At 43.4% G+C, this 57,671-nt stretch carries 55 protein-coding genes and 2 pseudogenes (1 of these 57 running past the window's edge); 45 read left to right on the forward strand and 12 right to left on the reverse strand.

Annotation, left to right across the window (positions count from 1 at the left end):
* Positions 1-79 precede the first annotated feature (79 nt).
* The 21 genes and pseudogenes from ACIFQN_RS30610 to ACIFQN_RS30710 all read left to right on the forward strand — a co-directional run bounded on the left by ACIFQN_RS30610 (position 80) and on the right by ACIFQN_RS30710 (position 20,611).
* Positions 80-435: pseudogene (locus ACIFQN_RS30610) on the forward strand (winged helix-turn-helix transcriptional regulator).
* A gap of 81 nt (positions 436-516) precedes the next feature.
* The gene (locus ACIFQN_RS30615) at positions 517-837 is read left to right on the forward strand and encodes a DUF3870 domain-containing protein (protein WP_429836835.1); all 321 of its coding nucleotides are present in this window, start codon (positions 517-519) and stop codon (positions 835-837) included.
* A 144-nt stretch (positions 838-981) separates the two neighbouring features.
* Positions 982-1,644: a CoA transferase subunit A gene (locus ACIFQN_RS30620; protein ID WP_429836836.1), complete on the forward strand. Its 663-nt coding sequence runs from the start codon at positions 982-984 to the stop codon at positions 1,642-1,644.
* Positions 1,644-2,300 (forward strand): 3-oxoacid CoA-transferase subunit B, encoded by a 657-nt coding sequence (locus ACIFQN_RS30625; protein WP_429836957.1) that lies wholly within the window; start codon positions 1,644-1,646, stop codon positions 2,298-2,300. The genes ACIFQN_RS30620 and ACIFQN_RS30625 overlap by 1 nt, the downstream gene beginning before the upstream one ends.
* A gap of 53 nt (positions 2,301-2,353) precedes the next feature.
* Positions 2,354-3,544, forward strand: coding sequence for a thiolase family protein (locus ACIFQN_RS30630; protein WP_429836837.1), 1,191 nt, complete (start codon positions 2,354-2,356; stop codon positions 3,542-3,544).
* A gap of 18 nt (positions 3,545-3,562) precedes the next feature.
* Positions 3,563-4,294, forward strand: a complete 732-nt coding sequence (locus tag ACIFQN_RS30635; protein ID WP_429836838.1) for an enoyl-CoA hydratase/isomerase family protein — start codon at positions 3,563-3,565, stop codon at positions 4,292-4,294.
* A 27-nt stretch (positions 4,295-4,321) separates the two neighbouring features.
* On the forward strand, positions 4,322-5,095 hold the full coding sequence (locus ACIFQN_RS30640) for an enoyl-CoA hydratase/isomerase family protein (RefSeq protein ID WP_429836839.1): 774 nt from the start codon (positions 4,322-4,324) through the stop codon (positions 5,093-5,095).
* Positions 5,096-5,111: 16 nt separating this feature from the next.
* Positions 5,112-6,299, forward strand: a complete 1,188-nt coding sequence (locus ACIFQN_RS30645) for a CaiB/BaiF CoA transferase family protein (protein WP_429836840.1) — start codon at positions 5,112-5,114, stop codon at positions 6,297-6,299.
* 12 nt (positions 6,300-6,311) lie between these two features.
* Complete coding sequence (locus ACIFQN_RS30650) at positions 6,312-7,106, forward strand: enoyl-CoA hydratase/isomerase family protein (protein WP_429836841.1); 795 nt, start codon at positions 6,312-6,314, stop codon at positions 7,104-7,106.
* A gap of 2 nt (positions 7,107-7,108) precedes the next feature.
* Positions 7,109-8,026 (forward strand): hydroxymethylglutaryl-CoA lyase, encoded by a 918-nt coding sequence (locus tag ACIFQN_RS30655; protein ID WP_429836842.1) that lies wholly within the window; start codon positions 7,109-7,111, stop codon positions 8,024-8,026.
* Between the two features lie 22 nt (positions 8,027-8,048).
* Complete coding sequence (locus ACIFQN_RS30660) at positions 8,049-9,203, forward strand: CaiB/BaiF CoA transferase family protein (RefSeq protein WP_429836843.1); 1,155 nt, start codon at positions 8,049-8,051, stop codon at positions 9,201-9,203.
* A gap of 37 nt (positions 9,204-9,240) precedes the next feature.
* The gene (locus ACIFQN_RS30665) at positions 9,241-10,218 is read left to right on the forward strand and encodes an NAD(P)H-dependent flavin oxidoreductase (protein ID WP_429836844.1); all 978 of its coding nucleotides are present in this window, start codon (positions 9,241-9,243) and stop codon (positions 10,216-10,218) included.
* Complete coding sequence (locus tag ACIFQN_RS30670; protein WP_429836845.1) at positions 10,215-10,637, forward strand: PaaI family thioesterase; 423 nt, start codon at positions 10,215-10,217, stop codon at positions 10,635-10,637. The genes ACIFQN_RS30665 and ACIFQN_RS30670 overlap by 4 nt, the downstream gene beginning before the upstream one ends.
* 29 nt (positions 10,638-10,666) lie before the next feature.
* Complete coding sequence (locus ACIFQN_RS30675; RefSeq protein ID WP_429836846.1) at positions 10,667-12,049, forward strand: aspartate aminotransferase family protein; 1,383 nt, start codon at positions 10,667-10,669, stop codon at positions 12,047-12,049.
* A 63-nt stretch (positions 12,050-12,112) separates the two neighbouring features.
* Positions 12,113-13,570, forward strand: coding sequence for an NAD-dependent succinate-semialdehyde dehydrogenase (locus ACIFQN_RS30680; RefSeq protein WP_429836847.1), 1,458 nt, complete (start codon positions 12,113-12,115; stop codon positions 13,568-13,570).
* Positions 13,571-14,237: 667 nt separating this feature from the next.
* On the forward strand, positions 14,238-15,803 hold the full coding sequence (locus ACIFQN_RS30685; RefSeq protein ID WP_429836848.1) for an ABC transporter substrate-binding protein: 1,566 nt from the start codon (positions 14,238-14,240) through the stop codon (positions 15,801-15,803).
* Between the two features lie 81 nt (positions 15,804-15,884).
* The gene (locus tag ACIFQN_RS30690; RefSeq protein WP_429836849.1) at positions 15,885-16,835 is read left to right on the forward strand and encodes an ABC transporter permease; all 951 of its coding nucleotides are present in this window, start codon (positions 15,885-15,887) and stop codon (positions 16,833-16,835) included.
* Positions 16,836-16,852: 17 nt separating this feature from the next.
* Positions 16,853-17,752: an ABC transporter permease gene (locus tag ACIFQN_RS30695; protein WP_429836850.1), complete on the forward strand. Its 900-nt coding sequence runs from the start codon at positions 16,853-16,855 to the stop codon at positions 17,750-17,752.
* A gap of 35 nt (positions 17,753-17,787) precedes the next feature.
* Positions 17,788-18,801, forward strand: a complete 1,014-nt coding sequence (locus ACIFQN_RS30700; protein ID WP_429836958.1) for an ABC transporter ATP-binding protein — start codon at positions 17,788-17,790, stop codon at positions 18,799-18,801.
* Positions 18,788-19,777: an ABC transporter ATP-binding protein gene (locus ACIFQN_RS30705; RefSeq protein ID WP_429836851.1), complete on the forward strand. Its 990-nt coding sequence runs from the start codon at positions 18,788-18,790 to the stop codon at positions 19,775-19,777. The genes ACIFQN_RS30700 and ACIFQN_RS30705 overlap by 14 nt, the downstream gene beginning before the upstream one ends.
* A gap of 6 nt (positions 19,778-19,783) precedes the next feature.
* The gene (locus ACIFQN_RS30710) at positions 19,784-20,611 is read left to right on the forward strand and encodes an amidohydrolase family protein (RefSeq protein ID WP_429836852.1); all 828 of its coding nucleotides are present in this window, start codon (positions 19,784-19,786) and stop codon (positions 20,609-20,611) included.
* 159 nt (positions 20,612-20,770) lie between these two features.
* On the opposite strand, the pseudogene ACIFQN_RS30715 reads toward ACIFQN_RS30710, so the two are convergent.
* Positions 20,771-21,915, reverse strand: a pseudogene (locus ACIFQN_RS30715) (IS4 family transposase).
* 201 nt (positions 21,916-22,116) lie between these two features.
* Here ACIFQN_RS30715 and ACIFQN_RS30720 point away from each other — a divergent pair.
* The 7 genes from ACIFQN_RS30720 (at position 22,117) to ACIFQN_RS30750 (ending at position 30,072) form a co-directional block, all read left to right on the forward strand.
* A complete protein-coding gene (locus ACIFQN_RS30720; protein ID WP_429836853.1) occupies positions 22,117-23,727 on the forward strand; it encodes an amidohydrolase in 1,611 nt (536 codons plus the stop codon).
* A gap of 363 nt (positions 23,728-24,090) precedes the next feature.
* Complete coding sequence (locus tag ACIFQN_RS30725) at positions 24,091-25,155, forward strand: ABC transporter substrate-binding protein (protein WP_429836854.1); 1,065 nt, start codon at positions 24,091-24,093, stop codon at positions 25,153-25,155.
* Positions 25,156-25,272: 117 nt separating this feature from the next.
* Positions 25,273-26,085 (forward strand): alpha/beta fold hydrolase, encoded by an 813-nt coding sequence (locus ACIFQN_RS30730; protein ID WP_429836855.1) that lies wholly within the window; start codon positions 25,273-25,275, stop codon positions 26,083-26,085.
* Between the two features lie 81 nt (positions 26,086-26,166).
* Positions 26,167-27,285, forward strand: a complete 1,119-nt coding sequence (locus ACIFQN_RS30735) for an ABC transporter ATP-binding protein (RefSeq protein ID WP_429836856.1) — start codon at positions 26,167-26,169, stop codon at positions 27,283-27,285.
* A 32-nt stretch (positions 27,286-27,317) separates the two neighbouring features.
* The gene (locus tag ACIFQN_RS30740; RefSeq protein WP_429836857.1) at positions 27,318-28,367 is read left to right on the forward strand and encodes an ABC transporter substrate-binding protein; all 1,050 of its coding nucleotides are present in this window, start codon (positions 27,318-27,320) and stop codon (positions 28,365-28,367) included.
* An 18-nt stretch (positions 28,368-28,385) separates the two neighbouring features.
* Complete coding sequence (locus ACIFQN_RS30745) at positions 28,386-29,291, forward strand: ABC transporter permease (protein ID WP_429836858.1); 906 nt, start codon at positions 28,386-28,388, stop codon at positions 29,289-29,291.
* Position 29,292: 1 nt separating this feature from the next.
* Entirely contained in the window at positions 29,293-30,072 is a 780-nt protein-coding gene (locus ACIFQN_RS30750) for an ABC transporter permease (RefSeq protein WP_429836859.1), read from the forward strand.
* A 327-nt stretch (positions 30,073-30,399) separates the two neighbouring features.
* On the opposite strand, the gene ACIFQN_RS30755 is transcribed toward ACIFQN_RS30750, so the two are convergent.
* The gene (locus ACIFQN_RS30755) at positions 30,400-30,687 is read right to left on the reverse strand and encodes a ParA family protein (protein WP_429836860.1); all 288 of its coding nucleotides are present in this window, start codon (positions 30,685-30,687) and stop codon (positions 30,400-30,402) included.
* A 451-nt stretch (positions 30,688-31,138) separates the two neighbouring features.
* Between ACIFQN_RS30755 and ACIFQN_RS30760 the strand changes: the two genes are divergently transcribed.
* From ACIFQN_RS30760 to ACIFQN_RS30775, 4 genes are all read left to right on the forward strand, one after another.
* Complete coding sequence (locus tag ACIFQN_RS30760) at positions 31,139-31,663, forward strand: type 1 glutamine amidotransferase domain-containing protein (protein ID WP_429836861.1); 525 nt, start codon at positions 31,139-31,141, stop codon at positions 31,661-31,663.
* Between the two features lie 351 nt (positions 31,664-32,014).
* Positions 32,015-33,664, forward strand: coding sequence for a dynamin family protein (locus tag ACIFQN_RS30765; protein ID WP_429836862.1), 1,650 nt, complete (start codon positions 32,015-32,017; stop codon positions 33,662-33,664).
* On the forward strand, positions 33,661-35,628 hold the full coding sequence (locus ACIFQN_RS30770; RefSeq protein ID WP_429836863.1) for a dynamin family protein: 1,968 nt from the start codon (positions 33,661-33,663) through the stop codon (positions 35,626-35,628). Before ACIFQN_RS30765 ends, ACIFQN_RS30770 begins: the two co-directional genes overlap by 4 nt.
* A gap of 250 nt (positions 35,629-35,878) precedes the next feature.
* On the forward strand, positions 35,879-36,310 hold the full coding sequence (locus ACIFQN_RS30775) for a hypothetical protein (protein ID WP_429836864.1): 432 nt from the start codon (positions 35,879-35,881) through the stop codon (positions 36,308-36,310).
* Positions 36,311-36,391: 81 nt separating this feature from the next.
* Here the strand turns inward: ACIFQN_RS30775 and ACIFQN_RS30780 are convergent, their stop codons facing one another.
* The 4 genes from ACIFQN_RS30780 to ACIFQN_RS30795 all read right to left on the reverse strand — a co-directional run bounded on the left by ACIFQN_RS30780 (position 36,392) and on the right by ACIFQN_RS30795 (position 39,689).
* Positions 36,392-36,964, reverse strand: coding sequence for a GNAT family N-acetyltransferase (locus ACIFQN_RS30780; protein ID WP_429836865.1), 573 nt, complete (start codon positions 36,962-36,964; stop codon positions 36,392-36,394).
* Positions 36,965-36,982: 18 nt separating this feature from the next.
* Positions 36,983-37,216, reverse strand: a complete 234-nt coding sequence (locus ACIFQN_RS30785; protein ID WP_429836959.1) for a DUF3951 domain-containing protein — start codon at positions 37,214-37,216, stop codon at positions 36,983-36,985.
* Between the two features lie 361 nt (positions 37,217-37,577).
* Positions 37,578-39,041, reverse strand: coding sequence for a sodium/proline symporter PutP (gene putP / locus ACIFQN_RS30790; protein ID WP_429836866.1), 1,464 nt, complete (start codon positions 39,039-39,041; stop codon positions 37,578-37,580).
* A 186-nt stretch (positions 39,042-39,227) separates the two neighbouring features.
* Positions 39,228-39,689 carry a hypothetical protein gene (locus ACIFQN_RS30795; RefSeq protein ID WP_429836867.1) on the reverse strand — a complete coding sequence of 154 codons (462 nt, stop codon included), beginning with the start codon at positions 39,687-39,689 and terminating at the stop codon, positions 39,228-39,230.
* Positions 39,690-39,963: 274 nt separating this feature from the next.
* On the opposite strand from ACIFQN_RS30795, the gene ACIFQN_RS30800 reads away from it, so the two are divergent.
* Entirely contained in the window at positions 39,964-40,170 is a 207-nt protein-coding gene (locus ACIFQN_RS30800) for a cold-shock protein (protein ID WP_429836868.1), read from the forward strand.
* A gap of 88 nt (positions 40,171-40,258) precedes the next feature.
* Here ACIFQN_RS30800 and ACIFQN_RS30805 read toward each other — a convergent pair whose 3' ends face one another.
* A complete protein-coding gene (locus ACIFQN_RS30805; protein WP_429836869.1) occupies positions 40,259-40,456 on the reverse strand; it encodes a hypothetical protein in 198 nt (65 codons plus the stop codon).
* 129 nt (positions 40,457-40,585) lie between these two features.
* Positions 40,586-42,016: a PLP-dependent aminotransferase family protein gene (locus tag ACIFQN_RS30810; RefSeq protein WP_429836870.1), complete on the reverse strand. Its 1,431-nt coding sequence runs from the start codon at positions 42,014-42,016 to the stop codon at positions 40,586-40,588.
* 131 nt (positions 42,017-42,147) lie between these two features.
* On the opposite strand from ACIFQN_RS30810, the gene ACIFQN_RS30815 reads away from it, so the two are divergent.
* A complete protein-coding gene (locus ACIFQN_RS30815; protein WP_429836871.1) occupies positions 42,148-42,942 on the forward strand; it encodes a thymidylate synthase in 795 nt (264 codons plus the stop codon).
* A complete protein-coding gene (locus tag ACIFQN_RS30820; protein ID WP_429836872.1) occupies positions 42,939-43,421 on the forward strand; it encodes a dihydrofolate reductase in 483 nt (160 codons plus the stop codon). Before ACIFQN_RS30815 ends, ACIFQN_RS30820 begins: the two co-directional genes overlap by 4 nt.
* Before the next feature lie 191 nt (positions 43,422-43,612).
* Here the strand turns inward: ACIFQN_RS30820 and ACIFQN_RS30825 are convergent, their stop codons facing one another.
* From ACIFQN_RS30825 to ACIFQN_RS30835, 3 genes are read right to left on the reverse strand one after another with little or no spacing between them, the layout of a single operon-like run.
* Complete coding sequence (locus tag ACIFQN_RS30825; protein ID WP_429836873.1) at positions 43,613-44,425, reverse strand: class I SAM-dependent methyltransferase; 813 nt, start codon at positions 44,423-44,425, stop codon at positions 43,613-43,615.
* On the reverse strand, positions 44,422-45,063 hold the full coding sequence (gene yqeK, locus ACIFQN_RS30830; protein ID WP_429836874.1) for a bis(5'-nucleosyl)-tetraphosphatase (symmetrical) YqeK: 642 nt from the start codon (positions 45,061-45,063) through the stop codon (positions 44,422-44,424). The genes ACIFQN_RS30825 and yqeK overlap by 4 nt, the downstream gene beginning before the upstream one ends.
* Positions 45,064-45,102: 39 nt before the next feature.
* Positions 45,103-45,285: a hypothetical protein gene (locus ACIFQN_RS30835; RefSeq protein ID WP_429836875.1), complete on the reverse strand. Its 183-nt coding sequence runs from the start codon at positions 45,283-45,285 to the stop codon at positions 45,103-45,105.
* A gap of 180 nt (positions 45,286-45,465) precedes the next feature.
* Here ACIFQN_RS30835 and ACIFQN_RS30840 point away from each other — a divergent pair, with 180 nt between their 5' ends.
* The 5 genes from ACIFQN_RS30840 to cimA all read left to right on the forward strand — a co-directional run bounded on the left by ACIFQN_RS30840 (position 45,466) and on the right by cimA (position 51,638).
* Positions 45,466-46,464 (forward strand): histidinol phosphate phosphatase domain-containing protein, encoded by a 999-nt coding sequence (locus tag ACIFQN_RS30840; RefSeq protein ID WP_429836876.1) that lies wholly within the window; start codon positions 45,466-45,468, stop codon positions 46,462-46,464.
* Positions 46,465-46,547: 83 nt separating this feature from the next.
* Positions 46,548-47,741: a M20 metallopeptidase family protein gene (locus ACIFQN_RS30845; RefSeq protein WP_429836877.1), complete on the forward strand. Its 1,194-nt coding sequence runs from the start codon at positions 46,548-46,550 to the stop codon at positions 47,739-47,741.
* A gap of 110 nt (positions 47,742-47,851) precedes the next feature.
* Positions 47,852-48,961 (forward strand): YheC/YheD family protein, encoded by a 1,110-nt coding sequence (locus ACIFQN_RS30850; protein WP_429836878.1) that lies wholly within the window; start codon positions 47,852-47,854, stop codon positions 48,959-48,961.
* 100 nt (positions 48,962-49,061) lie between these two features.
* Complete coding sequence (locus ACIFQN_RS30855) at positions 49,062-49,901, forward strand: alpha/beta hydrolase (RefSeq protein ID WP_429836879.1); 840 nt, start codon at positions 49,062-49,064, stop codon at positions 49,899-49,901.
* Between the two features lie 114 nt (positions 49,902-50,015).
* The gene (gene cimA / locus ACIFQN_RS30860) at positions 50,016-51,638 is read left to right on the forward strand and encodes a citramalate synthase (protein WP_429836880.1); all 1,623 of its coding nucleotides are present in this window, start codon (positions 50,016-50,018) and stop codon (positions 51,636-51,638) included.
* 55 nt (positions 51,639-51,693) lie between these two features.
* Here the strand turns inward: cimA and ACIFQN_RS30865 are convergent, their stop codons facing one another.
* Complete coding sequence (locus tag ACIFQN_RS30865; protein WP_429836881.1) at positions 51,694-52,566, reverse strand: helix-turn-helix transcriptional regulator; 873 nt, start codon at positions 52,564-52,566, stop codon at positions 51,694-51,696.
* Between the two features lie 131 nt (positions 52,567-52,697).
* Here ACIFQN_RS30865 and fabF point away from each other — a divergent pair, with 131 nt between their 5' ends.
* The 5 genes from fabF to ACIFQN_RS30890 all read left to right on the forward strand — a co-directional run.
* Entirely contained in the window at positions 52,698-53,939 is a 1,242-nt protein-coding gene (gene fabF, locus ACIFQN_RS30870; protein WP_429836882.1) for a beta-ketoacyl-ACP synthase II, read from the forward strand.
* Positions 53,940-54,161: 222 nt separating this feature from the next.
* Positions 54,162-56,039 (forward strand): SpoIIE family protein phosphatase, encoded by a 1,878-nt coding sequence (locus ACIFQN_RS30875; protein WP_429836960.1) that lies wholly within the window; start codon positions 54,162-54,164, stop codon positions 56,037-56,039.
* Between the two features lie 40 nt (positions 56,040-56,079).
* On the forward strand, positions 56,080-56,628 hold the full coding sequence (locus tag ACIFQN_RS30880) for a SiaB family protein kinase (protein ID WP_429836883.1): 549 nt from the start codon (positions 56,080-56,082) through the stop codon (positions 56,626-56,628).
* A 10-nt stretch (positions 56,629-56,638) separates the two neighbouring features.
* Complete coding sequence (locus ACIFQN_RS30885) at positions 56,639-57,034, forward strand: DUF1987 domain-containing protein (protein WP_429836884.1); 396 nt, start codon at positions 56,639-56,641, stop codon at positions 57,032-57,034.
* Between the two features lie 83 nt (positions 57,035-57,117).
* Positions 57,118-57,671 carry the 5' end (the start) of a bifunctional diguanylate cyclase/phosphohydrolase gene (locus ACIFQN_RS30890; RefSeq protein ID WP_429836885.1) on the forward strand. Its footprint extends 1,084 nt past the window's final position, so only the first 554 of its 1,638 coding nucleotides appear in the window; it begins with the start codon at positions 57,118-57,120; its stop codon lies off the right edge, out of view.

Consider the following 57,671-nt stretch of genomic DNA (forward strand, 5'->3'; position numbering starts at 1 on the left):
TGGGGCCTATTTGACGTTCACCATATAAAAAATAGTACGCACTTTATTGATAGGTACTACCAGAAAGGATAGTGTAAATATGAGTATGGCTGAATACAAAGGTAAAGTTAAGAATATTCAAGATACACCTTTTGGTTATACATTGTCAGTTATTGGTGGAAAATGGAAAATGGAAAATGGAAAATGGTTGTTATTTACCACCTATCAGAAAACCAATCAGTTCGCTTTAATGATCTGAAAAGACAGATAGGAGTTATTACTTATAAAACATTGAGTTCACAACTTAAAGAATTGGAAACAGATGGTGTTGTGAAACGAAAAGAGTATCCTGAAGTTCCCCCTAAAGTCGAGTACAGTCTCACAGATAAAGCGGAAACATTATTACCCGTTTTGGAAGAGTTATGTGAATGGGGAGTAAAAATTCAAAATAATTAAACTAATTTTATGTTGATTTCTAGCAAAAGGTATATTAATATATTAATCACTAGGAACACCATATTAGAAAAGGTGTATGCTATGAATGAAATAAATACAGTATTAGTAAGCGGATATGCAAAAGCCCCGCAAGGGACTTCGATGTATGAAGTTTATAAGCACGCTGGTCTCGTTCTTGAAATCAACATTGACACTCACATCATTGAAAACATAGAATTCACTTTCGTAGCTGAGTTGTCAAATGATTTTATCAAACGCATTGCGATTGGATACGATCTGTCGCAGGGGATCAAGCCGCTGCTTGAACGTATTCGAAAACATCTTATTACTCCTTCTCAACAAGCAGTTATTGTTGCCTTACAAACTGCAGTACAGAGGTACACGGATTACACTGAAAATTAAATATTACTGGTTTAATTGCTGTAAGAAGACAACCTCTTTTTATGAAACCAATCAAACCTAGTATTCGGTAAGAACACTTTGAACAGTTGTTCATTGTGCATTTACCGATTACTAGGTTTATTTTATTTTCTGGAGGTAAAAACAATGGCAAAAATCGTTGATGTTAATCAGGCCATTTCCATGATTCAAAGCGGCCAAACTTTGATGGTTGGAGGATTCGGATTAACTGGCTCACCTTTGACCTTGATCGACGCATTAGAGCAATCCAATGTAACTGGACTCACCATAATTAGCAATAATTTAGGAGAGCCCAACAAGGGTTTGGGCAAACTGGCTAAAAAAAACAAGGTTAAAAAAGCAATTGGTTCCTTCTTTACCTCTAATATTGACGTAGTCAAAGCGAATAAGGCGGGCGAAATCGAAATCGAACTGCTCCCTCAGGGAACCCTTGCTGAGGCCATCCGGGCCGGGGGAGCCGGAATTGGTGCGTTCTATGTGTTAGCTGGGGTGGGAACACAGTTAAGCCAGAATAAAGAAACTAGACTTATTAAAGAAAAACATTACTTGTATCAAGAATCACTAAAGGCTGACGTTGCTCTAATAAAGGCCCATAAAGCAGACAAATTGGGCAATTTGATTTATAGGAAATCTGCAGGAAATTTCAACTCGATCATGGCTACGGCAGCCAGTACAGTCATAGTTGAAGTTGATGAAATTGTAGAAGTTGGACAATTGTCACCGAAAGAAATTATTACACCACACTTGTATGTGGATTACTTGGTATCGAGTGTAAAGGAGGTAGGATGATGAACGGGAAAGAGCTAATAGCCAAAACGATTGCAAAAGAACTTAAGCAAGGAGAAGTTGTTAATTTGGGAATAGGTATTCCGACGCTGGTTTGTAATTACTTATCAGAAGATTCCGGTATTTTCTTTCACTCGGAAAACGGCATTTTAGGAGTAGGTGAGGTTGCCAAATCGGATGAAGTCGATAAAGACCTTGTCAATGCTGGTAAAATACCGGTCACAGTGAATTTAGGTGCCTCGTTTTTTGATAGCGCTGCATCGTTTGCAATGATTCGCGGTGGACATGTGGATGTTGCTGTCATTGGAGCACTGGAAGTAGATGAGCAGGGAAGGGTAGCGAACTGGTTAATTCCGGGACAAAACGTTTTGGGAGTAGGGGGAGCGATGGACCTTATTGAAGGCGTCCGAAGAATAATTGTGGCTATTACCCATACCACCAAGGACGGGTCTTCAAAAATCGTGAAGCTGTTAGGTTACCCGAAATCATCTGAGCGTTCTGTTGATATGGTTGTTACTGAATTGGCAGTATTTAAAGTTGTTAACCACGAACTGATTTTATCGGAAATTGCACCTGGTGTGACATTAGATGAAATCAAGGAAAAAACGGAGGCAACATTTACCGTAGATGAACAACTTTTAAAGCAAGTAACTAACTAGTTTTGGATGCTCTTTCAACAGTGTTCAATAAATGATTACATGGAGGAAATACCATGGTAGTAATTGTAAATGCATTACGTACTCCTATCGGGAAATTTGGGGGATCGCTAGCTAACATCCCTCCTGAAGATTTGGTATCAATTACAATCCAAAACTGTTTGTCTCATAGCAGTTATGACGGGAACATTGTGGATGAAGTGATAATCGGTCAAACCAAACAAAGTGCACACACTCCGAATATCGCGCGGGTAGCTTCCCTCAAGGCAGATCTACCAATCTCTACCTCTGCCTATACTGTTCACCGCCAGTGCGGATCAGGAATGCAAGCTGTGCATAATGCTTATATGTCAATTGCATTGGGACAGTCAGAGGTTGTAATGGCGGGAGGCGTAGAAAGCATGTCGCAAGCTCCCTATTATTTTGTAGGCAACCGATTTGGCATAAAACCAGGCAATATGGTTCTTTTTGATTCGAATACGGAAAGTCAACCAAAATCCCAGCCTGAGGAATTATTTGGAACATTCACAATGGGAGAAACGGCAGAATTTTTGGCGGAAAAGTATAATATCTCCCGGAGTGAGCAGGATGAATTTGCAGTATGGAGCCAAATTAAAGCCAAAAACGCAATAGCTTCTGGACGTTTTGATAATGAGATCGTCCCTATTAGTGTCAAGGAAAGTAAATACAATGTACGTTTATTTGCGGTAGATGAACACCCGAGAGAAACTACATTGCAAGCGCTATCGAAGCAAAACCCCGTTTTTAAGTCGGGAGGTACGGTGACTGCCGGTAACTCTTCCGGAAGAAATGATGGAGCGGCAGTGATGCTTCTTATGAAGGAAGAAAAGGCTCTTGCATTGGGTCTTACTCCAATGGCCAAAATTATATCCTTTGGTTCTTCCGGCGTGAATCCCAAGGAAATGGGGATTGGACCTGTTTCAGCTACGGCAAAGGCATTGCAATCGGCTGGCTTACGATTACAGGATATGGGTCTGATCGAACTTAATGAGGCATTTGCAGCTCAAGCTATTGCCGTAATGAGGGAGTGGCAAAGTAATGGGGAAAACGTGAATGTGAACGGTGGTGCAATTGCCTTAGGTCATCCGTTGGGATGCTCGGGTGCAAGAATCCTAGTAACTTTAGCCCATGAACTGCAAAAGCGGGATGCTCGCTATGGCCTTGCCACTTTGTGTATTGCTGGAGGGCAAGGGGTTTCAACCATTATCGAAAAGTGGAAAACTTAACTAACTGGGGTGAGAAAAATGAGTGAGTTGGTAACGATGACAGTGGATGAGAACGGAGTGGCATTGGTCACCTTAAACCGGTCAGAAAAGCGAAACGCCATTAATGCTAGCATGATCAATGACATGATTGAGCTGATGTCTAGAATAAACCATGAGAAAAATATTGGCTGTGTGGTTATCACTGGCGGCCCGGTTTTTTCAGCCGGAAGAGACCTCAAGGAGATTCAAGGCGCCAAAGAAAGCTCCTTGTCTCTTAATAGGCAGGAATATAGAATATTGAAAAAACTGTACCAGTCGTTTGAAGAATGCCAAGTACCCATCATAGTGGCAATCAAAGGATATGCTTTGGGCTTGGGAGCGGGACTGGTCACGTGGTGTGATATGGCGATCATGGGAGAAACGGCGAAATATGGATTTCCCGAAGCCGAGTTGGGAGTTCTTCCCGGGGTTAGTTCCTTAGGTGTAAAAAAATGGGTACCGAAAAAAGTAAGCTACGAGTTGCTTATTTTAGGAAAAATTTTAAATGCGAACGAAGCGCAACATTATGCACTTGTTAATCGTGTAGTTCGTGATGATGAAGTTCTCCCCGCTGCATTGAGTATAGCTAAAAGTCTAACGCAACATGGGTCGGATAAATCAAGACTGATGAAACAATATCATCAAAACCTGTTTTCAGAAAGAACCACTCTTGAAATGGAATATTCACTTGAAATGATGGCTTTATCCGGCGAGTTATCCAAAAAAATTTAACCTTTCAAAATAGGAGGGTCTCGTTCAATGACAAATAAATTTGAATTTTTATTAATGAAAACTGAGGATCAGATCACCACGATTACATTAAACAGACCGGATAAATTAAATGCGCTGAATACTGGAATGATGTTAGAGCTCAGAGAAGCCTTCACTTTTGCGAAGGAAGACCACGAAACAAAAGTTGTTATTTTGAATGCTGCAGGAAAATCATTTTGTTCAGGAGCAGATATTTCGGAGTTTAAATCAGATTCTAACGGTAGCGATGCCATTCGCGAAAGAGGAGCTCTTTCGATGGAAGTATATTCGATGTTGCACAAAATCGGTAAGCCTGTGATTTCATCTGTTCAGGGATATGTTTTAGCTGGTGGCTGCGGGCTTGCGATGACGGGAGATCTTGTAATTGCTGCAGACGATGCGGTCTTTTCCTATCCGGAAATCCAGAGGGGGTTTGTCGCAGCACTGGTTATGACCAATTTGACCCGCTTGGTCGGAAGACGAAATGCTTTTGATTTGCTTATCACTGGAAGGCGTGTTCATGCAGATGAAGCCTTAAAAATGGGCCTTGTTAATCTAGTAGTTCCAAGAGAACAGTTGGATGAATCAACGATCGCGATGGCTAAAAAAATTGCAGGGCACAGCTTGGGAGCTTTGCAAATGACAAAAAATTTGTTCTATCGGGTAACTGAAATGAATGCACACGATGCCATGGAAACATCGAGAGATACAAATGCCATGATGAGATCAACAGGCGATTTTACCAAAGGAGTCAACGATTTCATTTCCAAAAAAGAAGCTTAATAGGGGGTGAAGCACTATGAAACCGCTTCAAGGTATCCGCGTGTTGGATTTTTCTCGATATATTGCTGGCCCCATGTGCACAATGTATCTTGCGGAATGGGGAGCAGAAGTCTTGAAGGTAGAAGATCCCGGTGTTGGAGATGATTCCAGAACATGGGCACCTATCAAGGACAATGTAAGTGGATATTTTTCGGCCTTTAACCGCAGTAAGAAAAGTATCACTCTAGATCTAAAAAAAGAAGAAGCCCGCCCCATTATTCATGCTCTCTTAGAACAAAGTGAAGTTGTAGTTTGTAACTTCTCTCCAGGCGTAACTAAGAGGCTGGGAATTGATTATGAAACACTAAGTGAAATTAAACCTGATGTAATTTATTGCGATATATCCGGATTTGGCCAAGAAGGCCCTTATCGTAAACAAAAGGGATTTGACACCATATTCCAAGCCATGGGAGGAATGATGGCCCTTACCGGAACTGGAAACGGGGAACCAGTTAAAGCGGGTGTACCGATCGGGGACTATTCAGGGGCGTTTTTTGCTACCATGTCCATTTTAGCCAGTCTTTTTCAGCGAGAACGAACTGGGCGGGGAGAATACATTGATCTTGCGTTGTATGACTGTGTTGTAAACCTTCTTCCATTAGCAATGGCGTTTTATAACTTTACGGGAAAAATGCCTGAGCCGAAGGGGACAGAGCACCCAGGGCGGGTTCCATCCTCGGCTTACCGAACAAAGGATGGCAAGTATGTGCAGATTTCAGTTACCGATGCGCAATGGTTCAAGTTTTGTAATGCGATGGGGATTGATAACGAAATGGCTAATGATGATAGATTCAGTACAAACGCTCAAAGATTGCGGAACAGGCAGGAAGCTATGAGGCTCATTCAAAGTGCAATTGCTCTCTATGAACAAAAGGCCATTGTAGAGCGATGTGCTGAAGCGGGAATACCATGTGGGCCGGTAAATCGTTTGGAGGACATTGTTCAGGACACCCAATTAAAGTATAGAGGTATGTTTCGTACGATTGAACACGAGTTATTGGGAGAGCTTCATTATCTTAATTTTCCGGCTAAATTTAAATCTGGCGGATATCAAGTAGTCAGTCGTCCTCCACAATTGGGTGAGCATACAGAAGTTGTTTTTCGCGAGGTTTTACAGTATTCAGAAGAACAAATTGCCTTATTAAAGGAAAATTCAACGATATAGGGGTTGAATCCAATGGAATTTGAAACAATTTTACTGCAAAGAGAAGGGGCAATTGCCTATGTGATTTTAAATCGGGTGGAGCAGCGAAACGCGCTCAATTCAAAAATGTTACAAGAATTGAGTGAAGTATGCATCGCCCTAGACAGGGATGAAGAAGTACGCGTGATTGTTATACGTTCCGCTTGTCCAGGAGTTTTTTCCGCCAGTGCGGATGTGAAAGAACGTGAAGGGATGACGACGACGGAACAGGTGCGTAGACGTAGATTGCTAGCGCGTAGTACCTACGAAAGTCTACAACGTATAGAGAAGCCTATGATTTGTGCCGTCAACGGCAAAAATTACGGGGGCGGATGTGAAATAGCGACAGCGTGCGATTTTATCATCTCCTCTGAAAATGCCTCTTTTCGTTATCCCGAAGTGATATATGGAACCCTTGGTGCTACGCAAAGAATACCAAGATCGGTGGGGAAAAGCCGTGCGAAGTATTATTTGCTTACAGGAAAAACCATCAGTGCAGAGGAGGCTTATCGTATAGGGTTAACCGCAGTGCTAGTTCCTGAACAGGAATTTGAAGAAACTGTTCGAACTACGGCAGAAACTATTGCGAGTTATCCACCGCTTGCAATCAGACTGACCAAAAAATCTATTGATGTGGGAATGGAAGTGGATATGATTTCAGCAACTGATTTTGAAATTCAGGCGATTGAAACGATCATTTCCAATCAGGAATGGAAAAAGGGAGTACAGGAATGGAAACAAAATATGAATAAATCTATATCGCAAACTGGTTACAAGGAGAGTCAATAGACATGATTCTTCCCAAAATGGTTCATCTATGTGAATGCTGGGGACGTGACGGGCTCCAGAACCATCCGGAATTCATCCCTACAGAACAAAAAGTACGGATGTTATCCTTACTGGACGAAGCAGGTTTTGGAAAGCTTGAAGCCACCTCCTTCAGTCATCCGAAATATGTTCCTCAGTTTCGGGATTCCGAAGAAGTATTGAGGGCACTTGTTCGTAAAGACGGCCTTATCTATAAGGCGACATGCGTGAATAAAAAAGCTCTGGAGAGAGCGATTCAAGCCAAACTAGCGGGTTATGGCCCAGAACAAGTCAGCTTTGTTATAGCTGCTAGTGAAGAGTACAACCGGATCAATGTTCGGATGGAACAGGCACAACTGCTGGAACAGTTAAACGAAATGGTAGGCATGGCCAAGGAGCAAAAGCTTGATGTTCTAGTGAGCGTTTCCACTGCATTTGGTTGCCCCGTCAAAGGGGAAGTGAAGACAGATGAAGTACTCAAAATGGTCGAGCATTTCGCTGATCGAGGTGTAAAACTCATAACCATCGGGGATACGACAGGCATGGCAAATCCCGCTACGTCCCATTCCTTGTTTGAAAGATTGTTACTGGAGTTTCCTGACATCACCTTTGTTGCCCATTTTCATGATACAAGAGGATGGGGAATAGCGAATACAGTAGCAGCACTGCATGCAGGGATTACCCACTTCGATGTAAGTTTGGGAGGGATAGGGGGTCCGCCTGCGAATCGTGTGAAATCCGGTGGAGGATTTAGCGGTAACGTTTGTACCGAAGACTTCGTGTTTTTGCTTGAAGATATGGGGATTGATACAGGGATAGATTTAGGAACGCTGATTGAGGCAGGACAATTATCCGAGCAGATCTTAGGTCAACAACGGTCACAAATATTACGATCTGTGTAAATGGTAGAGGAGGAGAACGGTTATGGTTAAAGGAGCTTTGGATGGTATTAAGGTGGTTGATTTAAGCAGGCAGTTGGCAGGTCCTTTTTGTACAATGACAATGGGTGATTTAGGCGCAGACGTTATTAAAATTGAAATGCCGGGCCGGGGCGACGACTCCAGATACTGGGGCCCCTTCTGGAATGGTGAGAGTACGTATTACATGAGCGTTAATCGTAATAAAAAAAGTGTGGAGCTGGATGTCAAGTCTGATGAGGGCAGGGAAATGTTTTTGAAGCTGGTAAAGGAGAGCGATGTTCTCATACAAAACTTCCGCACGGGCAAAATGGAAAAAATGGGTTTGGGCTATGAAGATTTAAAAAAAGTGAACCCGAGTCTCATATATTGTTCCATTTCAGGATATGGAGCTACTGGAGCGTTGAACAATCGTGTTGGTCTGGACATTGCGTTACAAGCATTTTCAGGATTGATGGAAATTACCGGATATCCAGATAGTCCTCCAGTGAGGGTTGGTATATCCATCGCGGATTTAGCTACTGGTATGTTCGCTCTAACGGGAATTTTGGCTGCTCTCAACCATAGAAATAAGACGGGTGAAGGACAGAAAGTAGATGTTTCCTTAATGGAATCTTTGGCGTCCTGGATGAATTACCACGCGGTCGGTTATTTTGCTACAGGCAAATTACCTGAGAAAGAGGGTAGCGGGTTATCCAGAATGGTACCCTATCAAGCTTATAAGACCAAAGATGGCTATTTGGTTATTGGAATTGGCAATGATGAAACATGGTCCAGATTTTGTAAGCAAATAAACAATGATGAGTTGAACGACGAAGCGTATAGAAAAAACCAAGGGCGTGTTGAAAACGCACTTACTTTAAATTCACTGATTGAAAGTATTTTGATGACACGAAATACGCTAGATTGGGTCGATGAACTATCAGATGCTGGGGTCCCCTGCTCACCTGCGGGAAATATTGATTATTCATTGAATCATCCTCAAATGCAAGAAAGGGAAATGGTAGTTCATGTACCTCACCCGAAAGTCCCAGATCTTAAAGTAATGGGTATCCCAATGAAATTCTCCAAGACCCCGGGTACAATTCGAAGTCATCCTCCGATACTAGGAGAACACAACGAAGAGATATTGCGGATGTTAAAAATTAATGGAGGGGTTTGAATTTTTTAAATAAATAATTCTAAAAAGGAGATCGTGTATGTTTCGTACAAGAATTACAGAGATGTTTGGTATCAAAGTCCCCTTGATTCAGGCCGGTATGCATAGGTTGGGCAGAACCAGCTTGGCGGCAGCGGTAGCCAATGCCGGTGGATTAGGAGTCATTACCGCTGGTTCTTTTAACACAAAAGAAGAGCTATTACACGAGATCAGAGAGACTAGGAGATTGACAAGCAACCCTATTGCATTAAATATTTCCATCGGTCGGCGTAGATCTCCGGAAATGTATTTCGACGTTGCCGTTGAAGAACGAATTCCGATCGTGTTTACATCGGGCGCAAATCCGAGCGATTATGTGGGACGTCTAAAAAATCACGGCATTATGTGGGTACATGCTGTCACATCCGTAAAACACGCACTCAAGGTCCAGGAACTGGGCGCGGACGCAGTTGTGGCAACAGGGTACGAAGCAGGGGGACACCCCGGATTGGACCAAGTATCTACATTTGTGTTAGTTCCAAGTATCGTCGACGCCGTAAGGATACCAGTCATTGCGGCGGGAGGAATTTCGGATGGTAGAGGGTTAGCAGCCGGCTTGGCTCTCGGAGCTGAGGCGGTCATGGTCGGGACAAGATTTATTTTGAGTGATGAATCACTTGCTCACGAGAATATCAAGTCATTATATCTTCAAGCAAAGGAAACCGATACTGTCATTATTGAGACTTCTATCAGGAAAAACCATCGGGTAATCCACACCACAAATGCGGACAAGGTAATTGAGATGGAAATAAATGGTGCAGGGATTGATGAATTGCTTACAGTCGTAGGTGGTGAAGCTTATATCAAGATGATGGAGCAAGGAGATATTTCTGCGGGTGTCACGTCCTGCGGGCAAGGAGTCGGACTGGTGAAAACTATCAAGCCAGCTGGTGAGATCGTCCACGAATTTGTAACCGTCAGCTCATTCGCAATAAAAAGATTAACAGAAGCGCTTGGTTCAGGGTTGAAAGCGAAATGATCAGAAACCAAAACTTCCAAGAAAGTCTTTTCCTAAAGACCAAAAGGACGATGGAGGAGGTACCGTTTTGGAAACTTATCGGATGCGAAGTAGAAACTATTGATTCCGAAGTATCCAGAATTGTACTAAACATAAACGAAAACATTCATCTAAATGCCAGTTCCTTGGTTCATGGCGGAGTTTACGCAAGTTTACTAGATAATGTCATGGGCCTATCTGCTAAGGCCATCAGTCAAACTAGGGTGGTTACAACAAACCTAAATATCCATTTTTTGTCAAATACCGATAAGGGAAAGATCATTGCGACAGGAAAAGTTATTTATCAAAGCAAGAGTGCTTTTGCCACACAAGGGGAAGTTAGAGACCAGGCTGGAAATCTATTAGCTCATGCCACAGCAAATTTTCTGGCTCTAAAATAAGTAAAATAATATCTTAGGAGGAATTGTCCATGAATCAAACAAATTATTCTCACGTAGAAATCGATAAATTGAGGGAATTAGATAGAAAACACTATTTTCATCCAACTACACCACTTAAACAACATTATCAGAATGGTCCGGCCAATATTTTTGTAGAAGGAAAGGGGATTTACGTAACTGATATTCATGGAAATAAATTTATTGATGGAGTATCTACTTTATGGAATGTCAACATTGGTCATGGGAGAGAAGAAATTGCTGAAGCAGCGAAGGAACAGATGATGAAATTGGCTTACACTTCGTCTTTCCATGGCAATACCCATCTACCTGCGACTCTGTTATCTCAAAAACTTGCAGAATTAGCCCCTGGGGACTTAAATGTTAGTTTTTTTACTTCTGGTGGTTCAGAGTCAAACGATACAGCATTTAAACTGGTCCGTAATTATTGGAAATTGAAGGGACAGCCACAACGTACCAAAATTATTTCCCTTGATCGTGCATATCACGGAGTAACGATGGGAGCGACCAGCGCGACAGGCATAAAGAGTTTTCAAGATTTTACAACAGCGCTAGCGCCCGATTTCTTTCAAGCGAAGCCGTTTCTTCTCAACTGTGAATTAGGGGATAAAACGGACCCCAATTATGAGGGGTGTATCCGGGATATTATTGAAAAACAAGGGCCTGAAACGATAGCAGCGGTGATTATGGAACCAGTACAAGGAACTGGCGGCGTAAACATTCCTCCAGATGGGTATTTACAGGCAGTTCGCAGTCTGTGTGATGAATTTGGAATTTTTATGATTGCTGATGAAATCATTACTGGTTTTGGTCGCACAGGAAAAATGTTCGGTGTGAACAACTGGGACGTTGTACCTGATCTTATGACAATCGCTAAAGGAATTACCAGCGGTTATGTACAATTAGGGGCTGTTCTATTAAAAGAAAAACTAAGAGATGAATTGGCTGAAATGACAGAGGACGTATATTTTCATGGTTTTACGTATAGTGGTCATCCAACGGCATGTGCCGTGGCAATGAAAAACCTTGAAATTCTTGAGCAGGAAAAATTGGTGGAGAATTCATTGAAAATGGGAGAAGAACTTCAAAAAGGTTTGAACTACCTGGAAGAAAAGCATTCCATTGTCGCGAAAGGCAGAACATTGGGGTTGTTGGCTGGGTTTGAACTATTCAAGGATCCGGCAAGTGGAGAACTGTTCGATCCGTCCGAGAGAGTTGCTCAAAGGGTAGTTATAGAATGTATGAAGAGAAAATTAATTGTGCGCCCACTTGCCTTTAGCGGGATGAGTGTTGTTGCCATTGCTCCTCCACTGATTACAACCAAAGAGGAAGTAGGGAAAATTATCGATATTATTTCTGATTCTGTTGCAACGGTCGAACAGGAGGTAAAGTAACGTTTTACAGAGAGTATCCAATGGTACTACAGTAAAAAATTCAAAACCATTCGGAGGTATAGTATGTCTCTTATTACAAAGATCGAGAACTATAAATTGTACATCAATGGCGAATGGATCGAGCCCATTTCAGGAGAATATTTTGACGTTGTAAATCCGGCTAGTGGCGAAGTTGTCAGCAAAGCTGCAGCAGGGGATGAAAGAGATACAAAAAAAGCAATCGAAGCCAGTTATCATGCATTTCCAGAATGGTCAACAAAGCCTGCTGCAGAGAGAGCTCGGATTCTTAGACGCTTATCCCAGCTGCTTCTCGAAAATGAGGCAGATATCGCTCGCACCATTAGTTTGGAAGTGGGTAAACCAATTCAACAGGCGATCATCGAAGTGAAAGGCTCTGCAGAATATACTCTTTGGAACGCTGAAGAAGCACGGAGGATTTACGGTGAAACTATCCCTGCGCCTATTAGAAATAAAAGATTAAAAGTTATTCGTCAACCAGTGGGGCCGGTGGCGGCTATTACCCCTTGGAACTTTCCCTTGTCAATGGTGATCAGGAAAATCGCCCCGGCGCTGGCAGCAGGATGCACAGTTGTACTGAAACCAGCTGAATTGACACCGGGAAGCGCTGTTCAGGTTTGCCAGCTCGCGAAACAAGCTGGCGTTCCAGCCGGTGTTCTCAATCTGGTCACGGGGAATCCTGTAAAGATCGGAGAAACACTTCTGAGCGATAAACGTATTCGGAAAATTACTTTTACTGGCTCTACACCTGTAGGAAAACAATTATTAAAACAAGCCGCTGATCAAGTAAAGAGGGTTTCAATGGAATTGGGTGGTCATGCTCCACTTATTGTGTTTGAAGATGCGGATTTGGAACAGGCAGTAGCAAGCGCCACTCAAGTGAAATTTTATAATTCTGGTCAAACATGTATATGCCCTAATCGAATTTATGTACAAAGCTCAATTAAGGAAAGCTTTCTTGTCCTCTTTAAGGAAAGAGTCGGAGCATTAAAAGTTGGAAACGGATTGGATGGGAATGTGGATGTTGGTCCTCTCACTAGTAAAAATGCATTGGAGAAAGTAAAAAGCCATGTAGAGGATGCTCTCGGTAAAGGTGCTACCTTGATTATTGGAGGGAAAGAGCCAGTTGTTGAAGGATACAAAGAAGGATATTTCTATTCCCCGACGATATTGTGTGACATCAATGAAAGCATGCTTATTTCAAATGAGGAGACATTTGGACCAGTCGCTTCAATTACTACATTTGATTCCGAAGATGAAGTGGTAGAAAAAGCTAATAACACAGATTACGGACTTGCCGCTTATATCTTTACAAAAGATCTCTCCCGGTCGGTGCGGGTATCGGAGGCTTTAGAGTATGGAATGGTCGGAATTAATGATATTGGTCTGGCTGTAGTGGAAGGGCCATTCGGCGGCGTAAAGGAGAGTGGTATGGGCCGAGAAGGAGGTCCAAACGGTTTAAATGATTTCTTAGAGTCAAAATTAATCTCTACTTTAATCTGATTTGGTAAAAATTCATGACGTATTTCCATTTTCCAGAATCGATCTATTCCTGTTTATACAGGATAGGTCGACTCTGGTGAATTTCAATCCCTTAAAATTGGAGCGAATTTTTCGTATTGTCCCAAAAAATGAAAGCGCATTCAAAATAAAGATTTTCACCTTAATAAAGTAGCGACGGGCTACCTATGGATGAATTACCTTCATGAGGTGATGTAGATATGAATGCAACCCCAGAACTTAATGATCAAATGGCAAAACTAATCGAATTAGTGGATTTAGAATTCATCTAAAATAATGTTGTTAATATTCCGAAAAATTAATTGAATTTTTATTCTATAAATGCTAATATGTATACAAAATTCACTCTAAAATTTAACATTACTTGGTTTTCTTGCTGTAAGAAGACAACCTCTTCTTATGTAAACAATAAAACCTAGTATTCGGCTTAAAGGTTATGAACGCATGTTCGTAATTTATTTGCCGATTACTAGGTTTTTTTCTTTGAACGATAAAGAAACAAGTAACTCTCACAACTCGATAACTTCTTGTAGGGACTAACATGACAACCATCTGTGAGCATAAAAATAAATCGGTTTTTCGAAGGGGGAGATCCTATAACAAAAAAACGTTTTTTAGAAATAGTATACGATATTAGGGAGGGTTAAAAATGAGGTTTAGAAAACTTGGGATCTTTATGATTGCATTAACTCTTGTCTCGGCTTTAATCGGTTGTAGTGACAAAGCGACTAACACGAATAATAGTGATGAAACTAATAAAGTGAGCGGAGGAGTATTGAGAGTTGCAGAACCAACATCACCTCCCACACTTGATCCACATATTTCAACTTCAACCTTGGTAACCTGGTTGGCAAGAAATAATTTTGAGACACTTGTCACTTTAAATTCTAAAGGTGAACCGAAGCCCTTTTTAGCAGACTCAATAGAACAAAGTGAAGATCGTAAGGAATATACGTTTCATTTAAGGAAAGGGGTTACTTTCCACAACAATAAAGAAATGAAAGCTGAGGATGTAGTTGCCTCTATGAATCGGTGGAAGGAATTATCTCCGACGGCAAAAACCATCCTGGGAAAAGGGGACTTTGAAGTTAAAGATGAATATACGGTTACTTTGAAGTTAAATGAGCCTTCTTCATTAGTTTTGTTTGTATTGTCAGGAATAACCCAAGCTCCTTATATCATGCCCAAGAAAGTAATTGATGCTGCTGATCCCACATCAGGAGTAAAAGAATTTATCGGAACTGGTCCGTTCAAGTTTGTTGAGTGGAAACAAGACCAATATATCCATTTTACTAAATACAAAGACTATAAATCGGTGGATTTACCTGCTGACGGATTGACTGGGAAGAAAGAGGCCCTTTTAAATGATATCTATTTTGATATTGTAAAGGATCCTTCTACACGAGTAGCAGGACTTCAATCAGGCCAATATGACCTCATCAGAAATCCACCAAATGAATTATTTGAGAGATTCAAAAACGATCCGGATATGCAGGTATATCCTTTTGAATTTGGTCCATTAGCTCTAATTTTTAACAATTATCAAGGCCCCTTAGCTGACATAAAAATGAGGCAAGCTGTCAATTCCGCATTGGCTATTGATGATGTTTTATTCTCTACCTTCAGCAATAGAGCTCTATATAAATTGCAATCTTCTTATATGCCTAAAGGTATTTGGTACAGTGATAAAGGAGTAGAGCATTTTAACAAGAAAGATCCACAAAAAGTCAAACGTCTTTTGAAAGAAGCCGGGTATAACGGTGAACAGATTATACTAATGACGACACGCGACTATAGTAATTATTATAATGCCTCCTTAGTGGTGCAACAGCAGCTGAAGGAGGTCGGGTTGAATGTTAAACTGGAGATTTATGACTGGCCAACCTTCACCGAAAAAGAAAAGGATCCAAAAAATTGGCATATGAAAGTTCTATCAAATCCATCGGTCATGACACCTTTAGAACATTTTTATTATGAAGAAGGGTACTTTGATGCGAAAAATGAAAAGATCCAATCCATGTTAAAAGCGATAAGAACAGCCCCAACAGAAAAAGAAGCAATGAAACTATGGGGTGATTTACAAGCGTATTCTTGGGAATTTCTCCCTGTTGTGAATTTAGGATACTATAACCTTTATTCAGCTTCGACAAAGAAAGTAAAAGGGTTCACGAATTTTATGGGAGCAATTTATTGGAATACATCAGTTGAGAAATAGTGGTAAATTCTTCACCAGTAACGTAATGGTTATTGGTGAAGTATCCTTTCTTAGTAACTTTTCACAAAGGGAGGCCATAATTTGAAAGAATATGTTTTCCGACGGGTGCTATCTCTTCTTCCCATCCTATTTATCGTATCGGTAATAGTTTTTTTGATCATACATCTGACCCCAGGTGGACCTGCTTCTGCAATGTTAGGGGAAAATGCTACATCACAGCAAATTGAGGAATTAAATGAGAAGCTCGGTTTAAACCTCCCATTGTATATTCAATATCTTAACTGGATGACAGATATGTTTGAGGGTGATTTAGGTCAATCGTTTTTTATGAATGAACCAGTAACAAACGTCATTTACAAGCATCTTGGACCTACTGCTTCCCTTTCCATTCTAGCTGAGATACTAGCGATTGTTGTTGGAATTCCCTTAGGTATAGTTGCTGCAAATCGCAGGGGTACCCTCACGGATCAGTCAATGATGGGACTTTCATTATTAGGTATTTCTTTACCCAGCTTCTTGTTAGCCTTATTTCTAGTGTTATTGTTTTCTGTACAATTGAAATGGTTTCCTGTTGCTGGATATCAACCTTTAAGTAGTGGTTTGTGGGAACATCTAAAATTTTTAATTTTGCCCGCGATTTCATTAGGAAGTATCCAAGCTTCATTAATTGCTCGTATGACGCGTTCATCCATGTTAGAGGTTGTAAACGCCAATTTTGTTAAAACTGCACGTTCAAAAGGTGTTAAGGAAAGAGATGTTATCTACAAACATATATTACGGAACGCTTTTCTTCCAATATTAACGGTTATAGGCCAAACATTCGGAATTTTAATTACAGGAGCAGCGGTAACAGAAACGATCTTCAATATTCCTGGGATTGGCCAACTTATCGTTAATTCAATAGAACGACGTGATTTTTTAGTCATCCAAGGTGTGGTACTTTTTGTCACATTCGTTTATGTATTCATTAACTTAGTAATCGATCTATTCTATGGAGTAATTGACCCAAGAGTCCGTTTAAATAATAAATAAAGGGGGAGACGAAACATATGGAAGTCGTTGAACAACACGTACAACGAATGACAATTCAAAAAAAGCTAAAAAAAGAACAAAGAACTTTGTTGTTTCATCGAATACGTTCTAATAAATTAGTCGTCACAGGATTTACTATCTTCATTTTAATAACTCTTCTTGCTATTGCTGGTCCCTTTTTGGTTTCTTATGATCCTTATGAAATGGACGCCAAAAGCAGACTTATAGCCCCAAATACTGACCACTTATTAGGAACTGACAACATTGGTCGTGACCTGCTAAGCAGAATTGTTTACGGAGCTCAAATATCTATATCCGTTGGGTTTTCTGTAACCATCATTGCGACAATTCTAGGCGTTATTATCGGGCTGTATGCCAGTTATTATCGGGTATTGGATAACTTTCTAATGAGGATTTGCGATGGATTAATGGCTTTTCCGCCCATATTGTTAGCAATTTCTCTTATGGCTGCACTCGGTCCTTCTGTTTTGAACGTTATTATCTCGTTAAGTATAGTTTATACTCCAAACATTGCTCGAATTGTTCGATCAACTGCTTTGGTAATCAGGGAAGAAACATATATTGAAGCGATGAAGGTACTTGGAGCATCATCTTTTCGGATCATCTGGCAACATATTGCCCCGAATACGTTGTCTCCAGTAATCGTCCAAGCAACGTTTACATTTGCCACTGCTATTATTGTTGAAGCCGCTCTAAGTTTCTTAGGAGCAGGTGTTCCAGCACCACATCCAAGTTGGGGAAATATTTTATATGATGGAAAATTAGTTATTTTTTCTTCTTGGTGGATGGTGGTTTTTCCAGGTTTGTGTATTGTCTCTGTAGTTTTAGGTTTAAATTTGCTAGGTGACGGATTTAGAGATTTAGTTGATCCCCATACAAAATCAACTAAAAAATAATCATGATTGACTAAAATATGAGGGGGATTCGTTTGATGGTTTATCAACCTCTTTTACATGTGAAAGGTTTAAAAACACATTTTAATACAGAACGAGGGAGGGTCACTGCTGTAGATGATGTCTCATTTATTCTGGAAGAAGGGGAAATTTTAGGGGTGGTAGGGGAATCAGGTTGCGGAAAAAGCGTTACATCCCAATCAATCCTCAGGCTATTTGATGAAAAATATACAGTGGAATACGAAGGAGAAATTAACTTTAAAGAAGCCAACTTATTAAATTTGTCTTTGTCTGGAATGCAAAAAATTAGAGGCAATGATATTTCCATGATATTTCAGGATCCTCTAAGCTCGCTAAATCCCGTTTACACCATTGGCTATCAAATTGTGGAATCAATTATGCTCCATCAAAAAATATCAAAAAAAGAAGCGTATGACAAAGTCATTGAGTTGCTGAAATTAACAGGCATACCAGCACCTGAAAAGAGATTCAATGAATATCCTCATGAATTGTCAGGAGGTATGAGACAACGTGTAATGATTGCTATAGCACTTGCATGCCAACCAAAAATATTAATTGCTGATGAGCCGACAACTGCATTAGATGTAACCATACAAGCTCAAATTTTAGATTTAATAACAGAGTTAAATGAAGAGCTGAAAATGGGTGTTATTTTCATTACTCATGATCTTGGTGTGGTTGCTGAGATCTGTACAAGAGTTATTGTGATGTATCTGGGGCAAATCGTTGAGGAAGGAGATGTTGAGACCATATTTTCCACTCCACTCCACCCTTATACAAAAGGGTTAATGAAATCCATACCTCAGCTGGACGGTGACAGATCGCAAAAGCTCCATGTCATTAAGGGATCTGTTCCATCTCTATATTCGATTCCGAAAGGTTGTCGTTTTGCATCCAGATGTAGTTATGCCGATAATCTATGTCATGCAAAAATGCCTGAATTAACAAGAAGTTCAAACAAACAAACAGTAAGGTGTTGGCACTACGAGGATATCGCAAGAAAGGAGAGGAGCAGCTATGTTAACGTCTGATATGAAAAAAAATGATCCAATCCTTGAAGTAAAGGGTTTAAAAAAGTATTTTCCTGTTAGAAGTCCCTTAGGAAGAACAGAATGTCTGGTCAAGGCAGTTAACGATGTCTCCTTTCAATTGTATGAGGGGCAAACATTTGGATTAGTCGGCGAATCAGGATGTGGAAAAAGTACTACGGGAAGAACCATTCTTCGATTGACAGAACCTACAGAAGGGGAAGCTTATTATCAAGGAAAGGATGTATTTCAATTAAAAGGTCTAGAATTACAAAAGATTAGGAAGCAGTTGCAGATGGTGTTCCAAGATCCATATTCCTCGTTAAATCCAAGAAAAAGAATTGGAGATGCGTTAGAAGAACCGCTTAAGATTCATCATTTGGGTACAAAAAAAGAACGGATAGATCAGGTCATGGATATCCTTGATAAGGTTGGACTAAGTATAGAACATTTTTATAAGTATCCGCACGAATTCTCAGGCGGACAAAGGCAGCGCATAGGTTTAGCGAAAGCGCTTGTCGTTAATCCGAAGGTGATTATTTGCGACGAACCCGTATCTGCCCTTGATGTCTCAATTCAATCACAAATCATTAATTTATTACAGCATTTACAAGATGAATTGAAACTAAGTTATTTATTTATTGCTCATGATATAAGCGTCGTACGCCATATTTGTAATAGAATTGGAGTCATGTATCTGGGACACATAGTAGAAGAGGCACCTACCGATCGTTTGTTCTCAGAACCTCTACATCCGTATACCAAAGCTTTATTGTCTGCAGTTCCTATTCCGCAGCCAAACATAAAAAGGGAAAGAATTATACTCAGAGGAGAAATTCCTTCACCGTTAAATCCACCCTCCGGTTGTGTTTTTCATACAAGATGTCCAATGGCAATTGATATTTGTAAAAAGGAAGTTCCGATAAAAAAAGAAGTGGATTCCAATCATTTTGTTTCTTGTCACTTATATGGAGGATGACAAATTATGAAGATTTTTGATATTCATCATCATGTCGGAGTTTTACGTATCGGTGCTGAAAGCGGTATTGAAGAAGCGGAAGCGGATGCTGACATGGATAGGATGATTGAAAACGATTATATACTCCGTTCTGAAAAAATGAAACGTCATGGGATTACTCACGCATGTCTTCTGCCAGGAAACTCTTATTCTATGATGAATGGGATTCAAGATACAAAAAGAATGAACGATTTTATAGCCAAATACCGTGATACTCATACCGATCTTTTTCCGGTCGCTATGGGATTAGTGGAATTGTCTCATGGTGAAGCCTCGCTGGAGGAAGTTGATAGAATTCACGAAGAATTGAAGCTGAATGGACTTGTGTTTCATCACAGATTCCAGGGAGGTGCAATTAACACGGCACTGATGTGGCCAATATTAGAACGTATTCAAAAACATAACTTAAAAGTATTTATTCATGTAATTTCTGAATCGAACATGGAGGCGCCATGGCGATTAGAGATATTGGCTGATGAGTTCCCTGAAATAACTTTTGTTGCGTTAGATGCCTTCTCAGGTATAAGTCAGGGAGAATGGATGAGCTATATTGCGAAAAAACATTCTAACATTCTTTTTGATACAGGTTGTATGGTATCTGTAGGTAATGATTTAAAAAGTTTTATTAAATCACATGGAACCAAGAGGGTTCTTTTTGGATCAACATGTTATGTCACCCCTGACAATTTCGCTTATCCTTATCCGTTGATAGAACTGAAGGAGATGGGATTAAGTCAAGAGGAGCTGGAAGATGTATTTTATTTAAACGCAGCAAAATATTTTGATTTGTTGTAATCACTATCGTTGCATAAAAATGAGCCCATCCTTTGTCGAAGTATTCTGAATCACATTTCCAGCTTCGCAACCAAAAACGACAGACACCAGCAAAAGGTAGCCACTATCCATTTGGTGGTTATATACATTTATTACAACCGTGACGACGACAAACAACATCTATTTCCTTTTCTGTCGGCCTTTTGATGTTCGTTTGGACTGGTAATTCATTCTGCCGATCCATTCCTCAAAAGTTTGCCAAAGAAATACTTTGAGCCACCTACTGATTTGCAACAGACTGTGCTGACTGTTCCTTTCCAGTTTGACAAGAAGTAATAGGCAGTAGGCAATGAGAGCGAGAAAGACTTGATTTTGTACAGCATTGTCACTCGTTCCATAAAACGTCTTGATCTTTACATGCTGTTTCATCCACTTAAAAAACAGCTCAATTTGCCAACGCCAACGGTAGATGTCGCTGAGTTCATCTGCTTCCAGATCGAATCGATTCGTAATAATACGAATGCGGTTTCCTTTCGAATCAAGCGTTTCAATGAGCCGCAACACGTTATCCACCCGTTTTTGTGGAGTTCCCAGAAGGATCATGGAATCCGATAAAACAGAGCTTTCTGAGGGTATTTGGAAAGCATAGAGGTGACGAAATTCTGCGTTATCTTTCAGACGAGAAGCGAAAAAGATGCCTTGGTCTGTATACTCATCAAATTTTTCGTAATCCACGTACCCTCGATCAAAGACGTACATGGCTCCAATCTCGTCAATCAGTGATTCCATTTGCGTGCGGTCATTGGACTTGGCACAAGTAAGGGAGATCTTTTCAGGATACACATCCCCCTGGTTGGCAAAGACGAGACGAAGATGAATCTTGATTCCCGCCTTGGTTTTTCGGAAGGTTGCCCATTTGTACTTATTCAAACATAACCCAATGGTCGTAGAATCGATGATCTTGATGTCTTTTCGAAGAGAGTAAGTATGGCCGAGGCTTTTTGAATCTGCTGGACAAGGTCGACAAAAATCCCTTCAAGCAAAGCAGGTTCTACTCGATTATTTTTTCGGCTAAGCTGCGCTGGACTAATTGATGATAATCCTAGCTCCTGTTGGAATTCCTTTGATAGAACATCGTCTGCAATGGCTCGAAGTCCTTCCCGTTGCTGAAGTTGTGCATGTAAAAACAGGAGAAGGTATGCCTTGGTTGTCAGCTTTTTTACGTACTTGTCTTGATCCGTTTCGTCAATACGTTGTTGAAATTTCACAATATTGATGGGTGCAATCCATTTACCAAATGAAGAAAATAGGGTATTCTTGTCCATGGTCGATCCTTTATGTTGGATTTGGACAGGAACTACCTGACCTTACCAGTGTAAAGGATTTTTTTATGCCGTGAACACTTGAATACCGAAGATTATGAGGATTTTGAATGGTTTGGAAAGATTAATGCAACGCTAGTGTGTTGTAATAAAAACATATTTTTATAGTGAAAATAAAAGTTAATTGACTGAGGTGGGATAGGAATGTTTGCAGATATCGCTTTGTATAATGGACAAATTGTTAGTATGGATGAAAATAATAGACAGTATTCAGCAATTCTAATCAAAAACAGACGAATTGTGGGACTTGGTAACATAGAAGAGATGAAACCTTTTATCGGTGGTAAGACAAAAGTAATTGATTTACAAGGAAAAACGGTCCTCCCCGGCTTTATTGATGCCCATCAGCATATGTTTAGTCTCGGAAACAATCTAATAAATCTTCAATGTGATCAATTATCTATCGCTGATCTTGTAGAAGAGATAGAAAAGCGAGCAGCTAATTTAGAACCTCATGAGTGGATTATTGGCTGTGGATTGGACGAGTCTCGACTGGTAGAGAAGCGATTACCTCAAGCTTCAGATTTTAACCATATTCTTAATCCAATTTATATCACTCGTTACTGCTATCACACCGCGGTGGTAAACGATCGGGCACTAGCTTTGGCTGGAGTAGATGAGCAAACGGTGGAGCCTGTTGGTGGAGAAATTTTGAGAGATCATAGTGGAAAAGCATCTGGTGTGTTGAAGGAGAATGCAATGGAACTCGTGCAGAGGGTGATTCCTCCTTATACAGTAGAGCAAATTAAACAAGCAATTTCTCGTGCTGATGACTACTATATTAAGCAAGGTGTCACTTCAGTCCACGAAGCAGGAATGGGATTAATCACGGGTTCATTGAAGGAATTTCGCGCTTTCCAAGAATTAATTTTAAACAATCAACTGAAAATTCGTGTGTATGGTATGGTGATGGACACCTTCTATTCGGAACTCCTAGCCACACAGTTACTGACTGGATTTGGAACGGAACAATTTAAAATCGGAGCTGTTAAAATGTTCGCTGATGGTACCCTTTCTGGGGGTACGGCAGCCGTACGTGAAGAATATGAAGAACCGATAAAAGGTTACGGCATGCTAATGTATTCGGACGAAGAATTGGAACAAAAAGTACTTCAAGCTCATATGCAAGGCTTTCAAGTTGCCATCCACGCGATAGGGGACAGGGCCATTGAACAAGTACTGAACGCCTATGAAAAAGCGTTAGCTATATATCCTCGGGAAGATCATCGGCATCGCATAGAACATTGTAAACTGAGCCATCCTGGTATCATTGAGCGAATGAAAAAATTGGGAGTGATTCCCGTTCCGCAACCCGCAATGTATCATCAGCATGGCAATGTCTACAAACGTGTACTAAAGCCAGAAGTAATCAACGATTACTGTCCTCTTTACTCGTTCATAAATTCAGGATTAAAACCAGCTGGAAGTTCTGATTGTCCAGTTGTGTCGGGTTCCCCATTCCTGGGTATTTATGCAGCAATGACACGTAAAACGCATACAGGAGAAACAATTGTGCCTGAACAAAGCCTTTCTTTATTTGAAGCATTAAAGATGTATACTGTACATGGGGCCTATGCCTCGTTTAGCGAAAATGAAATTGGGACCCTGGAAATTGGTAAGTACGGTGATCTTATTGTTTTGCCAAGAAATTTTATGAGTTTTTGTGCTGAGGAAATCAAGGAAACAGAGGTGGAGATGACTATAGTAAATGGAGAAGTTTGCTATGAAAATGTTTCACAGACAGCATCTAACTGATAACTGAAAATTTGATATTGACTTTACATTCGAAAAATTTTAATCTAATAAAAAGCACGTAATATTAAAGGATCAATCAATAATTAAATATGTCAGGGTTTTTTTGCTGTAAGAAGAAAACCTCTTCTTATGTTAACAATTAGACCTAGTATTCAGTATGTAGGTTATGAACTCGAGTTCATAATTTGTTTGCTGATTACTAGGTCTTTTCTATTTTCACAGTGAGTTGGTGGATTGGAAGTGTTTAGTGGATAGAAATTGGTAGGGAGGTGATGAGATGTTTTTTAAAAAACGTTTTAAAAGTTTGTAGTATCCATTAAAATGTAGCAAAATAACTAATATAAACACGAGAGAGGGAAAGATATGCTGAAAAAAGTAATTTTGGCAAGCATTTTCTTTACATTAATGATCATTGCAGTTGCTTGTGGCAGCAATGAGCAAAATGGAAATACGGGGGTTAATAGTGAAGTTTCTCAACTCGTAGTAGTGGGCTATGGTGGCCAGAACTCTACGGCCAAAATGAAATCAATTTATAAACCCTTTGAAGAAAAATATAATGTGAAAATCAAAGAAGTTACTCCTACGAATTATGGGCAATTCAAGGCAATGGTTCAATCTGGAAATGTTGAGTGGGATGTTGTAGATGTAGATACGGACTTTGTCTATCGTGGAGCACGAGAAGGTTTGTTAGAGCCACTCGATTACAACGTGATAAGTAAAGACGGAATTATCCCCCAATTCGCCCATGAATACGGTATAGGAGCATATTTATACGATGTACCTATTGCCTATAGTACGAACGTATACTCAAAAGAAAATCATCCAAGAACCTGGTCTGAGTTTTGGGATACTGAAAAGTTTCCTGGTAAACGTACATTATGGAAATATCCAGTGGCACTAATGGAACAGGCTTTGCTTGCAGATGGAGTGAGGAAGGAAGAACTTTATCCGCTTGATATTAATCGTGCATTTACTAGGCTAGATAAAATTAAAAAAAACATTTCAGTTTGGTGGTCTCAAGGTGACCAACCAGTATTGATGTTAACCGGTAAGGACGCGGCTTTGGCATCAGCTTGGAATGGGCGGGTATCTCAACAGAAAAAAGATGGAGCTCCAATAGATTTGGAATATAATCAGTCAATTGTATTGGGAGATTCTTGGGTTGTTCCAAAAGGGAGCAAAAATAAAGAACTTGCAATGAAGTTTATTGCCTTTGCAACCGCTGCCGAGCAGCAGGCAAACTTTTGTAAATTAATTGATGATTCACCAACAAATACAAAGGCTTTGGATCTTTTAGATCAAAGCGATAAGGAAAGACTTGGTTTGACGGATGAAACTTTAAAAACGAAGGTAATTGTGAATTACGACTGGTGGGATCAAAATTTTGACAAGGTCAACGAAACATTTGAAAAATGGCTGATTGAGTAAAGTGAATATACGAAATACTCAGGAAAATGAAAGGGCTTTCGAATTGATTATGCGGAAGGTTAAGTAGTCGCTGTAGGCAATAATAAAAGTGGAGGCTTTAGGCTAGAGGAGGAAATTATGTCAAGTGAACAAATAGAGATTAATAAAGTACATCAAGAGGAACCTAAGCGAGAACTTGTAAAATATGAAGACGTGCAAATCGATGTGATCGTAGATGGCAAGGGGCCGTTGATCGTGATGTTGCCTTCTTTTGGTCGCGGATCCGAGGATTTTGATGAAGTCGCAGCCGGCATTGCTTCAAAGGGTTTCCGCGTACTACGGCCACAGCCTCGCGGCATAGATCGTAGTAGTGGACCGAAGAAAGAGCTGACTCTTCATGACTTTGCCCGAGATGTCGCTTGCGTGATTGAAAGTCAAGGCAGTGGTGGGGCGATCATTGTGGGCCACGCCTACGGCAATTGGATCGCACGGATGACGGCTGTCAATTTTCCCAATCTTGTACGTGGCGTGGTTATCGCTGCTGCTGGCGCTAAAAATTATCCGCCGGAGCTCAACGAATACGTGAATAAGTGTGCGGACATGTCTCTTCCGGAGACTGAACGATTGAAATACCTTAAGGTTACCTTTTTTGCGCCGGGTAATGATCCGTCAATATGGTTGACAGGCTGGTACAAAGAAGTTTGTGAGAGCCAACTTCATGCAGAAATGGTGATGAAGCAGGAGGAATGGTGGTCGGCAGGAAATGGTCCACTTTTGGATCTCCAGGCGGCTCACGACCCATTTAAGCCACGAGATAAGAGCAATGAGCTCAAAGATGAATTAGGTGAAAGGGTGTCTGTTGTCGTGATTCCCAATGCGAGCCACGCTCTAATTCCTGAGCAGCCACAGGCAGTTGTTAATGCAGTGGTCGCGTGGGCACGCCAGCTCTAGAAAGCTCCTTCCCTCAAAATTAACGAGAGACTGAGAGAAAGCAATTATTTTTATTGAGATGTATAAGGGGGGTTTTAATAAATGTTAGTAAGTGCGAATTTAGAAATAAAACATGTAGCTAAATATTATAAAGATTTTTTAGCTGTCGACAATATTAGTTTATCTGTAAAAAGTGGAGAGTTTTTCACCATCCTTGGGCCAAGTGGATCTGGTAAAACTTCGTTATTAAAACTTATTGCGGGTTTTGAGGAAACGAGCAACGGACATATCTTGATCAATGGAAAAGATGTGACGAAAATGAAAGCCTATGAACGCAATATAGGTATGGTATTTCAAAACTATGCCTTGTTTCCGCATATGACCGTATTTGAAAATGTTTCCTACCCGCTAAAACTGAGAAAAATATCGAAAGCAGTGATTAAGGAAAAAGTAGAACATATTTTACGATTAGTGGATTTGGAGAGATTTGGTGCACGTTACCCCCATCAGTTAAGTGGTGGCCAGCAACAGCGTGTTGCACTTGCACGAGCGATCGTATTTGACCCACCACTGCTATTGTTAGATGAACCTCTGGCTGCTCTTGATAAAAACCTACGTCAAAAAATGCAAATAGAACTTAAGCATATTCAAGAGAAAATTGGGATAACAACGATTTGTGTTACACATGATCAGGAAGAAGCGCTCACAATGTCAGACAGAATTTGTGTGATGAATCATGGAAGAATTGCACAAATTGACACACCAGAAAATCTGTATAAGTATCCCAACAGTCAATTTGTAGCTGAATTTATCGGAGAAACAAATTTAATTGAGGGAGAGGTACGGTCTGGAAGTAATGAATATGTCGATGTTCATGTTAATGACAATTTAAAAATAAAGGTTAAAATTCCAGCTCATGATAGTCGAACAAATTGGGTTAATCAAAAGGTATTAATTGCAATAAGACCTGAAAATATGCACATCACGACAAATAAAGAAAATTACGACAATTATTTCGAAACAAAAGTCGAAGAAGTAATTTATGTAGGGGATTCGATTAAAGCAAAAGTAAAAACTTCATTTGGGACAGAGCTTGATATCAAAGTCCCAACCTCGTATGCCTCAGAAATCAAAGCTAATCGTTCTATCAGGTTGGGTTGCACTAAAGAAGATATTACCTTAATCCCAGAAACTTCAAAAAATAAGGAAAGTGTTGCTTAGTATCCAGAGAAAAAATAGAAAAGAGGGGAAATATGTTAAAAAAATCTCTACTTCTCATTATTTTATTGGTATCTTCAATCATCTCTGTAGCATGTGGCAACATGAATACGCAAGATAATGAAAATCAAAAATCAAACAGTGAATCTTCTGAACTTGTGATTGTAGGTTGGGGAGGACCTACAACAGATGCAAAACGCGAAGCATTTTATAAACCTTTTGAAAAAAAATATAACGTAAAAGTTCGCGAAGTCGCTCCTGTGAATTATGGGAAGTTAAAATCGATGGTTGAATCAGGTAATGTGGAATGGGATGTAGTTGATGTTGATACGGATTTTGTGTATCGCGGATCAAGAGAAGGATTATTAGAACCCCTCGATTACAGTGTGATAAGTAAAGAGGATATTATGCCTGAGCTTATACATGAATACGGCATTGGCTCATTCTTATATGATGTGCCTATAGCATATAGTTCCAAATTTAAAGATAATCCACCTAAGAATTGGGTTGATTTTTGGGATGCAGAAAAGTTTCCTGGGAAGCGATCATTACAAAAAAATCCTGTTGGTGTAATGGAACAAGCTCTGCTTGCGGATGGAGTTAAACCTGAAGAACTCTATCCACTGGATATTAATCGAGCATTTAAAAGCCTTGACAAGATTAGGGATCACGTGAACGTTTGGTGGTCCCAAGGTACCCAACCACTACTTTTATTAGTAGGCAATGAGGTCTCGATGTCTAGCGGGTGGAATGGTACCTTAGCACCTAAGGTTAAAGAGGGAGCACCAATAGGCATTCAGTATAATCAGTCTAATTTGATGAGTGATTCTTGGGTAGTTCCAAAAGGATCCAAAAATAAAGAGCTTGCAATGAAATTTATTGCATTTGCAACAGAGCCTGACCAGCAAGCGAAGTTTATTGAGATAATGCCTCATTTACCTGTTAATACGAAGTCATTAGATCTTATCAGTAAGGAAAAAAAGCATGAGAAGAATTTTAATAACAAAGTCCTTATTAATTTCGAGTGGTGGGATAAAAACTTTGATGAGGTTAATGAACGATTCCAGAAATGGCTAATTAAGTGAATAGGGAGTTGAGCTCGTATGTTGAAAGAAGAAATAATTAATGAGAGAAGGTTGCCACTTAGGGCACCTTCTGTTTCCACTCTTGTAGCGGTCCCAGGGATTAAATGGTTACTTCTTGCAATCCCATTATTATATATATGTTTTCTATTTATTTACTCCATGTTGGAAATTTTTCGTTTGAGTTTATTTAATGATAACGGTTTTACTTTAGAGTATTTTATCCGCTTTTTCGAACAACCAGTTTACTGGGATGTCATGTTAATTACGATGAAAATTGCTTTGATGGTAACACTGATTTCATTAGTTCTAGGTTATCCTCTCGCATATCTTCTCACCAAAATTGAATCTGATAAATGGCGCAAATGGATGTTCGCTGCGGTTACCATCCCTCTATGGATAAGTACGCTTGTTCGGACTTATGCGTGGACCTTTCTGTTACAAACATCCGGTGTTATCAATAATATACTCATCTCTATCGGATTAATAGATGAGCCAATTCGACTGATCTATAATACTACAGGGGTTATGATAGGGATGACGCATGTATTACTGCCATATATGGTTCTTAGCTTGTATTCCGTTATTAAAGGAATAGATCGGAATTTGGTATTAGCAGCTGAAGGACTAGGAGCACACCCTATCCGTGCATTTTGGAATGTTTATTTCCCGCTTTCTTTAACAGGGATATTGTCAGGCTCTTTACTTGTATTTGTTTTAAGTATTGGTTATTTCGTTACTCCTTCCCTATTAGGTGGAACTAACGACGTAATGATTTCTTCTTTGATTAAAACACAAGTGAGTGATCTGTTAAATTGGAATTTTGGATCTGCCATTGCTATTGTTCTTCTCGTGGTCACCTTGTTGCTTACAGGATTGTCTTACCTACTATTAGCTAAATATTCAAATGTAAAAGAGGTGAAATAAGATGTGGTTATATATTGTAGGTGGAATCATATTGTTTTTTATTATTGCACCTATACTAATTGTGGTCCCATTGTCACTTAGTTCCGCCAACTACATTATTTTTCCACCACCAGGCTTTTCTTTAAAATGGTATGAGAAGATTTTTGAAGATTCAGTATGGGTCGAAGCAGCCATCCGTAGTTTTCAGGTGGGTATTTTGACAACTGCTTTATCTGTTGTGTTGGGGACGATGGCAGCCTTAGCAGTAACAAAGTTGGAGTTTAAAGGCAAAAAATTAGTTTCTGCACTAATGATTCTACCAATGATTGTCCCTGCAGTTGTTGTTGGAATTGCATTGTACCGAGTGTTTTCAACTACTCACATAATCGGTAGTGTGTTTGGATTGGTTTTAGCTCACACTTTACTAGCATTACCGATTGTTTTCGTTACAGTATCATCCAGTTTAAAAGGGGTAGACAAGAATTATGAATTAGCAGCTATGGGTTTGGGATCAACGCCTATAGGAGTATTCTTTAAGGTAATACTTCCTATTATTAAACCAGGTATGTTAAGTGGAGCGCTATTTGCTTTTATTACCTCGCTAGATGAAGTTATCGTAACCATATTTGTAGGAGGAATTTCCAATGTAACCCTTCCTAAAGCAATGTGGGATGGGATTCGATCAGAGACAAATCCAACCATTTCTGCCGTTTCTACGTTACTGATATTGGGAACTTGTTTGCTTTTCATACTTCAAGGATGGCTAAGTACCCGAAAAAATACGGTAAATCACGATTCATGAAGCAATATTGGGACTTTATAATGCTCCGATAGGTTGAGACACGGGAGCGTGATAAACAAGTTATAATGGGGCCGGGTTAGCCGGTTTGATGCTGGCATCTAGAATCGGCGTGGAAACATGTCTGTTTCTGTTGACTGGGAAGCACGTATTGCTAGCCAGTATCTTTCGGTAAGTTTCCATTAATTAATTGGTGTTGTTAGACCGGGTGGATTCGCAGAATTTGTGGCCGCATCGAGAGGCTATAAGTACACTATGGCGAATTCCAAAGGTGATGTGAACAAGCAGCTTTCAGACGTTGCCGATTTATTGGCCCAGAAACTCGATGTCCTAACATGTAGTGGGGAAATAACGGCGACCAGTTAAGATTGTACGAAAAACGATAGCTCGTCCACGAATTGTCATAGTGGGAAATGCGCGTACGGTGCGTTGACCGCATTCGAGTTGATCCGGTCTTTCGATACCAAAGCACATGGTTAAATTGCCTTGCGGGTCAAAATTAACAAGCAATACTTTTTTTCCTTCATTAGATAAGGCGTAAGCCAGTTTGTAGGCAGTGGTGGTTTTGCCAGTACCGCCTTTTTGATTGGCGATGGTGATTACCGTTGTGTTTGACATATACAACACCCTCCATGGAGCGTTTGCTCCAAATATTTGTCAATGGTAGGGAGCGGACTGTTCTGTTATCGTTCTTTCCAAGTTCTTCCCAACGTCCAAAAATGGCTTCATTTTGGGTAGTCGCCGGGAATCCTTACGGAGCTTGAAAAAACCCGCGAAAAACCTTGATTTTACAAGGCTTTTGGCGGGTTTTAGATTCCTCTTATTTGACTTAGTTTCCACTTGTGTTACAATAACACGCGCGACTCAAAATCGTGAGGGAAACCGTGGGGGTTCAAGTCCCTCTACCGGCACCATCAGCACCACAATACATATGGTTTTCGTTATAAGGTGGGAAACAGTGAGTAGACCTGTTTCTCACTTTTTTATTTGGATGCGAGATCCTCAGTGCGTAGGCTGTTATTTATACAGGCACCTGCTACAATAAGAGAGAATAAAGGAGGCGGATACGGTGAGACTTGTAGGAAAACAGGTAGTTTGCTTTGTTGAGAATGAATTTGAAGATTTGGAGCTGTGGTACCCGGTTTTGAGACTTCGCGAGGAAGGTGCCGTCGTCCATCTGGTTGGGCCAAAAGCAAATCATGTCTACATAGGCAAATACGGTGTCCCGTGCGAATCAGACAAGGGAATGGCAGAAGTAAACCCAGCCGATTATGCTGGGGTTTTGGTTCCGGGAGGATGGGCACCAGACAAGCTTCGCCGCTATTCCGAGGTACTTTCATTTGTAGCTGCAATGCACGAGGCGAAAAAGCCAATCGGACATATTTGCCACGCGGGGTGGGTACTCGCTTCCGCAAAAATTTTGCAAGGCGTGACAACGACTTCTACTCCCGGGATCAAGGATGATATTGAAAATGCAGGTGCTGTCTGGGTTGATGAAGAAGTGGTGGTAGACGGGCATATCATAGGTTCTAGGCGTCCTCCAGACCTGCCTGCCTATGCCAAGGCGTTTGCCGACTTGTTGGCTGACAACTAAACAGGAAGTGGGGCATGCTCGATTCGAGAGAGAAACGAATGGGCTGTCCTTTTTTTATCATACTTTACCGAGAAGACTCCCCTCTTCAGTGGAGCAAGAGGGAGATGAATCGGCTTCTTTTTTGTGTATATATGCGAACGTTTGTGCTATGTAAGTCCCTCCCGTTCAAGATGCTAATCGAATATCATGTTAGTGCGATTTTTTCCAGATGGGAGGAAAATTATGCGGATGAAAGTTCCATTGATAAACTTTCGTACAAAGAATTGAACAACCCTATAAGGTATGATACATTCGGCATGGTAGAATAGAGAGTAGTAGAGAGAGCAGGATGATGGAGAGGGTGGAATAGAAGTGCTGAATAGTCAGGTATTGATACGGGAGACGGATTTTTCCCGGCTTGCACATACATGGGAACAATTGGCCGATTTGATGCAAAAACAAGGGGACAAGACAACGCCTGCCAAGCTATTGCAGTTGGCCGAAAAAACGAAGCGCTCTGAACTGAATATTGCCTTTTGTGGACACTTTTCCGCAGGGAAGTCGACGATGATCAACACGCTTCTGGGTGTGAGTCTCCTGCCGTCCAATCCGATCCCGACAAGCGCCAATGTAGTCAAGATTCGCGGTGGCGAAAAAGCGGCGCGCGTGTATACGACTGGGAGCGGCGTGATTACGTTTGACCCCGACACAGAAATGGAGAAGCTGAAGCAGTTTGCTGTGGATGGGGATACGGTGGAATCGGTGGAAGTCTCCTATCCGGGTACATTTTTAGATGAGTTTTCGAGCTTGCTGGATACACCGGGTATCGACTCCACGGATGCGGCACACAAAATCGCGACAGAATCGGCACTTCATCTGGCTGATGTCGTCATCTACATGATGGATTACAACCACGTGCAGGCAGAAGAAAATTTCAACTTTACGAAAACGTTGAAAGACCGGGAAAAACCGGTTTATTTGGTCGTGAACATGATCGACAAGCATCTGGATTTTGAGCTCGACTTTGAAAGCTACAAGGAAAGCGTAGAAGAAGCATTTGCTACGTGGAATATCAAGCCCGACGGTATTTACTACACGTCCCTCGCTGAACCGGACCATCTGGAGAATCAGTACGATGAGCTGCAAAAAAAACTCAACCAACTAATCACGGATCGTGAGGAATTGGTTGCAAAGAGTGTCCGCAGTGCCGCAGAGCATCTGATTGACGAGCACATTCAGTTTTTGAAAACGGGTCAAGCAAACAGCCGCCAGGACTTGGAGAACAGGCTGGACAGCCTCGAGGTCGACGGTGTAGAGAGTCGGAGTGCAGAAGCCGTGGCATCTGCTTTGAGAGAAGCGGAGAATCAGGCTAACGTGCTTGCAGGCCGTTCCATCGAAGCGCGTAAGCAGATGGAAATGGATCTGGGCAGGTTGCTCGACAATGCACGTCTCACGTATTACAGCACCAACGAGGCAGCACAAAGCTATCTGGAGAGCCGTAAGCCAGGATTCAAGCTGGGCTTTTTGTTCGCAGGCAAAAAGACAGAAGAAGAGAGGGCGCGGCGCGAGGAAGCGCTGCTGGCCGAGTTCCGGGAGAAAGTGGCGGGTAACCTCGACTTCCATTTCAAAGAACTAATGGGTAAACAACCACAGGTATATGACATCCGGGACGAAGAGTATCATGCTCTTGTCCATGCGACCAAAATCGAGATTACCTCCGAGTTTCTCGCCAAGCACATCAAGGATGGAGCGCAATCGCGTGAATATGTCATGAATTACTGCAACGATATTTCAGGTGGCATCAAGCTGGAGTACAGACGTGCCGGTCTTGCTTTCATCGAGCAGGTAGTAAAGCGTTTGGAAGAGCAGGCCAAATCAGAAGGTTCCGTACAACAAGAGCGTCTTTTGGCATTGCGTGAACTGGCAGAGGTGCATGGCAAGCTGGCAGACCTCGCAGCGAGCGAAAAGACCGCCAAAGAACGCTTGCAGGCGATTATGCGTGAAGGAGACCAAGAATCATGAATCAACTACGAGACAAACTAGTGGCTGCAGCAGAGCGCTTGCGGCGTACAAGTGAAGAAATCATTGCCGTGCCAGGTATGCAAGCGCAGGCGCAGGCTATGTTGGATCGGGCAGATCGCCTTACTGCCAATCGCTTTACCGTGGCATTGTTTGGAGCGTTTAGTGCGGGGAAATCCTCTTTTGCCAATGCATTGATGGGAGACCTGGTACTGCCAGTCTCGCCGAATCCGACGACAGCTGCAATCAATAAGATCATGCCGCCAGATGAGAAGCATCCACATGGAACGGTGCGTGTTGTGTTGAAGCGCAGAGAGGCGATAGAACAGGACGTGCTTCGCTCTCTGGCTGTATTCGGTTTGTCCGCGAGCGGGCTGGAAGGGGCATTGGCTGAGCTGGATAAAATTGACGTGGCCCAAATCCCGCCAACGGCAAAGCCGCACTATACGTTCCTCAAAGCCGTCACCAAAGGTCTGGGTGAGATGGGGACGAATTTGGGCGGTGAGTTGCTCGTAGACATGCAGGCCTTTAAAGGCTTTGTTGCCAAGGAAGAAAAAGCTTGCTTCGCCGAATACATCGAGCTGTTCTACTCCTGCCCGTTGACCGATCAAGGGATTGTTCTGGTCGATACGCCCGGTGCAGACTCCATTAATGCGCGTCATACGGGTGTTGCCTTTGAATATATGAAAAATGCTGATGCCGTGTTGTTTGTTACCTACTACAACCACGCGTTTGCCCAAGCTGACCGGGAATTTTTGCTCCAAATGGGCCGCGTAAAAGATACGTTTGAGATGGACAAAATGTTCTTTATTGTCAACGCGGCTGATTTGGCTGCATCAGAGGAAGAGCTGCAAGGGGTTATTACCCACGTGGAGAAAAACCTGCTGACCTGCGGAATTCGTTTGCCACGGATTTATCCGGTTTCCAGTCAGACCGCACTGCTTGCTCGTATGCACGAAAAAGGCAAGCTGGCGGCTTCCGCCGAAAAGGTGTACCGTCAACGGACCCAAACGGCAGAAGGAGAACCGTTGATGGCTGCCGATGAGGCGTTCAAGCTGTCCGGTATGGCTTCGTTTGAAGTAGATTTCCTCCGCTTCACAATTGAGGAGCTGACCCAGATCGCTGTAAACGCAGCTGTGGGTGAGATCCGCCGGGCATACGACACCTTGGGCGAATTTATGCGTATGGCCCAATCCGGTGAAAGCGAGCGGCTCGCACGTCGGGAGGCGGCAACTGCGGCACAAACGGCAGCCCTCTCAGCAGTAGAAGCGCTGTCAACGACCTCTCTGGAGCGAGATTTGGCAAAAGAGCGAGAGGAATTGGTTTATTACGTAAAACAGCGCCTCTTTTTCCGATTCGCTGAGCTTTATAATTTTGCGTTCAATCCGGCTGTTCTCAAGGAAGATGGGCGTAATGTGAAGCAAGCGCTGCAAGGCTGCCTGACTGACTTGCTGCGCTCCATTAGCTATGACCTGGTACAGGAGTTGCGCGCAACAACGCTGCGCCTGGAAAAGTTCATTAACAAGCAGGGAGTTTCACTGGTGCAGGCATGGCAAAAGGATGTTCAGACCCACGCAACCAGTCTGACACTGGCACCGTATCAGCCACGTCAAGTAGAGACGCTTTCCTTTGCAGAGGATCTGCCTGTGGTACCTTCTGCATTCCAGCCAGCGCTTTCCTTGTTTAAAAATACAAAGGATTTTTTTGAGCAGGATGGCAAGGTGAAAATGCGTGAAGACTTGGAGAAACGGCTGCAAGACCCGGTAGCTGCTTATGTTGCTACCGGTAGTGAGCAGCTCGATCAGCAGTTCCAAGCGCTATTCAACGAAATGGCGGCAAGCGAGCGTGCCCACGTGATCGAGCAAATCGACGGATATTTCACAGGTGTCTTTGCTGCTTTGAATATGAATGTCGATCTGGGTGAGCTGGAAGCCAAGATGAATCGGGTAGCCGCAGAGCTTGCGTAGAGCAATTGACCGTATCCGTAACGAACTTCAGGAAAGACCACGGCTCTGTCGCTGTTAACCATACAGTGACAGAGCTTCTTTTTTTCCGTTATGCAATTGGCTCGTCAACATGCATGTTACGGTAATGGTCAGTAATACAATCGAATAAGTATAGTGGTAAAATTGTAAAAATACGTCTGGAAAAGAAATCTGCATTTGTCCATTGGTCCCAAACGTCCTGTGAACAGATAAGGAGGTTCCTATGAGTTTCTTGGATAAATTAAAGCAGGGAGTTACTGATGCGGGTCAAAAAGCAAAAACGGTGGTCGAGATCAATCGCATTAAAAATCAAATGGAAGAAATGCTAAAACTACAGGAAGAAAAGCAAGCGAAAATAGGGGAAATTGTATTTTCCATGTTTGCAAGTAATCAGCCAGTATCGACCAACCCTGAAATAGAAGGATATTGCCATGACATTGTAACGATTCAGAATGAAATGAAACAGCTTCAAATCAAGAGTAAGGAGCTTCACAATGAAAAAGATTGTAGCTGTGGAAAAGTGGTTGCCCTAGAAACAAAATTTTGCCCAGCGTGCGGTCATCAATTCAGCATGCCCCCTGAGATCATTGATATTTCTGCCGTCCCTCCTGTTCTAGAAGAAACGAAGAAAACGACTTATCCTAAGAATCAGTCGCTTGACTAAACAAAATTGGGAAGGGCCCTCTTCGAGTGTAGTTTACAAAGAAGGGCCCTTCCTTTTTCTGTTATCTTTTGGTGTGTAATCCTAAGCCTTATGTGCTTCCCATTCTTCTCGCAACATCCCCATCTTGATCGCGTCGTAGTACTCTCCACGAACAATTCTCGCCTTGCGTACACGGGCTTCCTCAATCATTCCACAATAAGCTGCCAGCCTCATCATGCGCTCATTTCCGGACCAGGTGCCAATCCCCAGACGGACAGTATCCATGTGGGTAAACAAATAATCGATCCACATCTGAAAAGCTTCGCGGCCATATCCATTCGACCAGTATCGCGAGTCGTAAATGACGATGCCGATTTCGCACCAGTTTGTTTCTTCTGAAATCCAGTAGCGACCGACGCTTCCTTTTAGTTTCCCATCTATTTCGATGATCAGCTCTGTTCGAGGGGAATTGGTTCCGACGTATGCCAATGATTCAGCATATTGGGGGAGATTGCGATATTCCTCTAGCGTGTACGAATCCAATGGCATGTATGGGCCATTCCAGTTTAGATGCTCGCGATCATCCGCCTCGTATTTCCAATAGTAAATTTCAGGAATATCCTCAGGTCTGATATCACGAAGTACTATTTTTTTACCTTGTAGTTGGACGTTCATTTATGTACTCCTCCTGAATCACGGCTTTTTACGAAACATCTTCATATGTTTGTCCTTGTCGTCGCCTTCTTCGTCCTCTGATTCTTTCTTTTCGATCTTTTCTTCGTGGTATTCGATGGGGGTCTGTCCGAAGATGCGATCCAACGGCGTATAATAATGTTCGACAGTCTTTTTCTTGATAAAAAACTGATAGCATGCCATCCCGAGCGCAACCAAAATCAAGAGTGGGATGGCGATGATCAAGCCCGACATGATATACAAGCTATTTATCCCCCTCTCATGAAGCATAGCAATATTTCCTATTTACGATTGGCACTAGTGATTGGTTTCATTCGATCTGATCGAATTGATGGTTGAAGAAAAAAAGCCCTAGCAATTTTGCCATCTTGTTACTCTCGCATTTAGCACTTGCCCCCTTCCTCGGAGTGCTCCTCGTGAGCATAATTTGGATAGTCTCTACGTCATTATGGATCTATTCGTCCTTATAACACTTTTGGAAAATCCGAGCCCGTAACAAAAAATGCCCACCATCGATTACGTCAGAGGGCAAATGTCGGAGATAAAAAAGCCCCCTTTATTAACGAGCGTTCGCTCAATTAAAGGGGGCTTTTCACTATTCCATAATCTTTTTGTACTTGTCGAACTGAGCAGCTACTTCTTTGGAAGGCTTGCTCGTCAGATTACTGATAATCACAATAGCGAGCAGGCTTATAGCGAAGCCAGGAACCATCTCATACAGGAAGTCTTTCAAGACGTCAAAACGGGTCCAGATGATAACGGTAAGTGCACCGGCGATCATGCCCGCGAGCGCGCCCCATTTATTCATACGCTTCCAGTAGAGAGACAAGAGGATGACAGGCCCAAATGAAGCTCCGAATCCTGCCCAGGCATAGCCAACGAGATCAAGGATCGTGTCATTTTTGTTGAGAGCTAGCAAAAAGGCGATGACAGCTACGATCAGTACGGAGAGTCGACCGACCGTCACCAGCTCTTTGTCTGTTGCTGAACGGTTGAGAAAGGTTTTGAAGATGTCTTCTGTAAGTGAGCTAGATGTAACGAGCAATTGGGAAGAGATCGTGCTCATGATAGCTGCCAAAATGGCGGCCAAGAGAAAGCCTGTAATCAATGGATGAAACAGAATCGTGCCTAATTGTATGAAGATCGTTTCCGGATCGCTGAGGGTCCATCCTTGCTTGGAATAAAAGGCGATCCCCACTAGACCGGTCAGCATCGCGCCGATAACAGAAAAGACCATCCAGCCCATGCCGATTCCGCGTGCTTTTTTAATTTCTTTTGTTGAAGTGATAGCCATAAAACGGACAATAATGTGTGGCTGTCCAAAATAACCGAGACCCCAGGCAAACAGAGAGATGATGCCGATCAGGCTTGTCCCTTTGAAAATATCGAGGAGAGAAGGATCAATCGTGCGAATTTCGGTGAATGTCGATCCGATGCCACCAGTAGTAAGGATGGTTACGAGGGGAACCATGATCAGGGCAATTACCATGATCAGTCCCTGGACCGCATCCGTCCAGCTTACAGCGAGAAAGCCTCCGAACAGCGTGTACGCGATGGTAACGAGGCCAACGACCCACAGACCTGTCTGATAGTTCATGTGAAACGTGTTTTCAAACAATACGCCACCAGAGACAAGACCAGACGAGACGTAGAAAGTAAAGAAGATCATGATAACAAGAGCGGAAACAAGGCGTAGCATACGGGAACCATCACCGAAGCGATTTTCCAAAAAGGCTGGGATCGTAATGGAGTTGTTGGCCACCTCCGTATACGTACGCAAGCGTGGAGCTACATAGAGCCAGTTCGCATAAGCGCCTAGAGTAAGACCAATGGCAATCCAGGATGCACTTAAGCCTTGTGCAAACATCGCCCCGGGCAACCCCATCATCAGCCAGCCGCTCATATCGGATGCACCCGCGCTGAGTGCAGTGACAGTAGGACCAAGGGAACGACCACCCAGCATGTAGTCCGTCAGATTGGAGGTACGTTTGTAAGCATAGTACCCGATTAAGAGCATTCCAGCCATGTACACAATAATGGACGTAAGCAGCATATTCATCGGCAGCACCTCTTGTTGTTTTTAATATTTATGAAAATAATATGAACGTTTTATACATTATCATGTAAATGTATAAAAATCCATAAGTAAAAACAGAAAATTTTGTAGTGCATCAATAAAAAGTTTTTAATCAAAGTAAAAAAACCTGCGTTATCGTATCCGCAGGCTTTCTTTTCGTTGTTATCCTTATTCTACCTGAACCTGGCCGCTGTTATCCAAGCTGACCTTGAACTCTTTTACGACGGTCGGCTCAGCATTCGGGTTGTTCAAATCACGTTTTACTACTTTAAAGGATCCGTCTGCTGAGAGCTCGCCTGTATATTCCACGCCAAACAAATCAGATTTGTAAAAGCTGAAATTGGCGAGTTCCGTTTTTTGCAGCTCTTCGCCAAGAAGCTTGCCATCTCCGCTAAACATCGCGTTTCTCAACTGCTCCGAGGACTCGTATTTTTGCTGCAGATAGGTTTTCAACTGCTCGGCGACTTCGGACTCGGCCAGTTGCTTGCCTGCCTCTACGACTTGTTTCCCTGTTTCAATAGCCTGCTTTCCTGTTTCTACAGCCTGCTGAGCCGTTTGTACCCCTTCAGAGATTTCCGAGCAGGCCGTAAGCAGCAGGGCGCATACAAGAATTAATGCTTTGCGCACCATGCATTCCTCCTTTCTTGACCATATGCCAGACTTTTTTACCGTTTAGGAAGGGTTAAGCACTTCACGGTGTTTAACACTTCCGGTACGCATAACAAAGTGCCTCAGCGTCGGCATCCGGCATATACTTCGGTAAAAGATTCCGCTAAAACGCGGTCGCTCATCCTTGAGCAAACCTCGATAGTGGTTTTTTTATTTTACTGTATCTCCACTTTCTTCGCATCCGCATATGATGGGGTAAGCGTAAGAGCTGCACTGATTACAGGGAGGAAACACAATGATTCAAGGGAAAGTAAAATGGTTCAGCAAGGAAAAAGGGTATGGCTTCATTGAGAGAGATGGGGGTCCTGACGTATTCGTTCACTATTCTGCCATCACTGGTTCTGGTTATCGGAATTTAGAAGAAGGAGAACAGGTCGTCTTTGAAATTGTGAATGGACAACGGGGATTACAGGCAGCGAATGTAGCACGCAAGGGTGTTTAGATTCCTTATGAATACAAAAAAGGGGTAACCGACGCTCCCCATAATCTGGACGCCGTCTCATGCCTGTGGGACGGCGTCTTTGTTGTGGTTAAAGATTATAGAGATAAACGGACAGGGCGATCAACAATATCAAGGTAATCGTGCCGTAAATGAGCAGAAGGTTCTTAGACCGATGCAAAAAGCTTCGCTCAGTAGCTTCTTCCGGATTCAGTCCAATTCGAAAGGTCAGCACGAAAGCGACGAGGACCAGAACGAAAACGGCAATAATAAATGGCATAATAGGCATAACAACGTATCGTCCTTTCTGCGGGTAACTGTCATCCTTCGAGATATATACGAGGATGCATATGATTCTTTTCCTCGATCATATACCGACAATCGAAAAAATTGGTCATCCACTTCAAGGTTTTTTTGCTCATCCACTGGTAGTGTAAGCCTCGGCGAACCGGGAAATCGCCACAGGTATTTGTTCCAGCAAGGCACGCCCGAACGTAAAGCGAACACATCCTTTTTCGGCACCGAAAAGGTGACCAGGTACGAAGACGACACCCCGTTTTACCGACTCTGTAAGCAAGCGTTGTTCGCTCCAATCACCTGACAGACTGCACCACAAATGAATGCCACCCTCGGGACTGATTATTTTTACCTGATCCTGAAACTGGTCTTGTAAGGAAAAGAACAGTTGGTCGGAGCGAATGGCTAGCTGTGTGCGCAGTCTGCTGATGTGGGTGGCAAAATCGGGCGATTGGAGGAATCGATCAGCCAACCATTGCGGGAAGATACTGTGACCAAAATCAAATTGCTGCTTGGCGTCAGCCAAACGCTCAATGACGGTTTGTGGCCCGACAATCCAGCCGATTCGCAGACCCGATGCCACAATCTTGGTTAACGAGCTAATATAGAGGACCGTACCATGCTTATCGAGCGACTTGAGGGTTGGGACAGGCTCATTAGAAAAGGCGGTCAAGCTGTAAGGATCGTCCTCAATGATGGGAATCCCATTCTCGGCTGAAATGGCAAGCAGGCGCATGCGACGCTCAAGTGACAGCAGGGTACCTGTAGGATTTTGAAAGTTCGGATTGAGAAATACCATTTTGATTCGATGCTTTCGGTGCAATTCTGCCAATTGATCAGGATCGATCCCTTCGTGGTCCATAGGCAGTGAAAACGTACGCAAGCCGGCTGAATGAAAGAGAGGCAGTGAGTAACAATACGAGGGCTCCTCGATAGCTACAGCGTCGCCGGGTTTGAGCAAGCACTGCACGACCAGGTGAAGTGCTTGCTGGGCGCCGGAGGTAACCAGAATCGAGGTAGGGGGTGCTCCAATGTTTCTCCAGGTCTTCATATGCCGGCTCAACGTTTCACGCAGAGACCAGTTGCCAAGCGAATGCTCGTAGCCCAAATGGGCGGGGAAGTCATCTGCCTTCATCAATTGCTTGATTGACTCATGAGGAACCAGATCGGGCGACAACTCACCGCTCGCCAGATCGATCAGCTCATGCTCCTGTGTTTCTTTGCGAATTTTTCGGATTAAGGGCAGGTTGGGACGAAAGGAGCCCGTCTCGGTGAGGTGACGCCAATTGGGGACACGCGTACGAGCCAAGCCCCAAATATCACGACTTACAACCGTTCCGCTCCCTTGCTTTCGCAAAACGACACCTGCTGCCTGCAATTCGTCATAAGCGGCTACAATGGTCGAGCGGTTGACGTGAAGCTCTTTGGCCAAGGAGCGTTCTGATGGCAAAAAGCTGCCTGGCCCAAACTCTCCACTTCTAATCCTCTGCTCGATTAGCTCCGCGATTTGTTTGTATATTGGCTTGCTTGACGAGGTCATTTTCCCATCCATCCAAAAGTCCTGCTTTCTTTTCAAAAATACGGTGCATATGCCGCAAGTATCCTGTTTATTATATCATGATTTCAGACATTCAATTTTGCTGTCGTTTAGTTTAGTATAGATGGGTGGAAGGAGTGTTTGGGATGAAACAATATCTGGACTTGTGCCAGCGCATTTTGGATGAAGGTGTGACAAAGGAAGACCGGACAGGTACGGGGACGATCAGCATTTTTGGGCATCAAATGCGTTTTGATTTGGGTGAAGGCTTTCCTCTGGTTACAACCAAGAAATTACACACAAAATCGATCATTCATGAGCTCTTGTGGTTTTTGTCAGGAGATACCAATATCCGTTACCTCCAGGAAAATGGGGTGCGGATCTGGAACGAATGGGCAGATGAAAACGGGGATTTGGGTCCTGTATACGGGCAACAATGGCGTTCATTTGCTGGACGTGACGGCAAAACGGTCGACCAAATTCAGTGGGTTGTCGATGAGATCAAGCGTAACCCAGATTCACGCCGCTTGGTTGTAAGCGCGTGGAATCCTGCAGAGCTGGACAAGATGGCTTTACCGCCGTGCCATCTTTTGTTTCAGTTTTATGTGGCAGGTGGCAAGCTTTCTTGCCAATTGTATCAGCGCAGTGCAGACACGTTTTTGGGCGTACCGTTCAACATCGCCAGCTATGCCCTGCTGACTCACATGATGGCACACGTGACAGGGCTTGAAGCAGGAGATTTTGTCCATACTATCGGAGATGCTCATCTGTATACCAATCATCTGGAGCAGGTCAAGCTGCAATTGAGCCGCGAGCCAATGGCTTTGCCTAAGCTGAAGCTCAATCCCGAAGTAAAGTCCATTTTTGATTTCACGTTTGATGACATCGAAATTGTAGAGTACGAGTCTCACCCGCACATCAAAGGTGAGGTGGCCGTATGATCAGCCTCATCGTGGCCTATGCGCGTAACCAAGTAATTGGTAAAGACGGGGACATGCCCTGGCAACTTCCTGCTGATTTGAAGAACGTGAAAGAACTGACGACGGGCAAAACCATTGTCATGGGGCGCAAAACATTCGAGTCGATCGGCAAGCCGCTACCAAATCGGCGTAACGTTGTTTTGACCCGAAGCCGTGACTTTCACCCGGAAGGCGTAGATGTGGTCCATACCAAGGAAGAAGTGCTGGCTTTGGGCGACGTGATCATTTTTGGCGGATCGGAAATTTACCGTCAGTTTCTCGATGTCGTCGATCGCTTGTACATTACAGAAATTGATCTGGAAACGGAGGGCGATACGTTTTTCCCAGAGTGGGATCGAGAGGCGTATGTGCTGGTGGACAAGCGTGAAGGGACTGTAGACGAGAAAAACCGCTATCCGCATACGTTTTATACGTACGAACGAAAAGGGCATCGCGTCTAAGCTTTTATTTAGGAAAGACCAGAAAAGATAGCTTTTTTCCCTGAGTCCATCTGGGTTAAGGGAAGAGCTATCTTTTTTATGCTGATTCGCCGAGCCTTCTCCGCAGTGACACTCCCAGCAGGGGGCCCAAGAATCTGGAGCGTTTTCTCCGTTTTCTTCTCTTCCACTACAGCTTGACTAAAACCGAGGTCTTATTGCTTTTTTCCAATATAAAGCAAATGCGATGACATTCCGAGCAAAGCCGGATCTGCGGCTGTTTCGATTAGTAATTCGGTTACTTTTTCTTCTTCGCCGCGATCCTGCCAATAACGCCATTGATCTGGTGTCAAAGTAGCCCCAATGTTTGTAGAACCAATAAGCTGCACAGTTAGAAATCCGAATGACTCCATAAAAGGTTTGATTTCATCGACGTGATAAAAATAGGCGCCTGTAAAACGACCTTTATCATTGTGATTAAAGATGCCCGTCTGGAAAAAATCATGAATGGCGTCGAATGTGTCATGGGGTTTCCAGTTTTCGGGAGCTGCTAAAGATGACATGATGTGATTGGTTCGTGACCGAAAGGCTGCAAATACGAATCCACCGTTTTTTGTGACACGGTGTAATTCCTGTACGGCAGAGGTCCGATCTTCATCTGTTTGTAAATGATACAAGGGGCCCAACATGAGGCACGCGTCAAACCCCTTATCAGGGAAGGGAGATAGATCACGAGCGTCGGCTACATGAAACCCATGAAATTGTTGGAGGAGGCCAAGCTCCGTTGCTTTTTGTCGAGCAAGGTCCACGAGGCTGGGGGTAAGGTCAGCCAAGGTCACCATGTACCCGTTCTTTGCGAGCTCTATCGAATATTTTCCTGGCCCAGCACCGATATCCAGGACTGATCCGCTAACGGGAAGATACTTCCGGATGTAATGCCAATTGATTTTAAATTCAAGCGGTTCTCGATCGAGACGCGTCCATTCTCTTTCCCAAAAAGAGGAGTAATAATCGACTACGTTATTCATATACATTCTCCCCCCTCGCTTACGTATGAAGTCCCTCTGGAAAGATCCAGATAGGCATCCCTCAACCAAGGATGTACCACGCGTAGCTTCTCTCGCTGCTCCCATAAATGCGAAAGGTAGACATGGGCAGCGCGTTCAAGAGATTTTTCCAACTCAGGTATGAGCTGCTGTACGTACGGAGGTGTGCCCGTTTGGTCCCATTCGATTTTGTCTGCAACGAATAAGACGAGATCCAATCGAGAGGGATTTGTTTTTAGGGTGGTGTGACATTCAATGGCAGAGAGTATGGCAGAGTCTTTTATTGAAAAAAGGTCGCGCGCCATTGCCTTGGAGATTTTTTGGTGGATGATCATCGGAAAGGCTTTCTCCTCCGGCAATATCTCGATTCCGAGTGATTCCGCTACCTCTATTCGCACCTGATTCGGATAAACCGCACTGATGTCATGCAAATAGCCTGCGGTCATAGCAGCTTGCGGATCAACACCGAAAACATTTGCCAAGCGTGCAGCCTCATGAGCCACACGTTTCGAGTGAAAAAAGGTATGCTCACAGCCATGCAAGCAAAGAAGGCTTTGAGCATCACTAGCTACATCATTGGTCTTTTGCCATCCTCTGACCAGAGGTTCATAGTCGTGCATTGTCCATTTCCTCCATTTCCTCCATTCCTTCATCGCCTGTCAGGGTCTGTCCAAGGATGGATTCACGTTCGTTGTTTCTGGCTCTGCCGTTGTGTTTGGTGCAGGTGAACTTGCTCCTGATAATTGCTCGGGCTGCCCATAGCGGTTTTGTTTCATCAAATTACTTACGTAGGCGAGTGCTAGAATACAAGCAATGATGCCGCCTAAAACCATCCACAACATGGCAAGTTCCCCCTTTTTTCCTCTATAACTTTTTTGTGGGAAAATTCCTATTTATTCCAATTTCCATTATACCACGCTAGTGGCGATGTTTCCTTTATTTTGACCTGCGACATATGTCCTACTTTTCCAGCATACAAACATAGAGAAAAGGGGATGGACAATCCCAAGGAGGGGATCGGGATGAGAGCTGATTTTCATGTGCATCTAGAAGAAGGACCGTATTCGCTGCGGTGGTTACATCAATTGGCAGAATCGCTGGGACCGTTGCTGGGCCAAGAAGAAGCTTGGGGCAGACGGGAATGGGCATACGAATTGGTCGGGCAACTCGCAAGACGTCTCAGGCAAGGTCCCTATTCCAGGGAGTGGCTTGACTTATATCGGATTCGCGCCAAACAGCAGGGTCTGCAGGTAGTATGTGTCGCCCAGCATTTATATCGGTTTGAAGAGTACAAGACGTTCTACGAACAACATATACACCTCGCTGATGATCGGCTGGGCCTTGCGCAGCGGCGCTGGCTGGATCAGGTAGCGAATGATTCATTGCCAGCTTATATGGAATTTTTACAGGAAGAAAAGCAGCGTTGGTCAGATGATGGGGTTGAGCTTAGGGTGGGGATTGAGCTGGATTATTTTCCAGATGGGGAAGAGACGCTTGCCAAAGTCATCCAAGCGTACCCATGGGATATATGTATCGGTGCCATTCACTTTGTCCAAGGCTGGGGATTTCAAAATCCTGAAACAGTGAAACGGTTTGAACAGATGGATCTGCCTGTTCTGTACGGGCGGTACTTTGATTTGGTGGAGCAGGCCGCCGAGAGCAGGCTGTTTGACGTTGTGGCACATATTGATGCAATTAAAATGTTCGGCTACCGGCCTGATGAGACAGCCCTGCTGCCTTACTATCAGCGGGTAGCACGAGCCCTCAGGAGATGGAATGTAGCGACTGAGATCAATACGGGATGCTATCACGACAATCCGATGCGGGAGATGCACCCTAGCTTTCGAATGCTGGAAATCTTAGCCCAGCATGAAGTACCGATCACCACTTCCTCCAACGCATACTTTCCCGATCAGGTAGGCCAGCATCTCGAGGAAGCGCGTGCACAGCTCAAGCGGGCAGGATTGGCAGCCATTGCTGTTTTTGAGAATCGAAAACGAACACTCCTGCCACTCGATTAGTAAAGCCCCCCATTTCAATCCCGTTTCTGCTATGATAAGTGTAGGGAAAATGAAATGTGCATCACGCGGGAGGAGATAAAATCATGTCTTTGCAAGAGCAATTAAAAGAGCTTTTAACAGAGATGGAGCCACAAATCATTAGCTGGCGACGCCATCTGCATCAATATCCGGAACTTTCTTTTCAGGAAGAGAAAACACCAGCAATGATTGCGGAAATCTTGACTGGTCTCGGCTTTGATGAAGTACGTACGGGCGTAGGCGGTCGCGGAGTGGTTGGAGTTCTGCGAGGCAGCCGTCCAGGTGCGGTAGTTGCGCTTCGCGCGGACTTTGATGCTTTGCCAATTCAAGACCAAAAAGAGGTCGCGTATAAATCCACGGTCCCAGGTGTCATGCACGCTTGCGGCCATGATGCACACACCTCCCAACTGCTGGGACTAGCTAGTGTACTCGCACCACGCCGCGATCAGTTTGCAGGTGAGATACGCTTTTTGTTCCAACACGCGGAGGAGGAATCCCCAGGCGGTGCTATCCAGATGGCAGCGGATGGAGCAGTAGATGGCGTCGATGCTGTATTCGGCGTGCATCTCTGGTCTATGCTGCCGGTGGGCAAAGTGTTCATCAGCCCAGGTCCGATCATGGCCAACACAGATGACTTCGTGATTGAGATTAAAGGACAAGGCGGGCACGGCGCTGTACCGGAAGAAACAGTTGACTCCATCGTGATCGGATCGCAAATCGTGGGTGGATTGCAGACGATTGCCAGCCGCAATGTAAGCCCATTGGCAAGCGTAGTCGTAACGGTGGGAACCTTTAACGGCGGGGACAACAATAATATTATCGCGGATAGCTGCCGCCTCACTGGTACGGTTCGAACATTTTTGCCAGAGGTTCGTGACCGGGCGCAGCAACGCTTGATCGAAATTGCCGAAGGTACGGCTGCTATGCTGGGAGGCAGCGCTTCTGTCCATTATGACCGCGGTTATCCTGCTGTGATTAACAATGAAGAAGAAGCAAAAATTGCCCAAGAGGCGGCAATCGCTGCGTTTGGTGCAGAGAGAGTTCAACCAATGAAGCCTTTGATGGGTGGGGAAGATTTTTCTTATTATTTGGAAAAGGTTCCTGGTGCCTATTTATTTGTAGGTGCAGGCAATCCGGACAAACTAGTGAAATATCCGCATCACCATCCGCGCTTTGACATCGATGAAGATTCCATGCTGATTGCAGGGGAGCTGTTGGGACGCACGGCACTTCACTTTTTGGAAAAACACCAAGGCTAACCTATGAAAATGCGCTTTTGCCTACCGAGGGCAAAGGCGCTTTTTTATGTTTTGACCATAGACTGATAGGGAGTGAGGGCGATTGTACACAAAGGAGGGTGTTGCCCCCGGTGAGGAAACGGATTGGCATACTAACCTACCGAGGAGAAACGGGATTTGTCGAACCAGGTTTTCTGCGCCGGCTGGTAAAGGAAGGATTGAAAATGGGCGCTGAGGTCTTCTTGTTTAGCCCGCAGGATGTCCGTTATTCGATCCGCCAAATCAGAGGCTTTGTCCCGTTGGAAAAGGGCTGGACTAGCGACTGGTATGACTGGCCCGATATTGTGATTGACCGCTATCGCTATTATCCGTTAGCCAAGCATAGTCTTTATCTGCCTTTCCGCAAGCAGCCCTGGTTTCGTTATGCGAATAGCCGCTTCTCTAATAAATTTCGGGTACATCAGGTTCTGGTAGAGGACCCCGAGCTGGGCAAATGGTTGCCAGAAACACTTCCCTATTCCAAAGAAACCTTGTCCTCCATGCTGAGACGCCATCTAATTGTCTATCTCAAGCCAACGAACGGTACTGGAGGCCGCAGTATCCTGCGTGTAGAAAGGCAAGGTGCAGGGTACATTTTGCACGGTCGGACCAAGCAGCAGGCAAAAAGCAGTGAAAAGCTGTCATCTCTGACTGAAGTGTGCAAAAGGCTGGAGAATTGGATGGTATACGAGAAGAGTGGGAACGAGCAGTTTTTTCTGCAGCAAGGACTTCAGTTGTCTTTGGTGCCGGAGAGAACCGTAGATGCGCGGCTCCTCGTGCAAAAGGACGGAAATGGCACCTGGCGGCTGACAGGCATGGGGATACGCATTGGCCCCAGACGTTCATCAACCTCCAATCTTCACGGAGGTGGAACAGCCATGCCAGCGGCTGCTTTTTTAATCAATCATTTCGGTCAGCAGCAAGCTGAGCGGATTCTACTGGAATGCAAAGAGTTGGCGCTCAAAACAGTGTCACGGATTGAAGAGCATTATGGGCAGATGATGGAATTCGGATTTGACTTAGGGATCGATATTCTTGGTAGGGTGTGGATCATCGAGATTAACCCCAAGCCGGGACGGGAGATTTTCCGACAGCTGGGACAGCACAAGCGCTACTTGGAGGCAGTGCGCAGGCCGTTGGAGTATGCTTTGTACCTGACAAATCAAACAGAAGAAAAGGAAACAGCGAGCAACATATACTAGGGCCTTCCTGGCGAGGAAGGTCTTTTTTCTTTGCTTTTCATTTCTTTTATCGGAGGAACGCTGCATAATATGATAAAAGCGTACGAGGAGTGGAGGCCAGATGATGCAAACAACCTTTTCAATTCCGGCAGGAGAAGACCTGACGATTCGCGGGGACTTGCATGCAGACGAATCGGCGGCACCTGCACAACCATTGCTTATTTTTTGCCACGGTTTTAAAGGCTTTAAGGACTGGGGGAGCTTCCCTTATGTTGCCGGGGAGTTAGCGAAGCGGGGGATTGCAACGATCCGCTTCAATTTTAGCTGTAATGGAGTAGGGGAGAGCCTGACTGATTTCGATGAGCTCGAGAAGTTTGGGCGCAATACGTTTGCCCGTGAAATTGCCGATTTAACCGTGCTGACAGAATCGATTGAAGCAGGAAAGATCGATTTGCCTGGGTTTGTGGACAAAAACAGATTGTTTGTATTGGGACACAGTAAGGGCGGAGGAGATGCCATTCTTTTTGGTGCAGGCAACCCGCGTGTGACAGGCATCGTTACATGGAATGGAATCGCCAATGTAAATCTGTTCGATGAGAAGCTTCGCGCACAGATTGAGGAAAATGGAGTCGGATACATACCGAATGCGCGAACAGGTCAAAACATGCCAATTACTCGCGCAGTTATTGATGATGTGGATATGAATCGCCAGGAATACGACCTGTTGGAGAAAGTTTGCGCCACGGAACAGCCACTTTGTATCATTGCAGGCGAAAAAGATTTTGTCCGTCTGGTAGAGGGAGCGAAACGTCTGCACGAGGCAGCGAAAAACAGTGAGCTGCACTGGATAGAAGGCGCTGACCATACATTTAACACGCGTCACCCGTTTTCAGGAACATCTCCTCAGTTAGAGGAAGCGATCGAGCAGACGGCAGCGTTTGTCCTCCACCGACGGACATAGAAAAAACCTATGATTTCACGCGTTTTCTTTCTATTTCGGCTATGGTATACTGGGTAACATCTAAAGTTTCAAATGATGAGATTATTCTGACAAATAGTAGAAATGGGTGGAGACATGGAGAGCAAGGTGTATCTGTACGATACAACCCTGCGAGATGGAACGCAGGGAGAAGGGATCAGCCTGTCAGTGGAAGACAAGATAAAGATCGCACTGCGGCTAGATCAGTTTGGTATTGATTTTATCGAAGGCGGATGGCCAGGCAGCAATCCAAAGGACATGGCGTTTTTCGAACGCGTCCGGGAGATTCCGCTGCAGCATGCCAAAGTAACTGCTTTCGGTAGCACCTGTCGTCCAAATGTGGCTGCTTCCGAGGATGATAACTTACAGGCACTGATCGCAAGTGGAGTTTCGGCAGCGGCTATTTTTGGGAAGTCGTGGGATTTGCATGTTACCGACGCGCTGAAAACCACACTGGAAGAAAACATTCGGATGGTGGCTGATTCAGTAGGTTTCTTAAAAGAAAAAGGCTTGACGACGCTCTTTTTGGCTGAGCACTTCTTTGATGGCTACAAGGCCAACCCTCGCTATGCGCTACGGGTACTGGAAGCAGCAGAAGAAGCTGGAGCGGATTGGATCGTCCTGTGTGATACAAATGGCGGAAGCCTTCCCCATGAGGTGTATGATATCGTAAAGAACGCCGTGAGCCAGTTGCGGGTGCCAATCGGAATTCATCCGCATAATGACAGCGGTGTTGCTGTAGCAAACGCACTCGCAGCCATTCAGGCGGGAGCGAAGCAGGTACAAGGCACGATCAATGGAATTGGCGAGCGCTGCGGGAACGTCAACCTGATTTCTGTCGTTCCCAACCTGCAGTTGAAGCTTGGGCTTCACTGTGTTAGCGATGAGCAGTTGCAAGGTTTGACACAGTTATCCCGTTATGTAGCTGAGATTGCAAACATGACGCTTCCAAACAATCAACCGTTTGTGGGACATAGTGCATTTGCTCACAAGGGCGGTATTCACGTGAGTGCCGTTCTGCGTGATCCGAAAACTTACGAGCATATCGAGCCGGAAAATATCGGCAACAAGCGCCGCGTGCTCGTTTCAGAGCTGGCAGGACAGAGCAACCTGCTGGCCAAAATGGAAGAGTTGGAAATCGATCTCTCGCTGGATCGTGAAAAAGCGCGCGAAGTCATTACCCGGATTAAAGAGCGTGAGTTCCAGGGCTATCAATACGAGGGGGCAGAGGCATCGCTTACCTTGATGCTTTTGGAAGCGGCCGGCAAGCTGAAAAGCCTGTTTACACTCGATTCGTTCAAAATCTTGATGGAAAAAGCGGCTGTCCAATCCATCACATCGGAGGCTACTGTCAAGCTCAGCGTCAATGGCGAAACCGTTCATACCGCAGCAGACGGAAATGGTCCTGTCAACGCGCTGGATAATGCGATGAGAAAAGCACTGGAAGGCTATTATCCGTGCATCGCCAACATGCACCTCGCCGATTATAAGGTACGTGTACTCGATGAAAATGGTGCAACAGCGGCGAAGGTTCGCGTCTTGATCGAATCGGCCAGCAACGGGGAAAAATGGAGCACAGTAGGCGTTTCAACCAACGTGATTGAAGCGAGCTGGGAAGCACTGGCAGACAGTATTCGCTACATGCTGTGGAAAGAAGGCTGCGAAGAGACCGATCACCATGCTGCAGCAGAAGCACGAGTAGGTATCGTCAATCACTGATCGAGCGTCAGTAACTATACGAATACAAATACGAATGAAAGCCTGGCCATCGCGGTCAGGCTTTTTGCATTCGCGCTTCAGAAGACTGCTCAGGACGTTCCATGAGCTGTCGGAGCTTGGTCTCTGTGGCGGAACTAGGATCAGGCGTGTAGATGCTGCAGCGCAGATCCGCACTGCCGTGCACTTGAAGAGAGGTCAGGTGAAACAGCATTTTTCCCGCTTTGGCATGGCGAAATTCAATTACGACCTCGGGAGCAGAGCTGACCTCGCTTTGTTCCCATAGCGTATGAAAGTCAGGATGCACGTCCTTCATTTCAGCCAAAAATTGCTCGTACCACTCGTCTTCGACATATTGCCCGTAGTAGGCGCGGAAAATGGCCAGAAAGCCGCTGATAAAATGCTCCCAATTGACGGCCAGACGTTGAAACTCTTTTCTTGTAAAAAGCAAGCGAAGCATGTTGCGCTGATCGTAAGGGATCTGTTCAAAATCCATAAACACATGGGAGGCAGCTTTATTCCACCCGACAATGTGCAGGCGTCTGTCTGAAATAATGCACGGACAAGAGCGCAATTCCTGTAAAATCCGTTCCAGCGAAGGGCTGATCTGAGGTGCCTCTTCCTTTTGCAGACTGACTCCAGTACCCGTTTCCATTGCGAGAGCATATAAGTATTTTCGCTCATCTACCGTCAATTGCAAGGCTTTTGCGACGGCGTCCAATACAGATGGCGAGACCTTGATATCCCGTCCTTGTTCAAGCCATGTATACCAGGTAGCGCTGACGCCAGCTAACCCCGCGACTTCCTCTCTGCGAAGACCAGGTGTGCGTCTGCGAGTTCCAGGGGCAAGCCCAATCGACTGGGGCAAGATTTTGGCGCGTTGTGTCTTCAGAAATGTAGATAATGCCTGTAGTCTCGTCTGATGGTTCATACTCTCCATCCAATCCTTGGTAGTAGTGATCATTCTGGTATTCATTATACTAGGATAAACAACAACTTGTAATAGGATAACAGTTGTGACAAGATGATGTCCATAAGGATAATAGCGATAGGGGGATTACGATGGAGCGCGTAGTTATTACGGGAATGGGAGTCATTTCACCACTGGGCAATCAGGTCGAGCATTTTTGGAATAGCTTGGTCCAAGGGAAATCGGGAATATCTCTGATCGATATATTTGACACATCCAGGCATAAAACGAAGATCGCAGGGATCGTGCGTGACTTCGACGCCGAAGGACGATTTGGACGCAAGGAAGTGCGCAGAATGGACCGCTTCTGCCAATATGCGTTGGCAGCGGCTGAGGAAGCACTGGAGGACTCGGGGATTCGCCTCGATCAGGTAAACCGCGAACGGATGGGGGTCTATGTAGGCTCTGGTATCGGTGGTGTTCAGACCTTGCTCGAGCAGCATAGTGTTTTGAAGGATCGAGGACCGGAGCGGGTAAGTCCTACGCTGGTGCCGATGATGATCTCCAATATGGCTGCAGCGATGATCAGTATCAAGCTTGGGGCATACGGACCTACGATGTCGCCTGTAACAGCCTGCTCGATCGGCAATACGGCGATTGGAGAAGCATTTCGGTTGATTAAAAGTGGAGGCGCGGATGTCATTGTGGCAGGCGGAGCGGAAGCGGCGGTAACAGACATTTCGCTCGCCAGTTTTGCCAATGCGACAGCGTTGTCAGCGAGAAATGACGAGCCGACCCGAGCGAGCCGACCATTCGATGCCGATCGGGATGGATTTGTCATGGCCGAGGGAGCAGGGATCGTCGTGCTGGAGTCGCTGTCACATGCAATTCGCCGGAATGCCCGTATTTATGCAGAGGTAATCGGCTACGGAGCCAGCTCGGATGCGTATCATATGGTCGCCACCCATCCCGAGGGGATGGGCGCTTACCTGGCGATGAAGTGGGCCTTGCAAGAAGCGCAGATCCAGCCAGAAGCTGTCGGCGTGATTAGTGCTCACGCAACCAGTACCGAAATCGGAGATCGTTCGGAAACAGCGGCCATCAAGCGCTTGTTTGGGGAGCGTGCCTATGAGATTCCTGTTACGGCAAACAAATCTATGATCGGCCACATGTTTGGTGCTGCCGGAGGGGTAGAAGCGATTGCTTTGACGAAGAGCTTGCAAGAAGGAATCATCCCGCCGACGATCAATCTCGAAGAGCGTGATCCACTCTGTGACTTGGATTACGTACCGAATCAGGCACGACTGGCAGATATCGACATTGGAATCTCCAATTCGTTTGGCTTTGGCGGGCATAATGCTGTGATTGTGGTGAAAAAGTACCAGGATGAATGATGAATCAGAGATGCGATTGCTGCGCTGATTAAGGTAAGGAAGCATACAATGCGAAACGAGAAGCCTGGCCACTTTGGTCAGGTTTTTCGGCTAAGTAATTCCATGAAAGTTTTTGAAAGGAGTTGTTGAATCTTTACCAATAAAAATAAATGAGCGAAAACAAAAGATGATATAATAGGAAGAACAATGCGACGGAAGCGAAGATGTATTGATTTGAACAGCGTGAATGAAAGGGAAACAATGTCAACCAAAGAACAGGTAATCGTAAAGAGAGAACCAGCTGATTCGGTAAAGCTAGAGTATAAGAGAAAAACAGATATTGTTTTATATTTTTCAAGCTTTTTAATCATTTTTTCTATCTTGCTTGTCGGTACATTGGTTTATGTGATTACGGAAAAAGAGGTTGTCAAAAAGCTGAAAGAAAAAGACATGATCTATCTAGCTGAATCCGTCTCCACCAAAATTGACGAGCAAATCGTGAGAGCCAAAGAAACAACCATCTTTTTTGCGCAAGATCCGGCCGTATATGATTGGGTGTCTAGTGGAGAAACCAAAAAAGAGCTGGAGCCATATGCGGTTCATAAACTGAAGCAACTGGTAACAGATCTGGATTACGACAACTCCTTTATTGTTAGCAATGTGACGAAGCATTATTGGGCTGAAACAGGGACTATGGCTGAAATCATGTCTGAAAATAATCCATACCATAATTGGTTTTTCAAAACCTTGAAATCCAAACAAAAAGTTACGGTTAATTTTGATTATAATAGCACTCGTAATAACACTTTTGTTTTTGTAAACACACTGATGGGCGAGATTGATGACCCGATTGCCATTGTAGGAATCGGCTTTAGTTTGCAAAGGCTGGCAAATGATTTTAAGGAATATAGTCACTTTGAAAACAGCAATTTATGGCTGATAGACCGCGATGGGAACATCTACCTGTCAGATAACCTCGATCATATCGGCACAACGATAGATGCCTACATGCCAGAGAATGCGAAGAAAGAAATAAGGGAGCAATTTCATCTCGGCACTCCTTACGTGATTGACTACAAGAACGAACAGGGACAAGTAATAGATTTAGTGAGCTATCCGATCTCATCAACGGATTGGAAGCTTATTTTTCAATTGCCGAGACAAGAAACCGTATCCTTTTTAAAAACAATCAAATACAATACCATTTTATCTATCATCATCCTGTTGTTAGCCATCATCTTTCTATTCTATTATGTGTCTCGAAAGATCACGAACCCCTATCAATTGGCTTTGAAGGTGAACCAACAATTGGAAGCGGAAATATCTTTGCGCACAAGAGAGGTTTCCGATAAAAACAAAAAACTGACAGATAGTATTGACTATGCAAAACGCATCCAAGAGGCCATTTTGCCGGATGAGGAGCAATTGAGTGCCCTCTTTGAAGAGCACTTTTTAATTTGGAAGCCACGAGATCACGTTGGCGGAGATTTTTATTGGTTAAAAAGGACACAGGACGGCTGTCTCTTTGCAATAGGGGATTGCACAGGACATGGTGTGCCGGGAGCACTAATGACAATACTGACCATTTCTGAATTAGATCATATTGTGGAACGAGAATCCATTATTGATCCCAGTACGATACTAAAAAAGCTAAATCAAGCAATAAAAAGAACATTGAAGCAAGAGACAAAAAAAGGATTAACAGATGATGGGCTGGATATTGGCATCATTTATTTTCAAAAAGATAACGTTATTACATTTTCGGGTGCCAAGTTCTCGCTCTTTATTAAAAATAAGCATAAATTAGATATTATGAAAGGAAATAGAAAAAGCATAGGGTATCGCAGAACAGATGAAGAATACGAATTTATACAGACGAGCATGGAGGTAGAGCCTACAGATATTCTTTATATGACAACAGATGGTTACCTTGATCAAAACAGTGAAAACGATCCATCCAGCTTTGGAACAAAAAACTTCATCCAATTAATAGACGAAAACTATGACAAGCCAATAGATGAACAAAGAGAAGCATTCATTACAGCTATGAATAAATTTATGGGGAACGAAACACAACGAGATGATATTACCCTGTTTGCATGCAGATACCACTCAAAATAGTAAATTAACCTACATTTACCATTAATAGGAGTGAGAACGAGTGAAAAATGATCAATTAATCCACGTGAGTGAAGAATTGAAAAAAAATCAAATCCTAATCAGTTTCTCAGGTAAGTTTTCACAAACATTAATAGAAGAGCTTGGCGAAGCCGTGAAAAAATATCTGGAAACGGAAGATATTCCAAAGAAAGAAATTTATAATGTTTTCTCGATATTTATTGAACAAACCCAAAATATAAGAAACTATAGCTCTGAAAAGACAAATAGTTTCTATTACGAACAAATTCTCCACTCTGGAATAGTCATTATAGGAAGAGAAGAAAAAGGATACTATATCTGCTCCGGAAACATCACAGAAGGTACGGACATCCAGCCATTAATTACGATCATTGAAGAAATAGCTGCTTTAAATAAAGAGGAATTGAAGAAACGCTACAAGGAAAAATTGAAAGAAGTACTTGCGCCAGAAAGCAAGAGCGCAGGGCTAGGTTTAATTGATGTAGCTAGAAAAGCAAATTATCCCATTGAATACTCCGTTAAAGAAGTAGATGAAAATCTGTATTTCTTTTCTTTAAAAGCGATAGTTTAGAGGTGATCATATGGATAAATTAATGATAGAAGGCACAAAAAGCACACCAGAAGTCAACTTCGACCCGGATCAAAATACTCTGGTTATCAAAGGACAATCCTATCCTGAGAATCCGTTCGCCTTTTATGAACCCATAATGGAGTGGGTGAAGGAATATTTGAGTCAACTCGAAAAGGAAGCAAGTGTGGTTGTGGAATTAAATATTCCATATATCAATACAAGTAGTTCGAAATGTTTTATGGTACTGTTAGACTTATTTGACGAGGCATATATAAATCGGAATAAGCGGATTAAACTTACTTGGTATTACGATGCTGGCAATGAAAGTGGATTAGAATGTGCTGAGGAATTTAAAGAAGATTTGAATTTTCCATTTGATATAGTGGAAAAAGCAATTCCTGAATAACAAAGGGTAGAAAGATAGCTTGCCGCAGTAAAACATGCGCTTATGACTAAACGAGGAATAGGAATGGAAGGAGGTCAGCAAATATGGGACTCCGTAAAACCAATCAAGTTTTTTCTCAAGAGCTGCAGACACTTGATGAAGCAAGAGCCAAGCTGTCAACGGCAGAATATCAAGAAAGTACATTCATACCTCACTTTGAGGAATTACTTAAAGATTATGAACACCTGCTTAAAACATCCATCAAAACCTTGAACATAGGGGATCTTCTAGCCAAGGAATTAAGAAGGCGTGAATCAGAAATCAAGACATTGCTCGATAATGTGGATCAAGGCTTTCTCACCTTTGGACAAGATTTGATCGTGGACAAAGCATATAGTGCGAAAACGATAGAGATAATAAAAAAGAATCCCTCTAAACAGAAGATAACAGATTTATTGTGGTCAGATGATTCCAAGGAAAAGCAAGAAATGGAAAGGCTTCTTAAACAGTATTTTGCAACACAACCACGGACAGAGAAGGAAGAAATAATCAAACAACTGCCAACTCAAATTACATTGAATAGCGAGAGTATCCTACTGCAATTTATACCGATTAGCCCGTTGGAGTATAAAGAAGTTCAAGAAGAAATTATTTTACT

The organism is Brevibacillus sp. NRS-1366, from assembly GCF_050467985.1.

Coding starts and splice junctions, on each gene's coding strand:
- ACIFQN_RS30675 (WP_429836846.1), top strand. CDS start 10,667: ATGAATCAAACAAATTATTCTCACGTAGAAATCGATAAATTGAGGGAA.
- ACIFQN_RS30725 (WP_429836854.1), top strand. CDS start 24,091: ATGCTGAAAAAAGTAATTTTGGCAAGCATTTTCTTTACATTAATGATC.
- ACIFQN_RS30755 (WP_429836860.1), bottom strand. CDS start 30,687: ATGTCAAACACAACGGTAATCACCATCGCCAATCAAAAAGGCGGTACT.
- ACIFQN_RS30700 (WP_429836958.1), top strand. CDS start 17,788: ATGGTTTATCAACCTCTTTTACATGTGAAAGGTTTAAAAACACATTTT.
- ACIFQN_RS30805 (WP_429836869.1), bottom strand. CDS start 40,456: ATGCCTATTATGCCATTTATTATTGCCGTTTTCGTTCTGGTCCTCGTC.
- ACIFQN_RS30865 (WP_429836881.1), bottom strand. CDS start 52,566: ATGAACCATCAGACGAGACTACAGGCATTATCTACATTTCTGAAGACA.
- ACIFQN_RS30800 (WP_429836868.1), top strand. CDS start 39,964: ATGATTCAAGGGAAAGTAAAATGGTTCAGCAAGGAAAAAGGGTATGGC.
- ACIFQN_RS30845 (WP_429836877.1), top strand. CDS start 46,548: ATGTCTTTGCAAGAGCAATTAAAAGAGCTTTTAACAGAGATGGAGCCA.
- ACIFQN_RS30885 (WP_429836884.1), top strand. CDS start 56,639: ATGGATAAATTAATGATAGAAGGCACAAAAAGCACACCAGAAGTCAAC.
- ACIFQN_RS30685 (WP_429836848.1), top strand. CDS start 14,238: ATGAGGTTTAGAAAACTTGGGATCTTTATGATTGCATTAACTCTTGTC.
- ACIFQN_RS30615 (WP_429836835.1), top strand. CDS start 517: ATGAATGAAATAAATACAGTATTAGTAAGCGGATATGCAAAAGCCCCG.
- ACIFQN_RS30705 (WP_429836851.1), top strand. CDS start 18,788: ATGTTAACGTCTGATATGAAAAAAAATGATCCAATCCTTGAAGTAAAG.
- putP (WP_429836866.1), bottom strand. CDS start 39,041: ATGAATATGCTGCTTACGTCCATTATTGTGTACATGGCTGGAATGCTC.
- ACIFQN_RS30635 (WP_429836838.1), top strand. CDS start 3,563: ATGAGTGAGTTGGTAACGATGACAGTGGATGAGAACGGAGTGGCATTG.
- ACIFQN_RS30730 (WP_429836855.1), top strand. CDS start 25,273: ATGTCAAGTGAACAAATAGAGATTAATAAAGTACATCAAGAGGAACCT.
- ACIFQN_RS30815 (WP_429836871.1), top strand. CDS start 42,148: ATGAAACAATATCTGGACTTGTGCCAGCGCATTTTGGATGAAGGTGTG.
- ACIFQN_RS30835 (WP_429836875.1), bottom strand. CDS start 45,285: ATGTTGTGGATGGTTTTAGGCGGCATCATTGCTTGTATTCTAGCACTC.
- ACIFQN_RS30625 (WP_429836957.1), top strand. CDS start 1,644: ATGAACGGGAAAGAGCTAATAGCCAAAACGATTGCAAAAGAACTTAAG.
- ACIFQN_RS30620 (WP_429836836.1), top strand. CDS start 982: ATGGCAAAAATCGTTGATGTTAATCAGGCCATTTCCATGATTCAAAGC.
- ACIFQN_RS30840 (WP_429836876.1), top strand. CDS start 45,466: ATGAGAGCTGATTTTCATGTGCATCTAGAAGAAGGACCGTATTCGCTG.
- ACIFQN_RS30660 (WP_429836843.1), top strand. CDS start 8,049: ATGGTTAAAGGAGCTTTGGATGGTATTAAGGTGGTTGATTTAAGCAGG.
- yqeK (WP_429836874.1), bottom strand. CDS start 45,063: ATGCACGACTATGAACCTCTGGTCAGAGGATGGCAAAAGACCAATGAT.
- ACIFQN_RS30630 (WP_429836837.1), top strand. CDS start 2,354: ATGGTAGTAATTGTAAATGCATTACGTACTCCTATCGGGAAATTTGGG.
- fabF (WP_429836882.1), top strand. CDS start 52,698: ATGGAGCGCGTAGTTATTACGGGAATGGGAGTCATTTCACCACTGGGC.
- ACIFQN_RS30640 (WP_429836839.1), top strand. CDS start 4,322: ATGACAAATAAATTTGAATTTTTATTAATGAAAACTGAGGATCAGATC.
- ACIFQN_RS30745 (WP_429836858.1), top strand. CDS start 28,386: ATGTTGAAAGAAGAAATAATTAATGAGAGAAGGTTGCCACTTAGGGCA.
- ACIFQN_RS30810 (WP_429836870.1), bottom strand. CDS start 42,016: ATGGATGGGAAAATGACCTCGTCAAGCAAGCCAATATACAAACAAATC.
- ACIFQN_RS30650 (WP_429836841.1), top strand. CDS start 6,312: ATGGAATTTGAAACAATTTTACTGCAAAGAGAAGGGGCAATTGCCTAT.
- ACIFQN_RS30740 (WP_429836857.1), top strand. CDS start 27,318: ATGTTAAAAAAATCTCTACTTCTCATTATTTTATTGGTATCTTCAATC.
- ACIFQN_RS30670 (WP_429836845.1), top strand. CDS start 10,215: ATGATCAGAAACCAAAACTTCCAAGAAAGTCTTTTCCTAAAGACCAAA.
- ACIFQN_RS30665 (WP_429836844.1), top strand. CDS start 9,241: ATGTTTCGTACAAGAATTACAGAGATGTTTGGTATCAAAGTCCCCTTG.
- ACIFQN_RS30695 (WP_429836850.1), top strand. CDS start 16,853: ATGGAAGTCGTTGAACAACACGTACAACGAATGACAATTCAAAAAAAG.
- cimA (WP_429836880.1), top strand. CDS start 50,016: ATGGAGAGCAAGGTGTATCTGTACGATACAACCCTGCGAGATGGAACG.
- ACIFQN_RS30710 (WP_429836852.1), top strand. CDS start 19,784: ATGAAGATTTTTGATATTCATCATCATGTCGGAGTTTTACGTATCGGT.
- ACIFQN_RS30820 (WP_429836872.1), top strand. CDS start 42,939: ATGATCAGCCTCATCGTGGCCTATGCGCGTAACCAAGTAATTGGTAAA.
- ACIFQN_RS30645 (WP_429836840.1), top strand. CDS start 5,112: ATGAAACCGCTTCAAGGTATCCGCGTGTTGGATTTTTCTCGATATATT.
- ACIFQN_RS30680 (WP_429836847.1), top strand. CDS start 12,113: ATGTCTCTTATTACAAAGATCGAGAACTATAAATTGTACATCAATGGC.
- ACIFQN_RS30780 (WP_429836865.1), bottom strand. CDS start 36,964: ATGAACGTCCAACTACAAGGTAAAAAAATAGTACTTCGTGATATCAGA.
- ACIFQN_RS30795 (WP_429836867.1), bottom strand. CDS start 39,689: ATGGTGCGCAAAGCATTAATTCTTGTATGCGCCCTGCTGCTTACGGCC.
- ACIFQN_RS30785 (WP_429836959.1), bottom strand. CDS start 37,216: ATGTCGGGCTTGATCATCGCCATCCCACTCTTGATTTTGGTTGCGCTC.
- ACIFQN_RS30770 (WP_429836863.1), top strand. CDS start 33,661: ATGAATCAACTACGAGACAAACTAGTGGCTGCAGCAGAGCGCTTGCGG.
- ACIFQN_RS30735 (WP_429836856.1), top strand. CDS start 26,167: ATGTTAGTAAGTGCGAATTTAGAAATAAAACATGTAGCTAAATATTAT.
- ACIFQN_RS30750 (WP_429836859.1), top strand. CDS start 29,293: ATGTGGTTATATATTGTAGGTGGAATCATATTGTTTTTTATTATTGCA.
- ACIFQN_RS30825 (WP_429836873.1), bottom strand. CDS start 44,425: ATGAATAACGTAGTCGATTATTACTCCTCTTTTTGGGAAAGAGAATGG.
- ACIFQN_RS30855 (WP_429836879.1), top strand. CDS start 49,062: ATGATGCAAACAACCTTTTCAATTCCGGCAGGAGAAGACCTGACGATT.
- ACIFQN_RS30720 (WP_429836853.1), top strand. CDS start 22,117: ATGTTTGCAGATATCGCTTTGTATAATGGACAAATTGTTAGTATGGAT.
- ACIFQN_RS30655 (WP_429836842.1), top strand. CDS start 7,109: ATGATTCTTCCCAAAATGGTTCATCTATGTGAATGCTGGGGACGTGAC.